Source organism: Nonomuraea mesophila, assembly GCF_004352805.1.
In the GTDB taxonomy this organism is placed as follows: Bacteria; Actinomycetota; Actinomycetes; order Streptosporangiales; family Streptosporangiaceae; genus Nonomuraea; species Nonomuraea longispora.
This window is the reverse complement of the sequence record NZ_SMLD01000018.1, coordinates 1-55990: the sequence shown is the minus strand read 5'-3', so window position 1 is coordinate 55990 and position 55990 is coordinate 1. Positions and strand designations below refer to the sequence as shown.

The 55990-nt window shown below is 71.6% G+C and carries 54 protein-coding genes, 1 tRNA gene and 1 pseudogene (1 of these 56 cut by a window edge); 23 read left to right on the top strand and 33 right to left on the bottom strand.

Going from position 1 to position 55990, the window contains the following annotated elements; translation table 11 throughout:
* Nucleotides 1–414, bottom strand: partial view of an AAA family ATPase gene (locus E1295_RS10020; protein WP_132629890.1) — the 5' end (the start) only. 426 nt of this gene lie to the left of the window's left edge; only the first 414 of its 840 coding nucleotides appear in the window; its start codon is at nt 412–414; the stop codon falls past the left edge of the window.
* Between the two features lie 103 nt (nt 415–517).
* Between E1295_RS10020 and E1295_RS10015 the strand changes: the two genes are divergently transcribed.
* Nucleotides 518–594 (top strand) — tRNA-Lys (locus tag E1295_RS10015).
* A 7-nt stretch (nt 595–601) separates the two neighbouring features.
* Here the strand turns inward: E1295_RS10015 and E1295_RS50050 are convergent.
* From E1295_RS50050 to E1295_RS50795, 3 genes and pseudogenes are all read right to left on the bottom strand, one after another.
* Entirely contained in the window at nt 602–796 is a 195-nt protein-coding gene (locus tag E1295_RS50050; RefSeq protein ID WP_132629888.1) for a hypothetical protein, read from the bottom strand.
* A gap of 223 nt (nt 797–1019) precedes the next feature.
* Nucleotides 1020–1148: a hypothetical protein gene (locus E1295_RS51790; RefSeq protein ID WP_281284728.1), complete on the bottom strand. Its 129-nt coding sequence runs from the start codon at nt 1146–1148 to the stop codon at nt 1020–1022.
* Nucleotides 1149–1212: 64 nt separating this feature from the next.
* Nucleotides 1213–1347: pseudogene (locus tag E1295_RS50795) on the bottom strand (cytochrome P450); the annotation flags it as partial.
* 234 nt (nt 1348–1581) lie between these two features.
* On the opposite strand from E1295_RS50795, the gene E1295_RS09995 reads away from it, so the two are divergent.
* From E1295_RS09995 to E1295_RS09985, 4 genes are all read left to right on the top strand, one after another.
* Nucleotides 1582–1986 carry an SDR family oxidoreductase gene (locus E1295_RS09995; RefSeq protein ID WP_132629886.1) on the top strand — a complete coding sequence of 135 codons (405 nt, stop codon included), beginning with the start codon at nt 1582–1584 and terminating at the stop codon, nt 1984–1986.
* A gap of 11 nt (nt 1987–1997) precedes the next feature.
* Nucleotides 1998–2339, top strand: a complete 342-nt coding sequence (locus E1295_RS50045) for a hypothetical protein (protein WP_220448632.1) — start codon at nt 1998–2000, stop codon at nt 2337–2339.
* Nucleotides 2318–3235, top strand: a complete 918-nt coding sequence (locus tag E1295_RS09990; protein WP_220448631.1) for an SGNH/GDSL hydrolase family protein — start codon at nt 2318–2320, stop codon at nt 3233–3235. The genes E1295_RS50045 and E1295_RS09990 overlap by 22 nt, the downstream gene beginning before the upstream one ends.
* Before the next feature lie 310 nt (nt 3236–3545).
* On the top strand, nt 3546–4550 hold the full coding sequence (locus E1295_RS09985; RefSeq protein ID WP_166427160.1) for a serine hydrolase domain-containing protein: 1005 nt from the start codon (nt 3546–3548) through the stop codon (nt 4548–4550).
* Nucleotides 4551–4694: 144 nt separating this feature from the next.
* Here E1295_RS09985 and bla read toward each other — a convergent pair whose 3' ends face one another.
* On the bottom strand, nt 4695–5507 hold the full coding sequence (gene bla, locus E1295_RS09980) for a class A beta-lactamase (RefSeq protein WP_132629882.1): 813 nt from the start codon (nt 5505–5507) through the stop codon (nt 4695–4697).
* Between the two features lie 832 nt (nt 5508–6339).
* Here bla and E1295_RS09975 point away from each other — a divergent pair.
* A complete protein-coding gene (locus E1295_RS09975; RefSeq protein ID WP_132629880.1) occupies nt 6340–7008 on the top strand; it encodes a reverse transcriptase domain-containing protein in 669 nt (222 codons plus the stop codon).
* Between the two features lie 652 nt (nt 7009–7660).
* Nucleotides 7661–7918, top strand: coding sequence for a hypothetical protein (locus E1295_RS09970; protein WP_132629878.1), 258 nt, complete (start codon nt 7661–7663; stop codon nt 7916–7918).
* On the opposite strand, the gene E1295_RS09965 is transcribed toward E1295_RS09970, so the two are convergent.
* On the bottom strand, nt 7903–8526 hold the full coding sequence (locus tag E1295_RS09965) for a GNAT family N-acetyltransferase (RefSeq protein ID WP_132629876.1): 624 nt from the start codon (nt 8524–8526) through the stop codon (nt 7903–7905). The two genes, E1295_RS09970 and E1295_RS09965, sit on opposite strands and share 16 nt — an antisense overlap.
* The gene (locus tag E1295_RS09960) at nt 8523–9947 is read right to left on the bottom strand and encodes an amidohydrolase family protein (RefSeq protein WP_132629873.1); all 1425 of its coding nucleotides are present in this window, start codon (nt 9945–9947) and stop codon (nt 8523–8525) included. The genes E1295_RS09965 and E1295_RS09960 overlap by 4 nt, the downstream gene beginning before the upstream one ends.
* A gap of 134 nt (nt 9948–10081) precedes the next feature.
* On the opposite strand from E1295_RS09960, the gene E1295_RS09955 reads away from it, so the two are divergent.
* Complete coding sequence (locus tag E1295_RS09955) at nt 10082–11002, top strand: TetR/AcrR family transcriptional regulator C-terminal domain-containing protein (protein WP_132629871.1); 921 nt, start codon at nt 10082–10084, stop codon at nt 11000–11002.
* Between the two features lie 31 nt (nt 11003–11033).
* On the opposite strand, the gene E1295_RS09950 is transcribed toward E1295_RS09955, so the two are convergent.
* Both E1295_RS09950 and E1295_RS09945 read right to left on the bottom strand, forming a co-directional pair.
* Nucleotides 11034–11879: a PI-PLC domain-containing protein gene (locus E1295_RS09950; RefSeq protein WP_132629869.1), complete on the bottom strand. Its 846-nt coding sequence runs from the start codon at nt 11877–11879 to the stop codon at nt 11034–11036.
* A gap of 175 nt (nt 11880–12054) precedes the next feature.
* Nucleotides 12055–12534 (bottom strand): nuclear transport factor 2 family protein, encoded by a 480-nt coding sequence (locus E1295_RS09945; protein ID WP_132629867.1) that lies wholly within the window; start codon nt 12532–12534, stop codon nt 12055–12057.
* Nucleotides 12535–12624: 90 nt separating this feature from the next.
* On the opposite strand from E1295_RS09945, the gene E1295_RS09940 reads away from it, so the two are divergent.
* Nucleotides 12625–13224, top strand: coding sequence for a TetR/AcrR family transcriptional regulator (locus E1295_RS09940; RefSeq protein ID WP_132629865.1), 600 nt, complete (start codon nt 12625–12627; stop codon nt 13222–13224).
* A 37-nt stretch (nt 13225–13261) separates the two neighbouring features.
* Here the strand turns inward: E1295_RS09940 and E1295_RS09935 are convergent, their stop codons facing one another.
* The 14 genes from E1295_RS09935 to E1295_RS09870 all read right to left on the bottom strand — a co-directional run bounded on the left by E1295_RS09935 (nt 13262) and on the right by E1295_RS09870 (nt 28001).
* Nucleotides 13262–13921 (bottom strand): response regulator, encoded by a 660-nt coding sequence (locus tag E1295_RS09935; protein ID WP_132629863.1) that lies wholly within the window; start codon nt 13919–13921, stop codon nt 13262–13264.
* Nucleotides 13918–15096, bottom strand: a complete 1179-nt coding sequence (locus E1295_RS09930) for a sensor histidine kinase (RefSeq protein ID WP_132629861.1) — start codon at nt 15094–15096, stop codon at nt 13918–13920. Before E1295_RS09930 ends, E1295_RS09935 begins: the two co-directional genes overlap by 4 nt.
* A complete protein-coding gene (locus E1295_RS09925; protein WP_132629859.1) occupies nt 15009–15587 on the bottom strand; it encodes a hypothetical protein in 579 nt (192 codons plus the stop codon). The genes E1295_RS09930 and E1295_RS09925 overlap by 88 nt, the downstream gene beginning before the upstream one ends.
* The gene (locus tag E1295_RS09920) at nt 15584–16672 is read right to left on the bottom strand and encodes a hypothetical protein (RefSeq protein WP_132629857.1); all 1089 of its coding nucleotides are present in this window, start codon (nt 16670–16672) and stop codon (nt 15584–15586) included. The genes E1295_RS09925 and E1295_RS09920 overlap by 4 nt, the downstream gene beginning before the upstream one ends.
* Before the next feature lie 11 nt (nt 16673–16683).
* The gene (locus tag E1295_RS09915; RefSeq protein WP_132629855.1) at nt 16684–17073 is read right to left on the bottom strand and encodes a FixH family protein; all 390 of its coding nucleotides are present in this window, start codon (nt 17071–17073) and stop codon (nt 16684–16686) included.
* Nucleotides 17070–18392 carry a hypothetical protein gene (locus E1295_RS09910; protein WP_132629853.1) on the bottom strand — a complete coding sequence of 441 codons (1323 nt, stop codon included), beginning with the start codon at nt 18390–18392 and terminating at the stop codon, nt 17070–17072. Before E1295_RS09910 ends, E1295_RS09915 begins: the two co-directional genes overlap by 4 nt.
* A gap of 545 nt (nt 18393–18937) precedes the next feature.
* Nucleotides 18938–19477, bottom strand: a complete 540-nt coding sequence (locus E1295_RS09905) for a phospholipase (RefSeq protein ID WP_132629851.1) — start codon at nt 19475–19477, stop codon at nt 18938–18940.
* 163 nt (nt 19478–19640) lie between these two features.
* Nucleotides 19641–20105 (bottom strand): hypothetical protein, encoded by a 465-nt coding sequence (locus E1295_RS09900; RefSeq protein WP_132629849.1) that lies wholly within the window; start codon nt 20103–20105, stop codon nt 19641–19643.
* A gap of 10 nt (nt 20106–20115) precedes the next feature.
* Nucleotides 20116–21198, bottom strand: coding sequence for a LacI family DNA-binding transcriptional regulator (locus E1295_RS09895; RefSeq protein ID WP_220448630.1), 1083 nt, complete (start codon nt 21196–21198; stop codon nt 20116–20118).
* Nucleotides 21182–23035: a DUF2264 domain-containing protein gene (locus tag E1295_RS09890; RefSeq protein WP_132629845.1), complete on the bottom strand. Its 1854-nt coding sequence runs from the start codon at nt 23033–23035 to the stop codon at nt 21182–21184. The genes E1295_RS09895 and E1295_RS09890 overlap by 17 nt, the downstream gene beginning before the upstream one ends.
* Nucleotides 23036–23239: 204 nt before the next feature.
* Nucleotides 23240–25336, bottom strand: a complete 2097-nt coding sequence (locus E1295_RS09885; RefSeq protein WP_132629843.1) for an iron ABC transporter permease — start codon at nt 25334–25336, stop codon at nt 23240–23242.
* The gene (locus tag E1295_RS09880) at nt 25333–26319 is read right to left on the bottom strand and encodes an ABC transporter substrate-binding protein (protein ID WP_246079952.1); all 987 of its coding nucleotides are present in this window, start codon (nt 26317–26319) and stop codon (nt 25333–25335) included. Before E1295_RS09880 ends, E1295_RS09885 begins: the two co-directional genes overlap by 4 nt.
* A gap of 11 nt (nt 26320–26330) precedes the next feature.
* Nucleotides 26331–27149 carry an ABC transporter ATP-binding protein gene (locus E1295_RS09875; protein ID WP_132629839.1) on the bottom strand — a complete coding sequence of 273 codons (819 nt, stop codon included), beginning with the start codon at nt 27147–27149 and terminating at the stop codon, nt 26331–26333.
* A 54-nt stretch (nt 27150–27203) separates the two neighbouring features.
* Nucleotides 27204–28001, bottom strand: coding sequence for a hypothetical protein (locus E1295_RS09870; protein WP_132629837.1), 798 nt, complete (start codon nt 27999–28001; stop codon nt 27204–27206).
* Nucleotides 28002–28221: 220 nt separating this feature from the next.
* On the opposite strand from E1295_RS09870, the gene E1295_RS09865 reads away from it, so the two are divergent.
* The 4 genes from E1295_RS09865 to E1295_RS09850 all read left to right on the top strand — a co-directional run bounded on the left by E1295_RS09865 (nt 28222) and on the right by E1295_RS09850 (nt 34002).
* Nucleotides 28222–31959: a S8 family serine peptidase gene (locus tag E1295_RS09865; protein WP_166427158.1), complete on the top strand. Its 3738-nt coding sequence runs from the start codon at nt 28222–28224 to the stop codon at nt 31957–31959.
* Nucleotides 31960–32114: 155 nt separating this feature from the next.
* Nucleotides 32115–32492 carry a hypothetical protein gene (locus E1295_RS09860; protein WP_132629833.1) on the top strand — a complete coding sequence of 126 codons (378 nt, stop codon included), beginning with the start codon at nt 32115–32117 and terminating at the stop codon, nt 32490–32492.
* Nucleotides 32480–32779 (top strand): hypothetical protein, encoded by a 300-nt coding sequence (locus tag E1295_RS09855; RefSeq protein WP_132629831.1) that lies wholly within the window; start codon nt 32480–32482, stop codon nt 32777–32779. The genes E1295_RS09860 and E1295_RS09855 overlap by 13 nt, the downstream gene beginning before the upstream one ends.
* Nucleotides 32780–32826: 47 nt before the next feature.
* Complete coding sequence (locus tag E1295_RS09850) at nt 32827–34002, top strand: serine hydrolase domain-containing protein (protein WP_132629829.1); 1176 nt, start codon at nt 32827–32829, stop codon at nt 34000–34002.
* A gap of 18 nt (nt 34003–34020) precedes the next feature.
* Here the strand turns inward: E1295_RS09850 and E1295_RS09845 are convergent, their stop codons facing one another.
* Nucleotides 34021–34347 carry a hypothetical protein gene (locus E1295_RS09845; RefSeq protein ID WP_132629827.1) on the bottom strand — a complete coding sequence of 109 codons (327 nt, stop codon included), beginning with the start codon at nt 34345–34347 and terminating at the stop codon, nt 34021–34023.
* Nucleotides 34348–34542: 195 nt separating this feature from the next.
* Nucleotides 34543–35661, bottom strand: a complete 1119-nt coding sequence (locus E1295_RS09840) for a phosphotransferase (RefSeq protein ID WP_220448629.1) — start codon at nt 35659–35661, stop codon at nt 34543–34545.
* Between the two features lie 61 nt (nt 35662–35722).
* Here E1295_RS09840 and E1295_RS09835 point away from each other — a divergent pair, with 61 nt between their 5' ends.
* Nucleotides 35723–36064, top strand: a complete 342-nt coding sequence (locus E1295_RS09835; protein WP_246079951.1) for a hypothetical protein — start codon at nt 35723–35725, stop codon at nt 36062–36064.
* 33 nt (nt 36065–36097) lie between these two features.
* On the opposite strand, the gene E1295_RS09830 is transcribed toward E1295_RS09835, so the two are convergent.
* The gene (locus E1295_RS09830) at nt 36098–37069 is read right to left on the bottom strand and encodes a helix-turn-helix transcriptional regulator (RefSeq protein ID WP_132629823.1); all 972 of its coding nucleotides are present in this window, start codon (nt 37067–37069) and stop codon (nt 36098–36100) included.
* A 62-nt stretch (nt 37070–37131) separates the two neighbouring features.
* On the opposite strand from E1295_RS09830, the gene E1295_RS09825 reads away from it, so the two are divergent.
* Nucleotides 37132–38616 (top strand): MFS transporter, encoded by a 1485-nt coding sequence (locus E1295_RS09825; RefSeq protein ID WP_132629821.1) that lies wholly within the window; start codon nt 37132–37134, stop codon nt 38614–38616.
* 34 nt (nt 38617–38650) lie between these two features.
* Here the strand turns inward: E1295_RS09825 and E1295_RS09820 are convergent, their stop codons facing one another.
* Together E1295_RS09820 and E1295_RS09815 are read right to left on the bottom strand one after the other, a co-directional pair.
* The gene (locus E1295_RS09820) at nt 38651–39235 is read right to left on the bottom strand and encodes a short chain dehydrogenase (RefSeq protein ID WP_132629819.1); all 585 of its coding nucleotides are present in this window, start codon (nt 39233–39235) and stop codon (nt 38651–38653) included.
* 28 nt (nt 39236–39263) lie between these two features.
* Nucleotides 39264–40718: a sulfatase family protein gene (locus E1295_RS09815; protein WP_132629947.1), complete on the bottom strand. Its 1455-nt coding sequence runs from the start codon at nt 40716–40718 to the stop codon at nt 39264–39266.
* A 123-nt stretch (nt 40719–40841) separates the two neighbouring features.
* Here E1295_RS09815 and E1295_RS09810 point away from each other — a divergent pair, with 123 nt between their 5' ends.
* The 4 genes from E1295_RS09810 to E1295_RS09795 are packed head-to-tail and all read left to right on the top strand — an operon-like array spanning nt 40842 to nt 47120.
* Nucleotides 40842–42605, top strand: a complete 1764-nt coding sequence (locus E1295_RS09810) for an ATP-binding protein (RefSeq protein WP_246079950.1) — start codon at nt 40842–40844, stop codon at nt 42603–42605.
* A 14-nt stretch (nt 42606–42619) separates the two neighbouring features.
* A complete protein-coding gene (locus E1295_RS09805) occupies nt 42620–43759 on the top strand; it encodes an exonuclease SbcCD subunit D (RefSeq protein ID WP_132629817.1) in 1140 nt (379 codons plus the stop codon).
* Nucleotides 43759–46179, top strand: coding sequence for an AAA family ATPase (locus tag E1295_RS09800; protein WP_132629815.1), 2421 nt, complete (start codon nt 43759–43761; stop codon nt 46177–46179). Before E1295_RS09805 ends, E1295_RS09800 begins: the two co-directional genes overlap by 1 nt.
* Nucleotides 46176–47120, top strand: a complete 945-nt coding sequence (locus E1295_RS09795) for a hypothetical protein (protein ID WP_132629813.1) — start codon at nt 46176–46178, stop codon at nt 47118–47120. Before E1295_RS09800 ends, E1295_RS09795 begins: the two co-directional genes overlap by 4 nt.
* 12 nt (nt 47121–47132) lie before the next feature.
* On the opposite strand, the gene E1295_RS09790 is transcribed toward E1295_RS09795, so the two are convergent.
* The 3 genes from E1295_RS09790 to E1295_RS50040 all read right to left on the bottom strand — a co-directional run bounded on the left by E1295_RS09790 (nt 47133) and on the right by E1295_RS50040 (nt 50800).
* Nucleotides 47133–47555 carry a VOC family protein gene (locus tag E1295_RS09790; protein ID WP_132629811.1) on the bottom strand — a complete coding sequence of 141 codons (423 nt, stop codon included), beginning with the start codon at nt 47553–47555 and terminating at the stop codon, nt 47133–47135.
* A gap of 78 nt (nt 47556–47633) precedes the next feature.
* Nucleotides 47634–49193 (bottom strand): serine/threonine protein kinase, encoded by a 1560-nt coding sequence (locus E1295_RS49620; RefSeq protein ID WP_246079949.1) that lies wholly within the window; start codon nt 49191–49193, stop codon nt 47634–47636.
* Entirely contained in the window at nt 49190–50800 is a 1611-nt protein-coding gene (locus tag E1295_RS50040) for a serine/threonine-protein kinase (protein WP_220448628.1), read from the bottom strand. The genes E1295_RS49620 and E1295_RS50040 overlap by 4 nt, the downstream gene beginning before the upstream one ends.
* Before the next feature lie 545 nt (nt 50801–51345).
* On the opposite strand from E1295_RS50040, the gene E1295_RS51785 reads away from it, so the two are divergent.
* Entirely contained in the window at nt 51346–51477 is a 132-nt protein-coding gene (locus tag E1295_RS51785) for a hypothetical protein (RefSeq protein WP_281284727.1), read from the top strand.
* A gap of 46 nt (nt 51478–51523) precedes the next feature.
* On the opposite strand, the gene E1295_RS09775 is transcribed toward E1295_RS51785, so the two are convergent.
* Both E1295_RS09775 and E1295_RS09770 read right to left on the bottom strand, forming a co-directional pair.
* Entirely contained in the window at nt 51524–52726 is a 1203-nt protein-coding gene (locus E1295_RS09775; protein WP_132629809.1) for a sensor histidine kinase, read from the bottom strand.
* Nucleotides 52723–53379 carry a response regulator transcription factor gene (locus tag E1295_RS09770; RefSeq protein ID WP_132629807.1) on the bottom strand — a complete coding sequence of 219 codons (657 nt, stop codon included), beginning with the start codon at nt 53377–53379 and terminating at the stop codon, nt 52723–52725. Before E1295_RS09770 ends, E1295_RS09775 begins: the two co-directional genes overlap by 4 nt.
* A 152-nt stretch (nt 53380–53531) precedes the next feature.
* On the opposite strand from E1295_RS09770, the gene E1295_RS09765 reads away from it, so the two are divergent.
* From E1295_RS09765 to E1295_RS09755, 3 genes are read left to right on the top strand one after another with little or no spacing between them, the layout of a single operon-like run.
* Nucleotides 53532–54068, top strand: coding sequence for a hypothetical protein (locus E1295_RS09765; RefSeq protein WP_132629805.1), 537 nt, complete (start codon nt 53532–53534; stop codon nt 54066–54068).
* Complete coding sequence (locus E1295_RS09760; RefSeq protein ID WP_132629803.1) at nt 54068–55216, top strand: peptidoglycan-binding protein; 1149 nt, start codon at nt 54068–54070, stop codon at nt 55214–55216. Before E1295_RS09765 ends, E1295_RS09760 begins: the two co-directional genes overlap by 1 nt.
* Before the next feature lie 8 nt (nt 55217–55224).
* Complete coding sequence (locus E1295_RS09755) at nt 55225–55938, top strand: ABC transporter ATP-binding protein (RefSeq protein ID WP_132629801.1); 714 nt, start codon at nt 55225–55227, stop codon at nt 55936–55938.
* Nucleotides 55939–55990: the final 52 nt, after the last annotated feature.

Sequence of the window (55990 nt, the reverse complement as noted above, 5' to 3'; positions counted from 1 at the left end):
CAGCAGCAGCCCCTCGACCTCGACGTCCGCCTTGTCGGTCTCGTCGATGAGCAGCACGGCGGGCTCGGCGGACCTGATCGCCTTGAGCAGGGGCCGCTCCAGCAGGAACTCCTCGGTGAAGATGTCGTCGTCGGCGCTGGTGGCCTGGATCCTGAGCAGCTGCTTCTTGTAGTTCCACTCGTACAGCGCCCTGGCCTCGTCGAGCCCTTCGTAGCACTGGAGCCTGATCAGCCCGGCGCCGGTGGCCTGCGCCACCGCCTTGGCCAGCTGCGTCTTGCCGACCCCCGCCGGCCCTTCGACGAGCAGCGGCTTGCCCAGTGCCGCGGCCAGGAACACCGACGTGGAGATGGCGTCGTCGGAGAGGTAGTCCACGGCGGCGAGGCGCTCCGTCACGTCGGCGGGCGAGTCGAACATCGATGCTCCTGTCGTCGGTGCCGAACTTTATTCTAGCGTTCGGGCCGGGCTGATACCGATTCGACCAGGATGCGGATCACCGGTATATTCCTCAGCAGTGCCAGCGCCGCTAGCTCAGTTGGTCAGAGCAGCTGACTCTTAATCAGCGGGTCCGGGGTTCGAGTCCCTGGCGGCGCACCACCTCTGATCAGGCCCGGCTTCCGTTGTGGCAGCCGGACCTGATCTTTGAAGGGGTCTGATCGCTGCCGCGTTGCATGATCGTGGTGAACATGTGCTGCACGACTCGGATGGACAGGTCGCGGAGCAGGATGCCGCCCGGATGCATGTGTTGGTCCGCCTCTGCGGTGGCGGTGACGGCGACTTCGCCTGGCTTTCCCACCATGGGGATGTAGCAGGGCGCGAGGCCGAGCTTGCCGCGTAGGGCGTCTCGACATGCTCGTGGTCGCGAGCGAAGGCGACAGCGGCGCGTAGGTCGTCCTGCTGGCTGTCGATATCGACCAACTGCCGCGGCTCACCGTTGCTCTCGCCGAAATTGCGATAATCAAACACCAAGGCTGCAATTCCTCAGCTGAGCTGCGGTTATGTGGCGTCTGCAGGGGGTTCCCTCACCAGGTGACGGGGAGTTCGTCGACGCCGTAGATGATGGCGTCGGTCTTGAGCGGCAGGTCCTCGGCCGGTACTGCCAGGCGCAGGGTGGGGATGCGGCGGAACAGCGTGTCGAGGACGATTTGCAATTCTCCTGGCGAGGTTCTGACCGAGGCACTGGTGCGGGCCGAAGCCGAAGGCGAGGTGGTGGCGGGCGCCGCGCTCGACATCGAGTTCGGCCGGGTTCTCAAATGCTGCCGGGTCCTGGTTGGCCGACAGGCCGGAGATGATGACGCCTTCGCCGGCCTTGATGCTCGCCCCGCCGATCTGGGTGTCCTCGGTGGCCACCCGGGAGACGACCGCGTCGTGATGGAGAAGTAGCGCAGCAGTTCCTCCACGGCCATGGGCGTCTTGTCCGGTCGGCCGTGATCGAGGACCACGGCTGGCGCGGCGCGCATCGCGAGACTCATCTCACGCTGCTTTCACGCCTCCCTGGAGGAGGAGATCCGCGCCTCCGGCCTGGAGTGGACGTTCCTGCGCCTGGCCATCGGCTCGTCCGACCCCCTGCAGTGGTCGTTCGACGTGCCGGGCCAGTTGCGGTCCGGCGACGTGGTGCGCGGGCCGTACGCTTCCGCGGCCACCTCGCCGATCCACCCCGGCGACTTCGCCGCCGCCGTCATCGCCTGCCTGGACGCTCCTTCGCACGCGGGCCAGGTGTACGACGTCACCGGGCCCGTCTCGCTCACCCACGAGGAGCAGATCAAGCTCATCGGCGAGGCCCTGGGCCGGTCCCTGTCCTACGAAGAGTTGGAGCCCGCGGTAGCCCGCAAGGCGATCAGCCCGTACGCACCCGCCGACGTGCTGTTCGAGGACTGGGGGGCGCACCTCGACCGCCCCGCGCACGTCACCGGCACCATCGAGCGCTTCATCGGCCGCCCGCTCAGCACCCCGGCCGCTTGGGCCGCCGACCTCGCCTCCCGCATCTGAGGAGCCCTTCCATGAAACGTCTGGCTGTCCTTTTTTCTCTTCTGCTGCCCGTCGTGGTGGCGCCGTCCACCACAGCCGCCGCGACCCACGGCTGGTCCGGCGCCTGGGCCGCCGCTCCGCAGCGGCCCTTCGCCGGCGCGTTCGCCCCCAACTGGTCCGAGTCCGGGTTCCGCGACCAGTCGCTGCGCCAGGTCGTCCGGATCAGCGCCGGCGGTCGCCTGCTGCGCCTGCGTCTTTCCAACCTGTACGGCACGGCGCCGCTCCGGCTGACCGGCGTCACCGTGGCCAAGACCCGCTCGGGCGCCTCGATCCGGTCCGGCACGATCCGCCGGTGCGGTTCGCCAGGCCGCTGATCCCGGTCGGCGCCGAGGCAGTGAGCGAGCCAGTGCTCCTGCCGGTCGACCCGCTGGACCAGCTCACCGTGACCATGTACTTCAGCCGCCCCACCGGCCCCGCGACCTTCCACGACATCGCCGCGGCCACCTCCTACCGCGCCGAGGGCGACCATCGTTTCGACCATCGCGGCACAGCCTTCACCTCCACCACGACCTCCTCGTGGTACTACCTGTCCGGCGTGGATGTCCTGTCCGGCTCCCGGGGCGCCGTGGTCACCTTCGGCGACTCGGTCACCGACGGCACCGGCTCGACCCCCGACGCCGACCGCCGCTACCCGGACGCCCTCGCCGACCGCCTGGTGGCCGCAGGCCTCCCGCTCAGCGTGCTCAACGCGGGCATCTCCGGTAACCGGGTCCTCAACGACTCCGCCTGCTTCGGCGAGAAGGCCGTCGCCCGCTTCCAACGCGACGTGCTCGACCGCCCGGGCATCAGGACGGTGATCGTGATGGAGGGGATCAACGACATCGGCTTCCACGGCGCGGCCGAACCCTGCTTCCTGCCCAACGACACTCCCGTCACGGCCGAGCAGCTGGTCGAGGGACACAGGACGCTCATCAGGGCGGCCCACTCCCGGGGGATCCGGATCATCGGCGGCACGCTCATGCCGTTCGAAGGCTCGTTCTTCTACAACACAGACCGTGAGGCGGTCCGTGACGAGGTCAACGAGTGGATCAGGACCAGCGGGGAGTACAACGGGGTTGTGGACTTCGAGCGGGCCCTGACCGCTCCGGGCAAGCCCGACCGGCTCCGCCGGGAGTTCAACGAACATGCGGGCCAGGAGGGCGACTGGCTCCACCCCAACGACGCGGGCCTGGCCGCCATGGCCGCCGCCGTGAACCTCGCCGACCTCTGAGCGGCCTGGGTGTAGCGCGTCTGCACCCAGGTAGCCACGGCGTCCCATGCTGATCTTCCCCTGTCGGAAACAGTGAGGAAACGCTTGCCCCCCTACAAACAGGGTTTCGAACGGTCGCCGCCGAGGTCCTCAAAGTCTCGGCCGGTGCCCCGGGATATTCCCCTCATGGAGAGGATCATCGATGACTCACGCTCTATCGGTCCGCGTGGCCGGTCTGGCCTGCGCCGTGCTAACGCTGAGCGTCGCCGCCACACCCGCTACCGCCGCCACGTCAGGACCGAGGCCCGAACTGGGGGACGTTCGACAAGCGATGCGGTCCCTTGCCGGGACCACCGGCGTCGTAGGGGCCATCGGGGAGGTGTACGTCGACGGGAAGCGCGTCGGCAAGGGCTCGGCCGGCTCACGTTTGATCGACGGCAAGGGAGGCCGGATCCCCAGCGACTCCCGCTACCGGATCGGGTCGCAGACGAAGCGGCTGACGGCGGTCGTGGTGCTCCAGTTGGTCAAGGAGGGCAAGATAGACCTGGAGGACAAGCTGGCCGACCTCCTGCCGGAGGTGGCCGAACAGGACGCCGTGGCACGGGCCGACGAGATCACCGTACGCCAGCTGCTCCGGCACACCTCGGGCATCCCCAACTGGTTCGACGCCAAGCTGGTCGATCTCTACGACTTCACGACCTACTATCCGCCGCTCGACCTGGTGAAGATGTCACGCGATCAGCCTCGCACCGGAGAGCCGGGAGCGAAGTATCACTACTCCAACACCAACTACACGCTGCTCGGTTTGATCATCGAGAAGGTGGCGGGCAGATCGCTGGCCGCCGAGTTCGCCCGCCGGCTGTTCGGACCGCTCGGGATGAGCCGTTCGTACCTGCCGACCAGGCCGCCCCAGGGCATCAAGGGCCCGCACGGGCACGGGTACCACACCGACCCCCAGGGCAAGCTGCGCGACATGCACCGGCTCAACGCGAGCTACGGGAACGCCGCCGGAGGGGTGATCTCCACCGCGCGCGACATCACCAGGTTCCACCGCGCCTTCGTCCAGGGCAAGCTGCTGCCTCCTGCCCTGCAACGCGTGATCACCGACCCGCATGAGGGGCAGCCCACCCAGCCTCCCAGCGAACGCCTGTGCGGCGGTGACCCGGCGTTCGAGGTGCCGTCGGGCGGCACGGCGGGCTTCATCGCCACCACCTTCACCTCCTCGGACGGCAGGCTCCAGTTCGCCGTGTCCACCACGACGAGCGTCGGTTCACCACTCACGATCAGCCAGGCCATCAACAAGGCGGCCGAGACAGTGCTCTGCCCGGACAAGTGACCGGGCGCTGACCGAACGGCCGGGGCGCGGGATCGTGCTCCGGGCCGCCCGGCCTCGACGAGCCGCCGGCTCAGCCCGTCGAGGGCCGGGCGTGTCGCAGACCGAGCGCGCCGCAGCGGGTCCGCAGGCACTGAACTCGGGCGCCTACGCGCGGCCCAGCCCGCGGGCCAGCAGGGTCGCCGTCTTGGCTATCACGCTGTTATCCATGGTCGCAGCCGGGTCGTTTCGGTTGGCGTAGACAGCGATGATCAGCGGTGCGCCGGAGGGGGGCCAGGCGACGGCGATGTCACTGCCCGGTGCGTACGCGCCGGCGGCGTCCCCGGTCTTGTCACCCACGATCCAGTCCTGCGGCAGCCCCGCGCGGATGCGTTCGGTGCCCGTGGTGCTGGCCCGCAGCCAGCCGTTCAGCCGCTGCCGATCCTTGGGGACCAGGGTGCTCCCTACGGCGATTTTCTGCAGGTTGCGGGCCATGGAACCAGGCGCGACGGTGTCGCGCTTCTCGCCCGGCTTCCAGTCGTTGAGCTCCGGCTCCCAACGGTCGAGCCGTCCGATTCGATCCCCGAGTGAGCGGCAGTAGCGGGTCGGCCCCGCGGGTCCGCCGATCTGCCTGAGCAGTAAGTTCGCCGCGGTGTTGTCGCTGATCGTGATCGCGGCGTGGCACAGACGTTCCACAGTCATGCCGTTCTTGATGTTCTCTGGCAGTCCGGTGATCGGGGAGGCGCTGACCACGTCCGCGGCCGTCCAAGGCAGCGTGCGGTCCAGCAGGCCGGGCTCGCTCGTCCGGGCCTTCGCCAAGATGGCGCCGCACAGGATGGCCTTGAAGGTGGAGCGGCTGGGAAAGAGCTCGCCGCCTCGGTACGAGATGGTCCTGCCGGTGCCTGTGTCGATCGCGAAGGCCCCGATCCGTCCCTGATACGAAGCCTCAAGCTTGCGTAGTTGCTTCTTGACGTTGGCCACGCCGAGGGGGGCAGGGAGGCGCTAGCACCGGATGCCGCGCGCGTGCCGGCCTCCGCTGATCCAGCCCCGCCGGCGACGACGGCGAACGCCGTGGAGATCGCCAGTACGGAGGCTCCCAGCCTGGTTCGCAATCTCCGGCGTTGAACATGCCTCATTCCAGTCTCCCAGTTGTCAATTCTGATCTCGATGCAGACGATCAGTGAACCTATTTCAGGCTCCGCATCGAGTGCCCTGGTCACAGCATGATCGTGCGCCACGAGCGCAGGAAGGAGGTCCGATGTAATCGGACTGATTCTTCCTGTGTGTAACTGCGCTTGAGATGGAGGTAGGCCCTCCGGAGTCGCCTTGCAGGAGGAGGTTCCAAACCACCGCATGCTGCGTCGGTCAAGAGCCGGGGTGGTGAGCGATGCGGAAACGGCACGGCGTGACCGTGTCAGGTGTGGATCAAGAAGGCGAGCGCGAGCGAACCACCGCTGAAGTGTCGAAATGTCAGACGGCGTCAGAACCGGGGCTTGATCATGGTCCTGGGATAAGTCTGGGGGATACTTGTCTACCGCCCAGGCGGCGTCCGGCATGTAGGTGGCGCGAGCTTGATCTGGGCTCTTGCGCGGAACGTGGGAACCTGTCGTCTCGAAACTGTTCCCGGCGGCCAGCCAGGGCGAGAGGGAGACCCTCAAGAGGTGATGAGCCTCAAGAGGCCGAGTACCGGTTGCGGGGCACAGGGGCGGACCGCCTCGTAGTAGCGATGAAGCGCCGTAATGGGCGTGGAGCCAAGGGGACGGGTCATTCAGGTTCAACTTGATGGTCAACCGGAGTGCCCGGGAAGAGCCGGATGAGCGAGCCAGGCTCGAAGCCGTACGACATCGCCAAGCAGGTGTTCGTGACGGCGTTGAAGAAGGCCAGGAGCAAGAAGGGAGCGGCCGGGGTCGACGGCGTGACGACCGAGCAGTTCGCGGCGGACTACAAGAACAACTTGTACAAGCTGTGGAATCGGATGTCGTCGGGCAGCTATTTCCCCGCGCCGGTGCGGATGGTGGAGATCCCCAAGAAGGGGAAAGGGGCCGGGACCAGGACTCTCGGAGTGCCTACCGTTCAAGATCGTGTCGCGCAGACGGTGGCAGTGGCTTATCTGGAGCCGGTGGTGGAACGTGTGTTCCATCCTGACTCCTACGGCTATCGTCCGGGTCGCTCACCGCTGGATGCGGTGGCCGCCTGCCGGGAACGCTGTTTCCGGTACGCCTGGGCAATCGATTTGGACATCAAGGGCTTCTTCGACAACCTTGATCACGATCTCATCCTCAAGGCGGTCGCCGCCCACGCCACCGACCCGTGGATCGATCTGTATGTCCAGCGGTGGCTGAAGGCCCCGCTGGCCATGCCGGACGGGACACTGGCCGCTCGGGATCGGGGCAGCCCGCAGGGTGCCGCGATCTCCCCACTGATCGCGAACCTGTTCATGCATTACGCCTTCGACACCTGGATGGCGCGGGAGTTTCAGTAGACCAGACAGGGCGCTGGGACGTCCAGAATCTATCAGAATCCACACGTAGCGCGGATTCGATATTCTTGGGTCAATGCGGACGCCGATGGAGGCGGGCGTGGGCACGCAGGGGGTGGGCACGAGCGTGTATTCGGTGCGCCAGGTCAACGCACGACGTCGCCGGTTCCCTTTGCCCACCCGCACTTGCCCTTCAGCCATTTTTGAGCTGCGGCGTGTAATTGGTGGCGATCCGGCGTGCGCCCTTGTCCAGAGCCCGTTGCCACACGCCGACGTTCTTGCGCCATGACGGCGGCGGCGTGAGCCTGAAAAAGGTTCAATGCGGTGCATTGAAGCATGGCCCGACACGAAGGCTAGAGACTTTTGATCAGCGGGTCCGGGGTTCGAGTCCCTGGCGGCGCACCGCGCGAAAGCCCTGGCTCGATGTGTGGAGCTGGGGCTTTCTGCTTCTCGGAAGGGCTTGAGCATGGCCGGCGCGCGTCGGCAGGGCCCGGCGCCGGCTTGATGCGAGCACGGGCCATGACCATCGGTCACGATTCCGGGTCCACTCGTCCGGGGAAGCGGGTCGCCTCGGTGCCCGTCAAGTGGGGCCAACGCGTCATCGAAGAACGTCGGCACTCTGCACGTCTACCGGCAGAGCCGCACGCTGTGCGGAATGGTGGTGAGCAAGGGCGGCGGCAACCAGTGGATGTCCATCTACTTGGCCGACGGCCTCAAGCAGTCCAAGGACAAGATCATAGGGGGCAGTCCGCGGCCCAGTAAGGCGTACTGGAACCGCGGCTGGGATGCCGCCGACGCCGGGAAATTCCAGAAGTACGCCGGCCCCGTGCGGGATTACGACAACGGCAGCGCGCTGATCAAGGCCAACATCAAACGGCGTGGCACGTGGTACATGGCTTACTGGCGGGGCTGATCCGGAATGATGCCGGGTTCCCGCCACATCGGCCGGACGGCGGGGCCGTCGGGCAGAAGGATCGGGTCTCCGTGCGGTACGAACCCGTGGCGTTCGTACAGCCGCTGGTTCGCCTGCCCGCTCGCCTCCAGATACGCGGGCAGACCGGCCGCGTCGGCGCGTGCCAGACCGCGGGCGAGCAGCGCGGAACCGGCGCCCTTCCCCTGGCAGGCGGGGTGAACGCCGAGGAACTGGAGATACAGGTGGTCGTGGTCGCTCGGGTGCCGAGCGGCCGTGAGCTCCACATACTGCCTCAGGCGGACGGGCAGTTCCGGCGGCGGCCCGCTGGTCGCGGGGCCGGGCGTCGAGCCGCCGGCGGACCAGGGCAGCCAGACGGCGGCGGCCGTCTCGTCCTGGACCTCCAGGCCTCCGGCCGCGGCGGACTCGGCGACCACGAAGGCGAACATCCGGGCGGAGACCTGGGGGTTGAGCCAGCGGATGACGGCGTCGTCGGCGAAAGCGGCGGTGAGCACGCGAACGGCGGCGCGCTCCTCCGCATCCCCTGCCGCTGCCCGCTCACGGCCCAGGCCGCTCGCCGGGCCGTCCGGTGGTGTGGCGCGGCCGGTCATTCGCCCTCCATCGGAGGGGCCATCGCCGCCGCGGCGGCGGCCGCGGTCTCAAGGAGACGGCCGCGCTCGTCCGGCCCGACGTACCTTCCGGCGGCCACGACCGCGTGGATCCGCCGGGTGTTGGTGATGTCGGCCAGCGGGTCGGCGTCCAGGACCAGCAGGTCGGCCAGCTTGCCCGGCTCCACCGTCCCCGAGATCCGCTCACGCCCGAGGAACCTGGCGGGTTCGAGTGTCGCGGCCCGCAACGCACGCATGGTGCTCAGCCCGGAGCCGACCAGCAGGTCGAGCTCGTCGTGCAACGCGAAGCCCGGGAACAGACCCGGAGTCACCGCGTCGGTGCCGGCCAGCACGCGCACGCCCGCCTCGTCCATGGCGGCGACCGCGGCCCGCCGATGGTCGAACAGCCTGCGCCGCTTGTCCACCTCGTCCGGACTACGTCCGCCGCCGTGGAAGATCTCGTCCCGGATGAACGACCACATGTCGTCGGTGCCGGGGGCCATGTACGCGAGCCGCTGGTCGTCCAGCCGGATCCCCTCGGCCAGGTCGATCGCGGCGTGCATGATGAGCGTCGGGCAGTAGGCGACGTCCTCGGCGACGAACCGCTCGAACAGCGCCGTGGCGGATGCCCGGCTGTAGCGGTTGACCGACTCCCACTCCACTTCGTTGACCTGCTTGAACCAGTTCGCGTAGTGGAAACCGGGTTCGGGGGAGATGCGGGCCATCGCGGCCTCCATCCGCTCCACGTCGTCGGCGGTGGCGGGCCACAGGCCGTGGACGTGCTCGAAGGACCGCTGTCCCGCGCCGACCTGCTCGTCGAGCGGGATCAGGTCGGACCGGTGGCCGACCACCGGGATGTCCTGCTTGGCGGCCTCGTCCAACAGCGCGAAGTAGGGCTCCCTGCCCAGCCGGGAGTACGCCTTGACGAAGTCCGCTCCGCCGTCCTTCGTCTCGCCGACGGCGCGCCGGGCCTCCTGCTCGGTGGTGACCGAGATGATCGGCGCGTCGTTGAACAGCTCTTCCCACAGGGCGGGGGAGCCGTCCACGATCGGGCCGGCGATGATCGAACGAGGTCCGAGCATCTTGCCCGCCTCCGTCCGCCGCCGCCATTCGTGCAGGTGCGGCTGCCCCCACATCTCGCGTACGGTGGTCACGCCGTTGGCGATGTAGAGGGCGGGAAACAGCCGCTCGTCGTCGTCGCCGCCCTCGCTGTGCACGTGCATGTCGGTCAGCCCCGGCAGCACGTAACGCCCGGTGTGATCATGAGTTTCCGTCCCCGGCGGGATCACGACCTGGGATGCGGGCCCCACCGCCACGATGGTGTCACCGGTCAGCAGGACGGTCTGGTCCGGCAGGGACGGGCCGCCGGTGACGTCGATCACGGTGACATGGGTGAGTGCTATGGGTACGTCGGTGAAGGTCATGTGTACACCGTATGGATCGGCACATTCGCCGACGCGGAAACCTGATGCACTTCCTCAACCGTACTGCTGGTTGGGCGCTGAACGGTAGCTCGCCGGATGGCTCGCGCTCTGCTCTGCACTAGTACGGTTAGGCTGTGACAGAAGTGCAGGATGATCAACGCCCGGCGCAGCGCGTCGTTGCCGAGCTGCGCCGGAGGATCACCGACGGCGTGCTGCGGCCGGGTGATCGGGTGCCTTCCACCCGGCAGATCGTGCGCGACTTCGGTGTCGCCATGGCGACCGCGAGCCGCGCCCTGGCCCTGCTCAGGGAGGAGGGCCTGATCGTCACGCGGCCCGGCTCGGGCAGTGTGGTCCGGGTCCCGGAGTCTCGCGCGCCCGCCGCGCCACGGCTGTCATCCCGCGACCTGACCAGGGCGAAGATCATCGCGGTGGCCGTCGCGGTCGCCGATCGCGAGGGGATCGAAGCGGTCTCCATGCGTGGTCTCGCAGGCAGGCTGGGTGTGGCGGCCATGTCCCTTTACCATCATGTCGCCGGCCGGGACGAGCTCGAACTCCTGATGATCAACGCGGTGTTCCGGGCGCAGCCGCTGGCAGCCGTCCTTCCTGAAGGGTGGCGTGCGCAGCTGGAGGAGATCTACCGGTTGCAGTGGCGGCTCTACCGCCGTCACCCGTGGCTGGCCGGGCTGCTGTCGCTGACGCGACCGCCGTTCGTCCCCGAGGCCATGACCCACAGCGAGCGGACCTTCGCGGCGCTCGCCCAGCTCGGTCTGTCGCCGGACGAGCGCAAGCGCGCGGCCCTCGCGCTCCCCGCACTGGTGCGCGGGCTCGCCCTGACGGCGGCGGAAGACGTACGAGCGGAGCGCGAGACGCGCATGCGCACGACCGACTGGTGGGCGGCCATGGAGAGCGAGGCCAGGAAGAATTTCCGGTCGGGGAACTTCCCTCATCTCGCGTCCGTGGAACAGGCCGTGCTCGCCGAAGACCTGGAGGACGTGTTCGAGTATTCGCTGATGCGCTATCTCGACGGGCTGGCGGGGCTCGCCGAGCAGGAATGACCGGGCTCCCGTTCACCCGCGCGTGCGCTGCTCAACGCACCCGGTCACCGACGCTCGACCCCCATCCGCACTGGCCGTTCAGCCACTTCTTGAGCTGCGGTGTGTAATCGGTGGCGATCCGGCGTGCGCCGCCGTTCAGAGCACGTTTCCAAGCGCCTACGTTGCGGCGCCATGACGGCGGCGGCTCCTCCCACTTGGTGGCGTCGGCCCAGGTCGGCCGTCCGGACAGCACACGCGCCATCCCTGCTGCCCGCACCCGTCGTGTGAGTTCGGCCTGCAGGTCCGGGTTGCGTGAATAGAGGATCACTTCCTGGGTGCGGTAGGTCTCCCTGACCGGGTCCAGGACCTCGCGCCAGGCCCGCGTCCGGACGGCAGCCGACCGGCTGAGCAGAGACTGCCGTGCCTCCGGTTTGATCTCGACCCAGCCGATCATCCGGTTCGCGCGCATGGCGGCGAGCCAGCCGCGGAAGGTGTGGACGGTCTCGCCCTTGTAGGCGCCCCGGGTGATCGTGCGCCCCTTCAGTCTGTCGGAGCCCGCGGCCCACCACAGCTTGTTGATGTTCGCCTTGCGTCCGGTCAACCCCCAGGTCGAGGTGTTGTGCCACATCACGGCCTTGGTGCCGTCCCTGGTCAGCTGTAGATCCGCCTCGACGCCCGAGGCTCCCCAGCTCTTGAACGTGCGGATCGCGGTCGGGTTGTTGGGCTGGCGCACCTGGTCCCTGCTCCAGGTGTCGGAGCCCCGGGCGCCGCTCGGATAGCCGCCGTGCCCGAAGATCAGCGGGCACGGACGTGACGCGGCGGCCTCCACCGGAGCCACGATGACCAGGCTCGCCGCCAGCCCGGCAGCCGACGCGAGAGCAAACGTCGCGCTCCGCATGCACGGCCTCCTCAATGTTGGTGAGTGATCTCGACCGAGCCTGCCTGAGCCTCGCCGCGGCGGTCCACCGGATGACCGAGAGGGAGGGAAATTCGTCCGGCTGCCTGTGTCAACGGCATGCCCGCCAAGGACGTCCGGGCTCAGGCGCTGAACGGCGGCGCCTGACCGCCGATCGTCAAACGGCCGCCGGGCCCCTTCGCCAGCGGGCCGCGGCGGTCCTGACGATCGTGGGCACCAGCCCGCGCACCCCGAGCGCCTGAATCCCGGAAAGCGGACTCCAGTAGTCACGCCAGGTGACGATCTCACCGTCCCGCGCGCGCAGAAGCTGGATGTACGGCATGCGGTACGGCCTGCCGGAGCTCACCACCCGCCCACGTCCTTCGTACTCGGCGACGACGACCTCCGGATCGACGGTCTCATGGACGTGGAGCCCGTGAAAGCCGGTCAGTTCCAGCGGAGTGGAGGTGATCGAGGTGAGGTAGCGCCGGATCTCCTCCCGGCCCCGCAGGAACTTCGGCACCCCGGGTGGCGCGAAGGGCAGTTCGTGTGTCCCGTCGGCCGCGAACATGTCGGCGAAGCCGTTCAGGTCCTTGGCGAGGAAGAGCCGCTGCGCGCGTTCGAGGATCGCTGTGGGAAGGGTGCCGGGCGTCGGCATGGTGGTCCCGTCATTCGGTCTACAGTCGTTGACTGAACGGATGCTAACGCGAGCCGGTTCATTGGGTCAACGACTGTAGACTCAAGTTTCATGTCCGATCACCGTCCTCGCCTGTCCCGGGCCGAGCGGCGCAGACAGACCGAGAACCGGATTCTGGCCGCCGCTCGCCGGCTCTTCGCCACCCTCGGATATGACCGCACCACGATCAGGGGAGTCGCCGCCGCCGCGGAGACCGACCCCGGGCTGGTGATGCGCTACTTCGGCTCGAAGGACGCGCTGTTCGCCCGGGTCGCCGAGGTCGCGCCCGACCAGCCGGTGGCCGGGACACCGGAAGAGGTCGCCGAACTCCTGCTGGCCGCCGTGGCGGGCAAACTGGAGTCCGATGCCCCGGGCACCCTGGCGATGCTGCGTTCCATGCTCACGCACCCGGACGCCGGCGACGAGGTGCGCGCCGCGATCGCGGAGCAGCAGCGGCAGGTGTCCGCCTCGCTCCCCACCGACGACGCGGTTCTTCGCGCCGGGCTCGTCGGCGCCCTCACCATCGGGGTCCTGCTGAGCCGCCACCTCCTCCAACTGGAAGGGGTGAGGGACGCCGGAGCGGCGGAGATCGTCAGCGTGCTCCGGCCCGCCGTACACGCCATCACCCAGGGCGCGGCCGAACCCGATCCGCGGTCACCGCGCCGACGTTGAAGGACCGGCCACCGCCCCAGGACCGAGGGATTCCCGGCTACGGCAGGCGCAGGCCGCGCAGCCGCGTCCACGACAGCAGCACGTGCACCCGGTCCGGCAGGCCCAGCTTGGTCAGGACGCTCGACACGTGCACCTTCACGGTGTAGCGGCTGATGACGAGCCGGCGGGCGATCTCGTCGTTGGACAACCCTTCGGCGATCAGCTCACACACCTGCCGTTCGCGCTCGGTGAGCCGGTCGGCCGCCGCAAGCAGCGCCCTGTCGGCGTCGGTGGGCAGTGCGGGCTGCAACGCTTCGATCATCCGGGTGGTCGCCTCCGGCGCCAGCACCGACTGGCCGGCGGCGACGATCCTGATGCCGTCGCGGATGCGCTCGCCCGGCGCGTCCTTGAGCAGGAAGCCGCTGGCCCCGGCCTGCAGCCCGGCGTAGACGTAGCTGTCCAGATCGTACGTCGTGAGAATGAGCACCCGGCTGTGCCCGCCGGCGATGCGGCGGGTGGCTTCGATGCCGTCCATGCCGGGCAGCCGGATGTCCATGAGCACCACGTCAGGACGGTGCTCCGCGACGGCGGCCACGGCGGCGGCACCGTCACCCACGGCGGCCACCACGGTCAGGTCGTCCGCCGCCCCGACCAGGCGGACCAGCGCCTCGCGAAGCAACTGCTCGTCGTCGCAGACCAGGACGCGGATGGCGGTCATGAAACCTCCCGCAGCGGCAGCGTCGCGCACACCTCGAACATCTCCCTCCCCGAACTCACCTCGACGGTGCCGCCGAGCAGCCCGACGCGTTCGCGCATGCCGATCAGCCCCACCCCGCCCGGCCCGCCGGCGGGGGCTCGAGCGGGGACGGCGTTGACGACCGTGATCCTCAGGTGGGTGTCGGTGTAGTCGAGCGACACCCGTACGTCCACGGGCCCGGCGTGCTTGGTGACGTTGGTCAGCGCCTCCTGGACGACGCGGTAGGCGGCCAGCTCGATGCTGGTGTCGACGTGCCGTACGTCGCCGGAGCGGATCAGGCTCGCCCGTGGCCCGCCCGGCGGGATGGCCGCCACCAGAGCGTCGAGCTGGTCCAACCGCGGAGGAGGGGCGAGCGGATCGTGCCCCGGCGGCGCCTGCCTGAGCACGCCGAGCAGCCGCCGCAACTCGGCGAGGGACTCCCGGCCGGTACGGGCCACTCGCCGCAGCGTCTCCTCCATGTCGTCACGGGTGTCCGCGCCGGCCTCCGCGTCCAGCACCATGGTGGTGACCGAGTGGTTGAGAATGTCGTGCAGTTCCCTGGCCAGCAGCGTCCGCTCGCGCTCCGCCGCACGTCGCTCGGCCAGCTCACGTTCGGCCTCCAGCCGCCGCGAGCGGGCCTGCAACTCGTGGATGCGGTCACGGCGGCGCCCGTCCATGCGTCCCATGACCCAGAACCCGACGACGAGCATCGCCGCCACCGCGTACACGGCCACCACCCGCAGCGGGTCACCGAGTGTCACCAGCGTGACCGGCAGCCCGATGCCCAGCAGCGCCAGCACCGCCGCGACGCCGAGCCACCGGTGGCCGCCCCGGCCCCACGCCCCGAGGCGGGACGCGGCGACCAGCGGCGCCACCAGGACGGGCATCTTGACGAGGATCAGCGCCAGCTCAAGGACGACGCTCACACCCAGCGCGGAGAGCGGGAAGCGGCGCGACATCATCAGCGCCGCCGACTGCGCGCCCGCCAGCGCCAGTTGCACGCCCGGCTCGTCACCGGGCACGACCAGCCAGGCGGCCAGCGGCGGCAACAGAGCGGGCAGCCCGGCGCTCAGCCACTCCAGCCGGGTTTCGCGTTGCGCCGGATCGCTCTCGTACGTGCCCAGCCGGCCGCCACCAGCACCACCACCGGTGCCCACGGCAGCAGCGCGATCGTCCAGCTCAGCCCGAGCGGCGGGCCCGGCTGGCCGATCGCCTGGACCGGCAGGACTCCCGTCGAGGTCGCGCCCGCTCTCTCCACGGCGAACTCGAACCGCCATGTGCCCTCCTCAGGCAGTGAGACGACGTCCAGCCCCCAGACCTGTCCCGCGCGGGGATGCCGCGGCAACACGATGGCATCGCCGCGGCGCTGCAGGACGATGCCCTTCAGCCCTTTGCGGTCGCCACTGGGCGACACGGTCGTGACCAGGCCCGTGCGCCCGCTGATGCCGCCCGCCGGTTCGAAGGTGAAGTCGAGCGACTGCAGGGCGCGGACCGGCCACTCCGTGAACCCTACGGTGATCGGGGCTCCGTCGCTCATGGAGACGGTCTCCGTGTGCACGATCTCGCCTGGGAGCGGGGCGGCGGCGGCCGGCCCCGCGGCGGTCGTCACGGTCAGGGCCGCCGCCAGAGCCACCAGGACGCGCCTCATGCCGCCACCGCCTGCGGGGCGGAGAGGCCGCGCTCGTTGAAACGGCGCAGCAGGACGGCGCACTGCCAGCCCAGCCATCCCGTCGCCGCGCCCAGGGCGGTCGCCGTGATCAGGGTGATCGGCAGGTTCATCTCCAGGATGCCGAGCCCGCCGTAGAAGAGCGCGGTGTTGGTTCCGGCCAGCGCGCCGGCCGCCATCGCGATCCGCACCGGCCGCACCGCGCGCCGCACCGCCCAAGCCGTCATGGCGCCGGCCAGCAGCGCGACGAGCGGATAGGTGACCGGGAACCCGATCAGCGCCTGTGGCATGTTCGCGGCGTAGTCGCGCATCGGCTGGCCGATCGCCTCGGCGTACCACCGGGTGGCGGCCGGGGCGAACAGTGACAGCCCGCCTTGGACGAGCACGAACGTCAGCCCTGTCGCGGCGGGCCAGTGCCAGGAGCGAGTGAGGCCGATGACCAGGCTGAGGATGAGCGCCGCCGCCGCGCTCAAGCCCAGGACGCGGGGCGCCACGCCGGGCAGCCATTCGAAGATCATTTCGGACACCATGCCGAAGGCCGACGTCGAGCCGAGGGTGGCCAGGCCGACGGCCAGGGCCAGGCCCCATCGTTCGGCCCGGGTACGCCGCAGCACGGCGAACGCCATGATCATGGCGAAGATCTCGACCTGGATGGACAGTCCGAGTCCGAAATGCGACGGGGTGGTCCCGGCGGCGATGTCGAAGCCGTAGACCTCGTGCCACCACAGGTCGGAGCCCGCGTACAGGAGGTTGCCCGAGGCGCCCAGCCCGCCCACCAGGAACGGCCACGGCGCCCGGAACGTGCGCAGCACCGTCACGGAGGGCGTGCTGGTGGGCGCGCCACGCGCCCAGGTGGACTGCAGCACCACGATCAGGCAGGTGAGCCCGATGATGCCGGTGCCGGCGTAGAGGAGCAGGTGCGGGGCGGTCCAGAAGTCGTCGGGCCCGACGTCGCCGTGCCACTGCCCGTCCCAGACCATGCCGGTCAGTAACGTGGCGTAGCCGAGGAGCAGGGACCAGGCGCCGGTGACCTCCCGGCGGGGGATGTGGGGACGTTCGACTGACATGGGAGTCACTCCTAAGCGGTGATCAGGGTGTTGACTTTGATGACCTCGGTGCCCGAGCTGCCGCGCACCCGGATGCCGATCTCCCAAGGGCCCGTCATGGTGAACAGTTCACCGCGGGCCACATAGCGGCCAGGCCCGTCGGACCGGGCCGGAAGCTCCGGTGTGGTGTGCCCCATGTGCGGCATCACCGCGGAGATGGAGACCTCAGCCGGGGACGCCGGTTGGAGCTCGACGCGCACTTCGAGCGGGCCAAGACGGGGTTCCAGCCGCACCACGACGGCGTGGTGGGTGCCCCGGCCGCGCAGCTCGGCCGGTCCGGGAGCGGGTCCCGCTTGGAAGAGCCAGACGATCCCGGCCACGATCAGCAGCACGGGCAGGACGATGTACAGGCGGCGCCTCATCGGCCGCTCCCTTCCTCGGCGACCTCGATGACGTGGGGTACGGTGACGATCCGGTAGTCCTCGGCGTACTGGATCCAGACCAGATAGCGGCCAGGCCGGGGAAAGCTGAAGACGAACTCGAGCCGTGGCCCGTAGCGGGCGACCGACTCGTCCGGCATCCGGGCGGCGGTGGCGTCGGCCATGGAGCGGGCCTCATGGACGTGGCCGAGGTAGCCGCCGTCATGGCTGCGCAGGATCAGATGGCCGGCCATACCGAGCCATGGCCGCAGGGCGGTGGCGCCGGTGTCGAGCGTGAGGCGGATCGGACGTCCGGCCACGGGCCGCGCGGGCTCGGCCACCGGCCGCGCACCGGTGACAGGCACCTCTTCCCGATCGCCGTGATCCGGGCCGGGTACGGTGAACGCGCCCGAGACGAGCTGGCCGCCCGCACCGGCCCGTTCGAACTCGGCGTACACGAGGTGCCGTCCCGGCTGCTCCGCGCGCAGCCGCACCTCATAGACGCCCGGCGCGGTCCTGATCGGATGCACGTGCCGGAAGAAGCGGCCGTCGTCGCTGGTCACGACGAGATGTGTCAGGGCGGCGTGGTGCTCGGCCAGGTCGTCCGCCGGGGCCCCGGTGGAGCCGTCGAACAACGTCACCCGCAGCCGGTAGGCCGATCGGAGGGCGGGTCGCTCCGGCGCCACCTCCACCAGCGGCTGCGCGTTCGGCCGGGTGAGCGTCTCGGGAGCCGGGGCCCCCTCCGGCGCGAACCAGGGCGAGATCGCTCCGGTGGTGAACGCCACGACGATCGCCACCGCGAACGTCCCCGCGAGACCCACCGCCACGCCCCTGCGCCGGAGCGCCGCACTCGCCAGCGCGCCGAGCAGCGCCACCGCCCCGCACGCGAAGGCCGCGTACACGACGATCTCCCACCGCGGCGTGCTCGGCACCAGCAGGTCGAACGGCAGCACCGACCGCTCCCCGCCCGCCCGCACCTCCAACTCGTGGGGCCCCACATCCCCGGCGCGCAGGATGGCCGGGTACATGCCGGGCCGCCCGCCCACGACCCGCACGGAGGCCGTGGACGACCCGCCGTTCTCGACGGACCGGACGGCCAGCTCGACCTGCCCGCCCTTACCGGGGTCGTGCGCGACCACGTCCACCTGCAGCGGAGCCGGTACGCGGATGCTCGCCCGCACCACGACGGTGAGTTCCATGCCGCCGATCGTCTGGGCGAACCGCGCATCGGCCTCGGCGTCCCTGCCGTGCGCGGCCGCGGGGGACGCCCAGGCGAGCAGGGCCACAAGGGCGAGCAGGACCGGGGTCAGACGGTTGATCACGACCTTGAGCGTAGGAACCGGCCCGCATCCGCCACATCGGCCGACGGCACTGACGTGCCTAGTTCCACGGAACTACCGGCTCCGCCCCTCGGCCCGGCGCCGCTTCATCGCCACGTAGCCGCTGCGTCGGGTGTCCGAGGTGCTGTTGCCGGGGCGGAGGCCCAGGTAGAGGATGCGGCGCTCGACGGCTACGTGCTCAAGCTGGCCGCCGACACCTGGGCCGCGGCCTCCGGCGACGGGAAACAGGAGGCCGTACGCGGAGCACGGTGGACGTCCACCGGGGCTGGTCTCGGCCTCGGGCAGTACGGCGACCATCGCCGTGCCGCGCGCTGCTGGCGTGCGCCTGCCTGGTGCTGCCGCTCCGGCGGGCCCGGCCGATCGTCACTCTGAGCCAGGGGGCTTCGAGCCACCCTCGAAGCCGCCTTGACGTCATCACACTCCGGCAGGTCGCGTGAGCTCGGAAACGACGACAACATGATGGGCGCGTGACCCGACCGGAGTCGGGTGTCGCCGCGATCGCGACCACACCCGACTCCGGTTCTCGGTCAGCCCGCCTGCTGCTGCTCGGCTGCGGCGGAGCGTTCGGCCTGCCGCTTGACCTCGCGGATCTGCTGGTCGGTGACGACCAGGTTGCCGAATTCCTTGACCGCCTGGTAATAAGTCCAGGCGAGCCCGTCACAGGTCGCCTTGGACACTCCCGAGTAGCGCGCGCACACCTGACGCATATCGAAGTAGAAGGCGTCGTCTATGCGCGGTTTGTTGGCCGGGAATTGGCTGACGTCCTTGTAATTGCGGTAGCCGAAGTCGTGCCGTCGGCACGACATCCGGAAATCGAAGCCGAGAGGCTGGTCGGGGCTGCTCGAACAGAGGTCGGTGGACCAGTCGAAGGCGTAGTCGGCCCAGGCAGACTGGTTCTCCCACGCGTTGCGCCACGCGTTGGCGCTCGTGGTGGTGGGCTGGCTGAACGAGGAGAGAGCGGCGAGTTTCTGCTCCAGCGTCACCGCGTGGGCCGGCAAGGCGAATCCGAATAAGGCGAACAGAAGGACGACGGCGGGGGTGAGGGGGGCGATTGAACGTCTGACCATGAAAGTCTGCTCCAGATGCCCGGGGAGATGGCAGGCTGTGCCTGATGTCCTTACGATGACGCGCGGTTCCGGGAAAATCCGAAGCAGATCTTGCCCAAACTTCCGGGCAGGCTTCGCACAGCATTGATCTTTACAGGGCGGCGCGCTTCTGTCAGCTGCGCAGTCAGCGGAGGGTGCGCCGGGCCAGCAGCAGCCGTGCCGACCAGCCGGCGGCCCACAACAGGAGCAGGGCCACGAGCGCGCCACCCAGCATGATCGTCAGCCCGGCGCCGATGTTGGCCCCGACCGTGCCCGCCGTCACGACCCGCCAGCCGGCTCCCACGACGGCGCCCGCGGCCAGCACCGGGATCAGCGCCGCCCACCACCGGCGGTCGAAGCGGCGCCGCCGCGACGCCCGCACCAGCAGCGTCGCCGTCACACCCGCCACCACCAGCGCGCCCACGCCGGCCGCGCCCTCGGCCCACGGGCCCAGGCCGGGCGGGCTGATCACGTGGTCGAGGGCCGTGCCGGGCGGCACGTCCGCGCTGAGGTCGCCCACCAGCCACCAGACGGCCACCGGTACGGCCAGCGCGCAGCCCGCGGCGGCCACGAGAAGGCCCCGTCCTGAAGGCGATGCCGTGTCTGCCATGAGTAAAGTCTTACCGCCCCGCGGGCGGGCATGCGCGCGTCCTGCGGCGTCCGCCGCCCAGCGGCTGCACCGAGCACCTGACCACGGTGTGGGTGCCGAGCGTGATGGGCGGTTCGGCCAGCGGATCCTTGCCCGACAACGCCAGGCGTACGGCGGCCCGGCCCAGTTCGGTGTGCGGCAGGTGAACGGTGGTCAGCCCGATGTCCTCGGCGGGGGGCACGTCGTCGTAGCCGACGATCGAGACGTCATCGGGGACGCGCAGCCCGTGCTCGCGCAGTGCCGTGACGGCCCCGGCCGCGATGAGGTCGGTCGCGGCGAAGATCGCGGTGAAGTCGCGCGGCCCCTCGGTCAGGCGCCGCTTCATCGTCACGTAGCCGCTGCGCCGGTCGAAGTCGCAGCGCATCTCGAGCGTGGGATCGGAGGCGACGCCATGATCGGCGAGGGCCGCGCGATAACCCGCGACCCGGGTGTCCGACGTGCTGTTGCCAGGGCGGAGGCCCAGGTAGAGGATGCGGCGGTGCCCGGCCGACAGCAGGTGGGCGGTGATCGCGTGGGCTCCGCCGGTGTTGTCGAAGTCGACCGTGAAGGCCGGCACCCCGTCACCGAGCGGCGGCCGGCCGCACAACACCAGGCGGGAGCCGGAGGCCGCCAGCCCGTGCGCGTAGCGCGACATGCGTTCGCGGTAGTCGTCGTCGAGCACCACGCCGCCCACCAGGATCACCGCCTCGGCCCGCTGCTCGCGCATGGTCCGGACGCAGGTCAGCTCACGCTCGGGGTCGCCGCCCGTGGTGCAGATGAGGGACAGGCGGCCCTCGGCGGCGGCCCGCTCCTCCACCCCCTGGGCGATGAGGGCGTAGTAGGCCGAGGCGACCGAGTGGATGACGATGGCCACCGCGCCGGGCGAGGCCACGGACAGTGCCCTGGCCTGCGCGTTGGGCACGTAGTCGAGCTCGCGCACCGCGCGCAGCACCTTGCGCCTGGTGCTCGGGTGCACCGGATAGTCACCGGCGAGCGTGCGGGAGACGGTCGCCACCGAGACGCCCGCGTACGTGGCGACGTCGCGGATGGTGACGCGCCTAGCCGGTCCAGACAACGCGTTCCCCCACGGGTCCATGCCGGCGGTAGCGGGGCTCGCGGCCGAGCCGGACGTCGACCCGCGAGCCGGCGGCGTCATTCCACGAGACCTGCTCACCGTGCACCGAGATCCGCGGGCCCTCGGCGTACGGAGCCCGCCCCAGCCGCACCGCCGAGACGAAGATCGCCGCGCGATCGCCCGGGTGGGTGCCGACGAGGTAGGGGGTGGCGGAGTGGGCGCCGAACGCGTTCTCCTCGTGGCGCAGCGCGGCGGCGGCCGTGTGCCAGCCGTGCAGCCCGGCGATCTCGCTGACCAGGTCCTTCCCGGCCGCAGCGGTCACCGAGGCGGTCACCGAGGCGGTGAGCCCGCCCGGCGTGACCTCGCACGGCTCGCCGGAGGCGACGGCGTGCCCGCCGTCGCGGACCACGCTGCCCGCGGGGGCGCTCACCCGGTGCACGCGGACCTCCCACGGGCCGTCGAGCACGGACGCGGTCTCCACGACCACCTCCCCGTCGGCGTAGCGGGAGGCGGCGAAGCCGTCGGCGACGCCGATGCGCTCGATGCGGCGGCGGCGGGTGGCCCGCCCGTCGGGCAGCAGCACGGTGAGGTGGTTGTCGATGTTCTCGGCCCGGCCGCCGGGGCCGGTCTCCGGCGCGGTGTGCGTCGAGTAGCCGAGCTTGGCGTAGTGGGGGTCGTCCCCGGCGGTGTCGGGGTCGTTGCCGTCGCTGCCGTGGTTGACCAGGCGGGTGACGCCCTCGCTGCGGTGCAGCAGCCAGCCGGGCGCGGGGAGGGCCAGGCTGAGGTCGCCGGCGTCGGGTGCGGCGGCCGGAGCGGTCCACACCGGGTGGGCGGGGCCGAGCAGCAACCCGAGGAAGCCCTTGCTCGCCCAGTAGGGGGAGGCCGGTCCCGAGTAGCTCTGGGTCACGGGCAGGAAGGGGCGGTGCCAGCCCAGGCTGAGCAGGCCCCGCTCGTCGGGCACGCCGTGGGCGGCGAAGTGGTCGAGGGTGCGGCCCGCCATCAGGCGGGTGGCGCCCGGCTCGATCGGGGAGGCGTCGAAGAGCGCGCCGAGCCAGAGCGGGGCCAGGCTCGCCATCCGGTAGGTGAGCGAACGTCCCTGGTGCATGGGGGCGCCGTCGGGGGCGAACAGGTGCCGGTAGCCGTCGAGGAACGTGCGGAGCCGTTCCCGGTGGACCGTCGCGTCGGCGCCCGACATCCTCGTCCACAACAGCGTGTAGAGGTGGATCGCCCAGCCGCAGTAATAGTCGTAGTTCTGGCCGGCGCCGTCGGTGTACCAGCCGTCGCCGACGTACCAGCGTTCCACGTCGGCGAGGTGCCGGTCGATCTCGTCCTGGTCGTACGGACCGCCGACCCCGGCGAGGAACTGCTCGACGATCACCTTGAACAGCACCCAGTTGCACGGCCATGCGTGTTTGCCCACGATGCCGCCCAGCCAGGCGACCACCCGCTCCTGGACCACGGGGTCGAGCCGGTCGAAGAGCATCGGCCGGGTCTCGTGCAGCGCGATCGCGACGGAGGCGGCCTCGACGATGCTCTGGTGGCCGTCGGCGATGGGCGGCCAGGCGAACTCGTGGCCGGGGTCGGTGCCGTGTCCGAGCCCTTCGGCGTAGCGCTCCAGCAGGGCCGCGGGCGCGGCGGCCGGGTCGCCGGCGAGGCGGAACGCGGCGAGCAGGAAGGTGCGCGCGAACCCTTCGAGCCCGTCGGACTCCGGCCCCGACCTGCTGGTGCGGCCGGGCAGCCGGTATTGCGCGTGACCAGGGGTGGCGTAGGGAGTCACCGCGTCGAGCAGCCCGTCGGCGACGTCGACCCAGTGCTCGCGAGCATGGTCACCGCGCATGAGACCTCCATGGTAACGGGTTACATCGAGTCCGGCCCGACGATAGGCAGCCGCCCTGTGGCGCGTCAATGGCCGACGTGGCCGTGGAGTGAGGGCCTGGGGAGGACGGTGAACCATCGGGCGGAACCGGCCATGGCAGGCCGTGCATGGTTGCTAGTAACCGGTTACTACGACCGTCGGCTCTTGGGCGCCGCCGCGACCTGATCAGGTGTTCACGTGGGCACGGGCCCGCCACAGGAGATAGACGAAGTATGGCGTGCCGATCAGCGCCGTGACGAGCCCCGCCGGCACCTGCGCGGGGGCGATGACCGTACGCCCCAGCGTGTCGGCCAGGCTCACCAGCAGCGCACCGAGCAGCGCCGCCACCGGCAGGACCCTGGCCGTGCGCGCGCCCACCATGGCGCGGGCGGCGTGCGGGGCGACCAGGCCGACGAAGGAGACCACCCCGACCGCCGACACCGCCGTGGCGGTGAGCAGCACAGCGCCGGCGAGCGCGGTCAGGCGCACCGGTTCCAGGGACACACCCAGGATGCGCGGGCTGTCCTCGTCGAGGGAGAGCAGGTCGAGGTCCCGGCGCAGCCAGGCCAGCAGCGGCACGGCCAGCAGCAGGGCCAGCGCGACCGGGATCAGCTGTGCCGGCACGCGGCCGTACGTGGAGCCGGACAGCCAGGTCAGGGCCAGGGCGGTGTTCCACGGGTCGGCCTTGACGATGATCAGCACGGTGAGGCTCGTACAGGCGTACTGCACGGCGATGCCGATGAGGACGAGCCGGTCGGAGCTCAGGCCGCCGCGCCAGGCCAGCCCGTAGACCAGGCCGAAGGCGATCAGCGCGCCGACGCCGGCCGCGCCGGTCATGGCCCAGATGCCGGCCACCGGCGCCATGGTCAGCAGCGAGATCGCGCCGACGCCCGCCCCGGCCGTGACGCCGAGCACGCCCGGCTCGGCGAGCGGGTTGCGGCACACCGCCTGCACGGCCGTGCCCGCCACGGCCAGCGCCACCCCCGCGAGCACGGCGGCCAGGACCCGCGGGTAACGCTGGTCGAGCACGAACGTCAGGGCCCGGCCCGTACGGCCCTGCAGCCAGTTGAGCACGTCACCGGTCAGGAGCCACCGGTCGCCGGCGAGCAGGCCGAGGACCAGCGCCCCGGCCAGCAGCGCCGCGAGCATGCCGGCGACGGTCAGGAAGGCCGCGCGCGACCGGGTGGAGCCGACGCGCGCGGCCGGCGGGCGGCGCGTCGGCCCTGCGTCCCGGTAGCGGCGGGCCAGCCACACCATCGCGCCGGCGCCGAGCAGCGTGGTCACGACGCCCGGCGGCACCTCCACCCCGGCCTGCGCGCCCATCACGGCACGCAGCGCGATGTCGGAGCCGAGCACGATGAGCACGCCGGCCAGTCCCGACAGGGGAAGCAACGACCTGTGCCGGTGCAGCCCGGGGATCGACCTCGGCAGCAGCCGGACGATCACCGGGGCGCAGAGGCCGACGAATCCGATCGGCCCGGCCACGGTCACCGCCGCGGCCGCCAGCACGATGGCCAGCAGCGTCAGCCACATCCGCAGGCGCCGTACATGCACGCCCAGCACCGAGGCCGTGTCGTCGCCGAGGCCGAGGATGTCCAGCCGCGGCCCGGCCAGGATCGCCGCCGCCATCGCGACCGCGATCACGGGGCCGAACTGGGTGACGGCGCGCAGGTCGCCCTGCACGAGGGAGCCGCTGCCCCAGGCGTACAACCCGGTGGTCTCCTCCTCGAAGAGGATCATCACGAGGTTGGTGAGCGAGCTCATCGCCATCGCCGTGGCGGAGCCGGCCAGGATGAGCCGGGTCGTGCCGTTGCGCCCGCCCGCCGACATGGCCATCACCAGGGCGGCCGCGGCCAGCCCGCCGACCAGGGCGAGCCCGCCGGACACCGGCAGGGGCAGCGTCAGGCCGAACGCGGCGGCCGTGGCGACGGTGAGGTGGGCGCCGGAGCTGACCGCCAGCGTGTCCGGCGAGGCCATCGGATTGCGGGCGATCGACTGCAGCAGCGAGCCGGCCACGCCCAGCGCGCAACCGACGGTGACGCCGGCCAGCAGCCGGGGCAGCCGCGAGGCGAGCAGCACACGGGCGGCCTCCTCGCCGCCGCCGGACGGCCCGTTGACGAGCAGGGCCAGGAGGTCGAGCGCGCCCACCGACGAGGTGCCCTGCGTCACGTGCACGGCGGCCACCAGGACGGTGGCGGCCACGGCGAGCAGGAAGACCCCGGCGGCTCCCAGCCGTCTCAGGGGCGTGGCCGGGGGCGCCGGGGTCAGGACGGGGACGCTCAACCCGCGTACGCCTTCACCAGCGCCTCGGCGTACTGCCGGCACGACAGCGGCCCGCCGAAGGTCCAGATGCCGTCGGGCAGCTTGGTGACCTGCCCCTTGGCCACGAACGGCAACGACTTCCAGATGGCGTTGTCCTCCAGGCCGTCGGCGAACACGTCCACGCCGTCGGAGGCGTTGTAGAAGAAGCGGATGTCGGGGTCCTTCAGCGCGGACAGGCCCTCGACGTCGGTGGCGCCGAGCCCCCACACCTCGTCGACCTTGCCGGTCCAGGCGTTCTTCAGCCCGAGGCGGATGGCGACCTGGGAGACGAGCGAGCCTTCGCCGAAGGGACGGATGGAGATCGTGCTGCCCTGCTTCCACCCGTCGGCCATGATGAACGGCTTGCCTGCTGCGCCGGCGGCGGCGATCTTCTCCTTGGCGGCGGTCATCGCGGCGTCGAAGTCGGCCATGAGCTTGCCGGCCTCCGCCGTCCTGCCGACGGCGGTCGCGATCCTGTCGAGGTCGTCGCGCATGCGCGTGAGGTTGTCCTTGGCGTCGCTGCCCTCGAACGCCAGCACGGGCACGAACTTCTCCAGCTGGCTCACCAGCGCCGTGTCGCGTCCCGACTCCATGACGACGAGGTCGGGCTGGAGCGCGCTGATGGAGTCGACGCTGGGCTCCTGCCGGCTGCCGACGTCCTTGACCGAGGCGTCGAGCTTGATCGAGGTGTTCCAGGTGGCGTAGCCCTTCACGTCGGCCACGCCCACGGGCATGACGCCGAGCGAGGCCAGCATCTCGGTCTCGCCCCACTCCAGGCTGACGACCCTGGTCGCCGGGCGGTCGAGGGTGACCTGCTTGCCGCGGTCGTCGGTGACGGTCACGGGGGCGGCGGCCGAGCCGCCGGGGGAGGGGGCCTGCTCGGCAACGGGGGCCTCGGTGGTGCCGCAGGCGCCGAGGGTCACGATCGCGGCGAGCGCTGTCAACGCGCTGCGCAGTGAGGTCATGGTGGTTCCTGTCATGTCGTGGCGGGGACGTCTCGGGTGTGCCGGCCGATCGGCCGGGTGATCACGGTCCCCGTCCTGGGGTCGTGGCTGACCTCGATGCGGATGCCGTACGTGTCGCTGAGCCGGTCCTCGGTGAGGACCTGCGCGGGCGGGCCGTCGGCGAGGACCCGGCCCTCCCGCAGAAGTACGACGTGATCGGCGATCTCGGCGGCCTGGTTGAGGTCGTGCAGCACGACGCCGATCGCCACGCCGTGCTCGTCGGCCAGATCGCGGACGAGTTCCAGCAGCTCGACCTGGTAACGCAGGTCGAGGAACGTGGTGGGCTCGTCGAGCAGCAGCACGCCGGTGTCCTGCGCGAGGCAGGTGGCCAGCCACACGCGCTGCAGTTCGCCGCCGGACAGCTCGTCGACGGGACGTCCGGCCATCGCCGTCACTCCGGTCAGCTCCATCGCCCGGCGGACGGCCTCGGCGCCGCCGGGGTCGCCGGCTCTCCAGCGCCCCCTGTAGGGGTGCCGGCCGTACCCGACGACGTCGCGGACCTGCACGCCGCCCGGGGTGGGGCGGCTCTGCGCCAGGAGCGTCACGCGCCGCGCGAAGTCGCGGGCCGTCAGGTCGAGCGCGCGGGCGCCGTCGGCCAGCGTCACCGTGCCGCGGTCAGGGCGGTGCAGGCGGGCCAGGGCGCGCAGCAGCGTGGACTTGCCGCTGCCGTTCGGCCCCACCAGCGCGGTGACGCGGCCGGGCCGCAGCGCGATGCGGCCGTCCTCGACCACGGTGGTTCCGTGGTAGCTGAGGCACAGCTCCGCCCCGCGCAGAGAGATCTCCTCGGTCATGAGGATAGGTTAGGCTAACCTTGCCCAATAATCACTATGTCGCGGTTGTGCACTTTACGGACTATTGGGCGTTCTCCGGGCGGGCCGGCGCAACCACAGACCGCCGGTGGCGGCGAGGGCCAGCAGCAACCCCGTCGCGACCAGCACCCGGCCGTCGGGCCCCGCCATGCCGCCGCCCCCGGTCGCCACGCCGCCCTCGGGGGTCTCCGTCACGGTCCTCGTCGTGGTGGGGGCCGGGCTGGTGGTCGTGTCCTCCGGCGTGGAGGTGCCGGGGTCGGGCGTCGGCGAACCGGTGGACTCGTCAGGGGTGGGACTGGAGCTCGGATCGGCCGTCCCGCCGACGGTGAGCGGATATTCCCGGAGCGAGTCCTTGTCGGCGACCTCGCACTCGATCACGGGCTCCTGGGGAGTGGGGCCGAAGTTGACGGCGGCCGCGTGCACCGTGCCCGTGCCGGGGGAGGTCGCGGTCGTCCTCAGCTCGACGGTCGTCGCGGGCAGCGTGATCGGCTGGCCCGGGGTGACGGTGCCGAGCTGGCCGACGCCCGTCGCGGAGGTCAGCCGGTCGATCCCGCTGATGCCGGCGTAGGCGTACATCTTGAGCCCGTCCACGCCCGTCGTGGGGGCGAGCAGGCGGGTGGAGCCGACGTAGGAGCCGCGCCAGCCGATCGTCATCTGCGTGCCGACGGTGGCGTCCGTGGGCACCGTCAGCTCGATGTCGAGGTTGATCTGCTGCTGCATGCCCGTCGCGGTGGTTTCGCACGTGTACGCCACCGTGTCGGCGTGCGCCGCCGAGGGCAGCGCGGCGTACGCGAGGGCCAGGGCTAAGGCCGGAACGGCCAGTCGTGCACGCAAGGCGGCTCCTTGAGGCAGATGGTGCGCAAGAGGAGACGGCGCACGACGGCCTTTGGTTGACAGGGGTGTCCGCATCGGGACAACGCCAGCTTTTCACGTCCCGGCCATTACTTGGCTGATTACTGACATGTCCGAGTTTCGCCACTGTCGAAAGCTCCATGACCAGCGCAGTTGTGTCACATTGGATCGGCTGAAATGTCGTACATGCCGGAGGAAAGTGATGTGGCCTGGTCGATGGACCCGGCGATGGGCCGCGGTCGCGGCCGCGCTGGCGATGAGCGTGACACCGGTGCCGGGAGCGCGGGCCGACGCCGTGCCGGAACTCTTACCGGCCGCCGAGCCGCGCAGTTACGACGTCACGCTGATCACCGGTGACAAGGTGCACATCGCCGTCGGCGAGGACGGCAGGCAGCGGGCGAGCGTGACCCCGCGCGACCCGGCCCGTTCCGGTTTCCGCATGGTGGACCACGGCGGCGAGTTGTCCGTGCTGCCCGCCGACGTGGCGGACCTGGTGCCGGACAGGCTCGACCCCGCGCTGTTCAACGTGACCGCGCTGGCCGCCCAGGGCTACACCGACCAGCAGACCGGCTCGCTCCCGCTGATCGTGCAGCAGGACGCGGGCGCGGCGCCTCTCACTGGGCCCCTCGCCGGGCTGAAGGCCGGCAACCGGCTGGAGAGCATCGGCGCGATCGGGGCGGAGCTCGCCAAGAAGGACGCCGCCGCGTTCGCGGCCGGTCTGGTCACCGGCTCCGGCCTGGCGGCCGGCGTGCGCAAGGTCTGGCTCGACCGCAAGATCACCTCCCGGCCGGTCACGAGCGCGTCCACCGCCGGCGCAGCGGCGGCACGCACCGGCGACGGTGACGGCGCGGGCACCACCGTCGCCGTGCTCGACAGCGGGATCGACGCGGCCCACCCCGACCTGGCGGGCAAGGTCGCGGGCGCACGCGACTTCACCTACGACGGCGACCCGGCCGACCGGTACGGCAGCGGCACGGCCATGGCGGGTGTCATCGCGGGCAGCGGCGCGGCGTCAGGAGGCACGTACACGGGCGTCGCTCCCGGGGCACGGCTGCTCAACGGCAAGATCATCGATGAGTCGGGCAGCGGGCTGGCCTCCTGGGCGATCGAGGGCCTGGAGTGGGCGTCGGGGGAGGCGGGCGCCGAGGTCGTGACGATGGCGGTGGGCGTTCCAGGAGCGGGCGGCCCGCTCACCGACGCCGTCAACAGGCTGACCGCCGAGAACGGCACGCTCTTCGTCATGAGCACCGGCGACCGGGGCTGCGAGGCCTGCGTCGACAGCCCCGCAGACGCCCAGGCGGCGCTCACCGTCGGCGCCGTCGACGGCCAGGGCGGGCTCGCGGACTTCTCCGCGTACGGGCCGGTGGGCCTGCACCGCGCGGTCAAGCCCGAGCTGACCGCGCCCGGCGTCGGCGTGGTCGCGGCCCGTGCCGCGAACTTCCAGCCCGCCGAGCCCGTCGGCGACCACTACGCACGTGTCTCAGGAACGGCCTTGGCCGCGTCGTACGCCGCGGGCGCCGCCGCGCTGCTGCGCCAGGCCAGGCCCGGCATCACCGCTCCCGAGGTCAGGTCCGCGCTCGTGGGCGGCTCGGAAGCGCTGCCCGGCGTGCCCGTGGACAAGGGCGGAGCGGGCCGGCTCGACGTGGCGGGGGCGCTCGCGCGTACGGTGGCGGCCGGCGACGCGGCGCTCGACTTCGGGCTCACGACGGCCGGTGCCGGGTACCCGGTGACCCGTACGATCTCCTACCGCAACCTCGGAGCGGAACCGGTCACGGTCGCCCTCGACGCCGGCGCCCCGTTCACGCTCTCCACGACCGAGCTCACCCTGCCCGCGGGCGGCAAGGGCCAGGTGGACGTCGCGCTCGACCCCGCCAGGACGCCGGCGGGCTGGGCCCGCGCGGAGCTCGTCGCGACGCCCGCAGGCGGCCCCGAGTTGCGGACGCTGCTGACCGGCAACGTCGAGGTCCGGCGGGTCGAGCTCCGGGTGTCCGCCGTCGCGCGGGACGGCCGGCCGAGCCGCATGCTGCCCAGCGTGGTCGACCTGGACAGCGGAGCGCTCTATGGCCGCGAACTGCCGAGCGACTCCGACAGGCGGTGCGAGACGGACGACGGGTACTGCTGGCTCGTCCCGCCGGGCACGTACTCGATTCTCGGCGTCGTCAGCACCCTGCGCCCGGGAGCCACCAGCGAAGGCCGCGGAGACGTCATCGACCAGAGCTTCACCGGGTATCCGGAGATGAAGGTCGCCCGCGACACCGACGTCGTGCTCGATGCGCGCAAGGCGGTCGCGGTGAAGATCGACACGCCCGGCCACCGCACCGCGCGGAACCGCGGCGCGGCCACCAAGCTCGTCTACACCAGGCAGCCGGTGAACGGACCAAGGTATACCGAGAGCTTCCTCATGGACGGTCGTGTCGAGGAGAGCTACTACCTGCAGCCCACCGCGAAGGTGACCAAGGGCGAGTTCGCCGTGGCCACGCGGTGGCGGCTGGAGGCCCCCGCGATCACCCTGCGGACGTCCGGCGCCGACCTCCATCCCAGGTACGTCGACCCGGTCTACTTCAGCAACCGGTCCACGCAGTTCCCCCGGCTCGACGGGACCGCGGCGCTGACGGTCGCCGACGCCGGTGACGGCGGCGCGCTGAAGGGCCGTGACCTGCGCGGCCGGCTGGCGCTGATCCGCCGTACGCCCGGGACCTCCGTCTCGGCCCTCGCCAACGCGGCGGGAGCGGCCGGCGCCCGCATGGTGGCGATCTACGGCGACACGCACCTGACCGGGAACGAGAGCCTGCTCACCGTGCCGACGGTGACGCTCCCGGAGACGGAGGGCGAACGGCTGGCCGCGCGGGCGGGCCGCGGGCGCGTCCAGGTCGTCGCCAAGGGCGTCGTGGCCAGCCCCTACGTCTACGACCTGTACCTGAGCGAGGAGGGCCGGGTCAGGAAGCGGCCGTCGTACGTGGCGGCGAAACGTTCGCTGGCCCGCGTGGACACGGCCTTCCACAGCCAGCTGACAGGCGACGTCGCGCTCTCCGAGGTCAAGTACGGCTGGATGCCGTGGGAGACGTCGTCGTGGGACTCGGTCAGGACGGTGCCCAGGGCGCCGCGCGTGCGGACCGACTACCTGAGTCCCGCCCCCGGCGTGCGCTGGCACAGCGCGGCCGACATGCCGGAGCGGTCGTACAACGCGATCTTCCCCGAGGAGGAGCAGGGCGTGATGACCGTCAGGGATCGCACGCGCGGCTACCGGGCGGGCGAGCGGATCGAGCGCACGTGGCTGAAGCATCCGGTGGCGCCCGGGTTCGCGCCGGACTCGCCCACGCAGCGGCAGGGCGACACGCTCACCGTCGACATGCGCGCCCTCGTCGACGCCGAGGGGAACACAGGAAGCCAGCCGACCGACTGGTTCCCGCACGGCTACGTCTCGGACTGGCGCATCTACAAGGGCGACGAGCTGATCGGCAGGACGGGGACGGGCGGCTCCGGCCGGGTCCTGCTGCCGCCGGAGCGGGCCGGCTACCGCGTGGAGTACACCGTGGAGAACCGCTCGACCTGGGCGCGCCTGTCGACCAGGACGAGGACGGTGTGGACGTTCGAGTCGGAGCACGCCGAGGGTGATCCGGTCGTGCTGCCGCTGCTGGCCGTCGCGTACGACGTGCCCGTCGACCTGCGCAACCGCACCGCCTCCGCCAAGCTCGGCCTGACCGTCTCCCATCAGGAGGGCGCGCAGGGCAGTGCCATCGAGAGGGTGACCCTCGAGACGTCGTCCGACGATGGCAGAACCTGGCGTCCCGCCCGCCGGCTGCGCGACAAGGGCCACGGCACGTACGAGGCCACCATCGAACGGCCCCGGCAGGGCACGGTCTCGCTGCGCGTCACGGCCGCCGACGCCGCCGGCTCCACGGTGACGCAGGAGGTGATCCGGGCGTACGGAACCCGCTGACCCCCACAGAACATCGTCTCTTACATTGACGACGATTCCTGCTCCAGGATACAGTCTGTCTCTGTAAGAGACGATGTTCTGCCCGCCCGGGTGCCACTTCCCGGCGTGGTAGTAATGAGATCCGCGCAGGAGGCACGAAAGACAAAGTTGGCGCCATGACCGAGCACTACCTGGGCGTTCTCGGCCTCGCCGAGGCGCTGGGAGTGACCCGGCACGCGGTGCACAAATGGCGCTCCCGCTATCCCGCCGGCTCCGACCACCCGTTCCCCGAGCCCGACGTCGAGATCGACGGAGCTCCCGGCTGGCGTCCCGACCGGGTGGAGGAGATCGTGCGCTGGCGCGACGGCCTGCCGGGCCGGGGTGCGGGCGGAGGCCGTCCGTCCGCCGCCCGCCAGGACTACCTCAGGGCGGCCCTGGCGCGCGGGCTCGACCGCGACGAGGCTCTGCGCGCGCTCGCCACGTTCACCGCGGAGTTCCCCGAGATGACCGAGCCGGAGATCTGCGCCTGGCTCATGGAGAAGTGGCGCCGCTAGCGTGCCGGGTGACCGGCGACCCCAAGGAGACCTCGATGGCCCAGCTTCCCCGGCCGGTCCGCGCCCCCTTCACCGCGGAGGAGAAGTCCCGGGCGGAGGCCAACTTCGTCCCCCTCGTCGCCGAGCACCTCACCGCCCGCGGCCGGTTCAGGGTGAGCGCCGACACCCCCGAGCTGACCGAGGTGTTCCAGAACGTCGCACGCAGGGTGGGCGACCTGCTCGGACGGCCCGTGGTCAGCTACGCCAACGGCAGATACATCGTGATCGCCTTCGGCCCTCAGGAGTGAGCGCCGAAGGCGACCGGCACCTGATCCACCCATGGAGGCGACGACGCATGCCCGACATCAGCGGGGAGACCGCACCGGGATTCGAAGCAGTACGTACGGCATTCGCCCGCAACCTGGCCGAGCACGAGGAGATCGGCGCCGCGGTGGCCGTCTACCTGCACGGCAGGAAGGTCGTCGACCTGTGGGGCGGCCTGGCCGACCCCGACGAGGGCCGTCGCTGGGAACGCGACACCCTCCAGGTCGTCTACTCCACCACCAAGGCCGTCACCGCCGCCTGCGCGCACCTGCTGGCGCAGCGGGGGGAGCTCGACCTCGACGCGCCCGTCGCACGCTACTGGCCGGAGTTCGCGGCGCAGGGCAAGGAGCGCATCCCGGTGCGCTGGCTGCTCACCCACCAGGCCGGGCTGCCCGCCATCGACCGGCCGATCACCCCGGCCGAGGCGATCGCCTGGGACCCCATGGTGGAGGCGCTGGCCGCCCAGCGCCCCTTCTGGGAGCCGGGCACGGAACACGGCTATCACGGGCTCACGTACGGATGGCTCGTCGGGGAGGTCGTCCGGCGGGTGAGCGGCCGCAGCCTCGGCACGTTCCTCGCGGAGGAGATCGCCGGCCCGCTCGGCCTCGACCTGTGGATCGGGCTGCCGAAGAGCGAACTGCACCGGGTCAGCCGGATCGTCACGTCGGTGCCAGGCACGGCGGACCTGGCAGGGGCCGACCTGGACGCCCTGCCCGAATCCGTGCGCGAGATGATGCGGGCCTACACCGACCCGACGTCCCTGTCCATGCGCTCGATGTCCGTGGTCTCGCCCCCGCTCGACCACAACGACCCCGCGGAGCAGCAGGCCGAGATGCCCTCCACCAACGGCATCTGCACGGCCCGCGCGCTGGCCCGCTTCTACGCCGCCCTCATCGGCGAGGTCGACGGCCACCGCATCCTCACCCCCGCCACCCTGGCGGCGGCGACCGCCGAACAGACCGCCGGCCTCGACCGCATCCTGCGCCTGCCCGTCAGGATCGGCACCGGCTTCGGCCTGCCGACCCCTGACGCGTTCTTCCACACGCCCACGACCTTCGGGTTCCCCGGGCTGGGCGGCTCGCTCGGCTTCGCCGACCCGGAGAGCGGGCTCGCGTTCGGGTATGTGATGAACCACGTCAAGGAAGACGGCCAGAACCGCAGAACCGCCACCCTGGTGGAGGCGGTCAGGAACGCGACCGGCGGTTAGCCGGCCGGGGACGCGGGCTCACCACACGGGCCTGAGCTCGTACTTCGCGGACTTGACGTACTTCGCGCCCGGAGGGCAGAGCACGATGGCCCGGCTGCCCACACCCGCCCTCTCCCAGGCGCTGTAGTAGGTGCCCTTCGGGCCGCCTCCCGGCTCGTTCGTGTACAGTGCCAGGGCTCTGAACTCCCCGGTCCCGCCCGTGCACCTCGCGGCGGCGCCCTCGGCGCCCGAGCCGGGTCGGTAGAGGAAGGCCGAGCAGCCGATGGGCGTCGCGGACGCCGGACCCGGATACGTCACCACGGCCATCCCGGCCGCCACGGCGAGGGCTATCGCTACTTTTCTCACGTCGTTCTCCGCTCGTACGAGAAATGTCGCGGAATTTCTAACAGGCGCTGGTATGCCCGGGGTATGCCGCCGGTCCAGCTCGACAGGATTGCGCTGGGCGACATGCACCGCATCGGCGACGACGGTCTCGCCACGCCCACGCCGAGCTGAACCAGTACGACGACGCTCACCACAACTGGTCGCAGGCCCTGGCCATCATGAGCATCGGCGGCGGGGCGTGTAGGGCGGGAACGCCGTCCGGTCGCCGAGGTCGACGTCCGCGTCGGGCCAGCGGCGGCGCAGCAGGCCGGCCACCCGGCGGGCCCAGCCGGCCAGGCGCGGCAGGCTGCGGTGCTCGTCGGCGGTGCGGGCGGCGGCCTCCAGGGTGGCGACGAGCTGGACGCGGCTCCCGTCGCCCGGCGGGCGCGCCTCGACCTTGGCGAGGCGTTCGAGCCGGATCAGGACGTACGCGAAGCAGGCGGCGGCCAGGCCGAAGCCGTAGCGCCGGTCGTCCTCCGCCTCCGGCACGCCGGCGGCCAGGGCGCGGCGGTGGTGCTCCGCATGCGCGGGGTCCACCGACAGCCAGCCCGGACCGGGGACGTGCAGGCAGACGGCATCGTGCAGCGCGTGCGTGTAACCGGCGAACTCGAAGTCGATGAGGCGGGCGTCCGGGTCGCCGGCCGGGTGCACGAGAACGTTGTTGGCCTCGGGGTCGCCGTTGCTCAACGCCAGGAACGGGCCCGGGTGCTCCAGCTCCTCCAGCGCGGCGGCGAGCTCACGTTCCGCCCCGCCCTCGATCGGCGCGCCCAGGAGGGCCGCCTGCCTGCGTCCCTCCTCGCGGAAGCCGGGGAACCTCTCGGCGTCGCCGGCCGGCCCGAGGACGCGTCTGCGCACGGCGTACGGTCCGGCCCTGCCCGCCGTGGCGGCGCTGAGCTCGCCGCGGATGCGGGCGAAGGCGGTCAGCCGCCCGGCGTGGGCGGTGGCGCCCTGCGCACGCAGCAGCCCGTCGAGCGCCGTACGCGGAGCCAGGTCCTCCAGCACGACGAGCTCCGCGTCGAGGTCGGCGGCGATCACCCGCGGCGCCAGGCCGGATGCCAGGTCGTCGGAGAGGAACCGCAGCGCGGCCACCTCGGTGCGCAGCCGCTGCGACGTGGCGAGCGGGACCGCGCCCGGATGCGGGCGCATCCACTTCACGATCACCCGCTCGCCGCCCTCAAGGCGCGCCCGCGCGACGGCATAGGGCTCCAGCCGCCGCCACCCGGCCACGGTGACGGGGGTGGAACGGCAGCGGGACAGCAGCGACTCAACCTGTGCGACGATCACATCCGCGGTCACCGGCGCCAGCGTACGGGGCCTGGCCCGGCCGCCGGAAGCTACGCTTGCCGGGACGAACCGCATGGAGTTGGAGGGCCGGCTGACGATGAGCGCGGAACAGGATTTCCAGCAGGTCGGCGCCGAGCTGGCCGACCTGGGCGTACGGATCTCCAGGATGATGGGCAACCCCTCGCTCAAAGATCAGGCGGGCAAGGTGTTCGCGAGCCTGCAGCGCGACGGCGCGATGGTGTTCCGGCTGGTCAGGGACACCCCCGAACACGCAGCCGCGCTCCAGCTGGCCGGCGCGTCCCTGTTCGACCCCTCAGGACGGGGCAGGGAGATGAAGGACTGGGTGGTCGTGCCCCACTCCGCGGCCGAGAAGTGGACGGATCTGGCCGAGATCGCTCTCAGCCGCCCCCGCTGACCCGGACGCCCGGCAGCCGATCCGCACAGTGCGTCACCTGGCGTGCCCGAGTCCTTCGTCGATGCGGGTGCGCAGGGATCGCAGAGCCTGCCGGAGCTCCGCCGGTTCGATGTCCGTGAGGTCGGCGTCGAACGTCAGGAGCAGCCCGGCCAGCCCTGCCCAGGACCACGCACCGAGCGTGAGCCGGCAGCTGGAGCCGGTGTGGTGCTCGACCGTCGATCCGCCGGGGGCGAACCGGGCGACGACGGGCGCGGGCAGGGCGACGAGCGCCGACCCGCGGCACGGCCAGTCCGCCGGGGTGTCGCCGCGGTCGTGCGTGCTCATGACGAAGGCGACCGGATCGCTCTGCGGGACGTCGCGGCGCTCGAAGGTTCTTCCCGTGGGCATGCGTGGTACGAGGCGGTCGACGCGCATCGCGCGCCATCGGTCCGCTTCCGGATCGAACGCGACGAGGTACCACCGCGCCGCCCACACCACGAGGTCGTGCGGTTCCAGCGTGAGCGTCGTCGGTTCGTCCTCACCGGTGCAGTCGACGCGAACGGTGTGCCCTCGGCTGATCGCGCCACCGATGACCCGGATGATCTCGGCGTCGATGGGCGCCGCGGGGAACTCCCAGTAGTTGCGCGCCGCCGAGACGGTGAACGCCTCGGCGTGGACACGGCTGCGGGCGGGCATCGCCTGCCGCAGCGTGGCGAGGGCACGGGCCGAGTTCTCGCGGATGCCGGACAGGAGCAGGGGGACGGTCTGGAGGGCGACGGCCGCCGCGACGGCCTGCTCCTCGTCGAAGACCACCGGGGCCAACCGGCCGGCGCGGCCGAGCCGGTAACCACCTCCCGCCCCGCGCACGGCCTCGATGTCGTACCCGAGCTCTCTGAGGGTGTCGATGTCGCGTCGCACGGTGCGTACGGACGTCCCGAGCCTGCCCGCGAGCTCCTCGGCGGTCAGGGTCGCGCCGATCCCGAAGATCGACAGCAGCTTGAGCGTGCGTGCGGAGGTGGCAGCCATCGCTCGATCACCTCACCTGAAGCGGTCACTCGATGGCAACAATACCTGCCAATGTCGCCGGCATGACCGCTTCACAGAGCCTTCCTGACGAGGGCACGCCTACCTCCGCCGCCACCCCGGCGCTCATCTCCGGCGCGGGCGCGGGCGCGGGCGCGGCGCTGCTGGTGGTGCTCTTCGGCTCCTTCATGGACCTTCTCGACGCGACGATCATCACGGTCGCGGCCCCGGCGATAGCCCAGGACCTGGATGCCGGCGACGCTCAGATCCAGTGGATGATGGCCGCCTACGTCCTCTCCCTGGGTGCGGGCCTGATCACCGGTGGACGGCTCGGTGACCAGTACGGCCGCAAACGCCTGTTCATGATCGGGCTGGCCGGGTTCATGCTCACCTCCGCACTCTGCGCGCTGGCCGCGGATCCGTACATGCTCATCGGCATGCGCGCCGCGCAGGGACTGACCGCCGGCGTCATGGTCCCGCAGGTGTTCGGGATCATCCGGGCGTCGTTCGCTCCGGCCGAGCGCGCCAGGGCGTTCGGCGCCTACGGGGCGGTCCAGGGGCTCGCGTCGGTCGCCGGCCCGCTCCTGGGCGGGTTGCTCGTCGACGGCGACCTGTTCGGTCTCGGATGGCGCACGATCTTCTGGGTCAACGTGCCCGTCTCGATCCTGGCGCTCGTCATCGGCGCGAAGGTGCTGCCGGAGTCCCGCTCCACCTCGACCGCGCGGCTGGACCTCCTGGGCGCGCTGCTCGCGGCTGCGGGCATCCTGCTCCTGCTGCTGCCGATCATCCAGACCGAGAGCCGGGGATGGACCTGGAACAGCTCCGCCCTTGTCGCCGCCGGAGTCATCGTGGTGTCGATCTTCCTGGCCTACGAACGACGCCTCACCGCACGCGGGCACGAACCTGTCCTCGACCCGGCTCTGCTCCGCATCCGCGCCTTCGCGATCGGCCTCAGCGTGTCCGTGCTCTTCTTCGGCGGCCTCGGGCCGTTCTTCCTCACCCTGTCGATCTACCTGCAGAACGGCACTGACCGCACCGCGTGGGAGACCGGCCTGGTGATCCTGCCGTACGCGCTCGGCTCGATCATCACCTCAGGACTCGGCGTCGCTCTGGCCGCCAGAGCCGGGAAAGCCCTGCTGATCGCCGGCTCACTCACCATCGCGGCCTCCCAGCTCATCCTGTGGGGGATCATCAGGGACGGCGGCGATCCCGGATATCCGCTCCTCGCCCTCGCCCTTCTCGTCGGCGGCCTCGGGCTCGGTCTGGCCGCCCCCATCCTCGTCAACGTCGTCCTCGCCGGGATCCCCGGACGCAACGCGGGCGCCGCCGGCGGCGTGCTCTCCACCGTCAACCAGATCGGCGGCGCCATCGGCATCGCCGTCCTCGGCACGGTCTTCTTCACCGCCGTCACCGGATCGGCCACCGGCACACCGGGACCGGCGGACTACGGCCACGCGCTCGGCATCGTCCTCGTCGTCTCCGCGGCGCTCTACGTCGTGGCGGCCCTCGTGACGCTCGCGCTCCCGAAGACCGCCGGCGAACCCGGCTGAACGAATAACCGCGTCCGTGGCGGGCGGCTGCTCGTCAGGGAACGATCGTCCGGCCCTGCGCGGTGCCCTCCACGGCCGAGACGTAGGCGCGGGCCACCTCGGCGACCGGCGTCCCACCCGCGCCGTCGAGGCCCATGCCCTCCAGGGTCTCCTTGATCCAGCCGGGGGCGATCACGTTGATGCGCAGCCCGCGGGGCAGCTCGCTCGCCGCGTTCCGTACGAACCCCTCCAGCCCGGCGTTGACCAGCGCGCCGAGCGAGCCGTCGGGGAGCGGGGCGGCGAACGTGCCTCCCGTGAGGGTGACGGAGCCGCCGTCACGCAGGTGACGCAGCGCCCGTCTGGCCAGCGCGACCTGTCCCAGCAGCTTTCCCGAGATCCCGGCGGCGAACTCCTCGTCCGTCACCGTCTCCAGCCGCACCAGCGGCCCGCTCGCCGCGCAGCACACCACCGCGTCGGCGTCGGGAACCGTCTCGAACAGCGCGTCCAGTGACGTCCCGTCCTCCAGATCCACCTGCACCGGCCCCCGCCGCGAGGCCGCGACGACCTCGTGGCGGGGGCTCAGGGCGGCCTCGACAGCGCGCCCCACGGTGCCCGACGCTCCGATCATGATCACTTTCATGTGATCCATGATGGCGCATGGACCTGTGTCACGCGTTGATGATCTCCTCCCGGTACCGGTCGTGCAGCGGGTCACCGGTGGCGCCCATCCAGGCGTCCATGGCGGCCCGCCCGCGCGCCAGTGCCTCGGGCGCGCCCCCGTCGGCGAGGTTGTGCAGGGCGTCGGGGTCGTTCGCGAGGTCGTACAGCTCCTCCCGGACGCGGAACAGGTAGAACTCGGCCCGCGCGGCGACCTCCGGGTCCGTCGAGTCGCGCATCGCGGGCCAGGTGAGGCCCATCATGTTCTCCGCCCGGTAGCTCAGGCTGCCGTCGGACCAGGCGTTCCAGACGTAGCTCCAGCGCTCGTCGTGGACGCCGCGCATCTCGTAGCGCTGCTCCGAGTTGGACAGGTGGAAGACGGTGGTGACGCGGTCCCGCCCTGACTGGCTGCCGCCCTGCAGCAACGAGGTGAGGTCGCGACCGTCCAGCCCCTCGGGGACGGTGGCGCCCGCGGCCAGGCACAGGGTGGGGAAGAGGTCCATCGTGGACACGAAGTGCTCGTCGTCGACGCGGCCCGCGCCGGTCACGCCGGGCCACCGGACGATCAGCGGGGTACGCGTGCACTGCTCGTACACGTTCGCCTTGCCGAACGGCACCGCCATGCCGTTGTCCGACATGAAGATCACGATCGTGTCGCCGGCCAGCCCGGACCCGTCGAGCGCGGCCAGGACGGCGGCCAGCGTGTCGTCGGCGCGGCGGGCGCTGCTCATGTACTGCGAGACCTCCTGCCGGATGTCGGGCAGGTCGGGCAGGAACCCGGGCACCTCGGCGTCGTCGGGGCCGTACACCTTGGACGGCTCGGCGATCTGGTCCAGGACGTCCCCGAATCTGTCCTGTTCGGCGTCGCTGCCGCTGAAAGGCCTGTGCGGGTCCTCGGAGTTGGCCATCAGGAAGAACGGCCGGTCCTCGGACCTGGCCCGTTCGAACAGCTCCGTCGCGCGCCGCGCGTAGTCGGCGGGGTTGCGCCCCATGCCGAGCTGCTGCGGGGGAACGCTCAGATCCCAGGCGAACCGGTCACTCGGGCCGAGGTGGCCGACCTTGCCCAGGATGCCCGTCAGGTAGCCGCGCGGGCGGAGCAGCTCGTTCAGGATCGGCACGCCGGCGTCGATGTCCTCGAAGCCCTCGGCGCCGTTGCGGTGCGGGTAACGGCCGGTCATCAGCGCGGACCGGCTCGGCTGGCAGAGCGCGATCGGCACGTGCGCCCGGTGGAAGGCGACGCCCTCGGCGGCCAGCCGGTCGATGTTCGGCGTGAGGTCGGCCCGGCCGCCGTAGCAGCCGGGCGAGCCGCCGTGCATGTCGTCGACGGTGAAGAGCAGGATGTTGGGCGGCCTGGAGTCGCGGGGCCGGGGCGTGTCGCTCCACGCGGGCCGCACGCCGAGGCCCGCGGCGACGGCTCCGGCGCCCGCCCCGGCCAGCAACGTACGCCGTGTAAGGGGTGTGTTCATAGGTGTGATGTACCGGCCGGCGCGTTACGTCTCCGTTTCCGTCCGGTACGCCCGATGAGCGGGACGCACTGGTCGGGCCCTACTACGCTCCATGGAAGGGCACCATTGGGGGCGGAGGGATTCGTGACGGTCAACGGGGCGGCGAGCCAGGCGGTGGAGGAGGCCGCACCTGCGGCGGGAGAGGCGGTCGGGCGGGTGCTCGGCACCCAGGCGGCCTCGCCGCTGTCGTTCTGGGTCGGCCTGGAGCCGGGCAAGGTCGTCCAGCTCGACGACGTGGTGGTCACCAGGCGCGACGTGCCCGGCTACGGCCCGGTGCTGGTCGCGGGCGTGGTGACGACCGTCGAGGCCCGGCACGAGGGCGCCGCGTACGACTCCGACGTGTTCCTCATCGCCGACGGCGCGCTGCCGGCGGCCGTGGTCGAGGTGGCCGAGGTGCGGGTGACCAGGGTGGAGCCGGAGGTGTTCGTGCCGCCGCTGCCCGGCGCCAAGGTGCATCTCGCCGGGTCCGACGACCGCGAGCAGGCGCTCTACTTCGACGTGATGGACCGGCGCATCCCGATCGGGATGGGCCGCGACGGCCGGCCGATGTACGTCAACTTCGACTTCCTCGACGGCACCCGCGGCGCCCACGTGTCGATCTCCGGCGTGTCCGGCGTGGCCACCAAGACCTCCTTCGCCACGTTCCTGCTCTACTCGATCTTCAATTCGGGGGTCCTCGACGCCGAGTCGGCCAACACCAAGGCGCTGATCTTCTCCGTCAAGGGGGAGGACCTGCTCTTCCTCGACCACGACAACCTCCGCCTCGACGAGGGCGCGCGCGCCGTCTACGCCCGGCTCGGGCTGCCCGCGCGGCCGTTCGGCAGCGTGCACGTCTTCGCGCCGCCGCGCCCCGGCGACGCCAACGGCGTGCCCCACGTCTCGGCCCGCACGCAGGGCGTGAGCTCCTTCTACTGGACGCTGGTCGAGTTCTGCGAGGAGGAGCTGCTGCGGTTCGTCTTCGCCGACGCCGACGACGAGCGGGCCGGCTACTCGCTGCTGGTGGGGCAGGTCGCGGCGCGGCTGAAGGCGTGGGCGGAGCCGGTGGGCGACGGCGGCGCCGTCATGGTGCAGGGCACCGCCGCGCGCACGTTCGCCGACCTGGTCGAGCTGCTGTCCGACCAGCTGCAGGACGAGGGCACGCGCCAGCAGTGGACCGGCGCGCAGACCCCGCTCGGCACCGTCAACGCCTTCCTGCGCCGGCTGCGCAGCGCGGTGCGCCCGCTGTCGCCGATCGTCCGCGGCGACCTGCCGTTCTACCGCAACCACACCGTCAGCACCTCCGACGCCCAGGTCTCGATCGTCGACCTGCACAACCTGCCGGAGCGGGCGCAGCGGTTCGTGGTGGGCGTGGTGCTGCGCGGCGAGTTCCACCGCAAGGAGTCGTCGGGCACCGCGCGGCCCCTGCTGTTCGTCGTGCTCGACGAGCTGAACAAATACGCGCCGCGCGAGGGCGACTCCCCGATCAAGGAGATCCTGCTGGACGTCGCCGAGCGTGGCCGCTCGCTCGGTGTCATCCTCATCGGCGCCCAGCAGACGGCCTCGGAGGTGGAGCGCCGCATCGTCTCCAACAGCGCCGTACGCGTCGCGGGCCGCCTCGACCCGGCCGAGGCCGCGAGGTCGGAGTACGGCTGGCTGCCCCCGGCCGTGCGCGAGCGCGCCACGATCGCCAAGCCGGGCACCATGTTCGTCGCCCAGCCCGAGATCCCGGTGCCGCTGGCCGTCGCCTTCCCCTTCCCCGCGTGGGCGACCCGCCCGGCCGAGGCCGCGGCCCCGGCGGCCACGAAGGTGTCCTCAGGCGATCCGTTCCAGGGGCTGCCCGGGGTCGAAGAAGACATCCCGCCCTTCTGATCACAGGTGATGACGTGAAGATCCTGCACACCGCGGACTGGCACGTGGGCAAGGTGCTCAAGGGCCGTCCCCGCATCGACGAGCACCGCGCCGTGCTGCGCGAGCTGGTCGCCGCCGCCCGCGAGCACGACGTGGACGCCGTCATCGTGGCGGGCGACCTCTTCGACACCTCCGCGCCCACGCCCGAGGCGCAGGCGCTGGTGCTGAACGTGCTCATGGCCCTGCGCGGCGACGGCCGCGACGTGGTGGTGCTGGCGGGCAACCACGACAACCCGCAGCTGCTGGAGGTCTACCGGCCGGTGCTCGGCAAGCTGGGCCTGCACGTCATCGGCTCCTTCCGCCGTCCCGACGCGGGCGGCACGCTCGCCTTCACCGCCCGCTCGGGCGAGCCGGTGCGGCTGGCGGTGCTGCCGTTCCTGTCGCACCGCTACGTCGTACGCGCCGCCGAGGTGCTGGCCGGCACGGCCGCCGAGCACAACCGCGACTACGCCGCCCGCATCGCCGAGCTGATGGGCGCGCTGACGGCCGGCTTCCACGGCGACACCGTCAACCTGGTCACCACGCACGGCACGCTGCCGGGAGGGGCGTTCGGCGGCGGGGAGCGGCAGGCGCAGTCGATCTTCTCCTACTACTTCGAGCCGACCGCCTTCCCGCCGTCCACCCAGTACGCCGCGCTCGGCCACCTGCACCGCCGCCAGCAGATCCCGGGCCCGTGCCCGATCTGGTACAGCGGCTCGCCCCTCGCCGTCGACTTCGGCGAGGAGGGCAACACCCCCGGCGCGCTGCTGGTGGAGGTCTCGCCCGGCCGTCCGGCCGTGGTGCGGGAGCTGGCGTTCGGCTCGGCTCGCCGGCTGCGTACGGTGCGCGGCACGCTGGAGCAGTTGGAGGGCCTGGAACAGGGCGACGACTGGCTCAAGGTGATCGTCGAGGAGAAACCCCGCGTGGGCCTGGCCGACGACGTACGCGAGCTGCTGCCGGGCGCCGTGGACGTCATGCTGGACGAACGGTTCAGGCCCGTGCCGGCCACGCGCAGGGCCGGCTCGCCCGAGCGCGGCGCCCGCGAGTTGTTCCGCGAATATCTCACCGCCACCGGACGGCACGACGACCAGGTGGCCGCGCTGTTCGACCGGCTCCACGACGAGGTGACCGGCTGATGCGCCCGCTGCTGCTCCAGCTCGACCACTTCGGCAGCTTCCGCGAGCCGGTGAGCGTCGACTTCTCCGACACCGAGTACTTCGCGCTCGTCGGCCCGACCGGCGCGGGCAAGAGCACGATCATCGACGCCATCTGCTTCGCCCTCTACGGCACCGTGCCGCGCTGGGGCAAGGAGAACGTCATCGCCCACGCCCTCGCGCCCTCGGTGTCGTCGGGGAAGGTGGCGCTGGTCTTCGACAGCGGCGGCCGGCGCTACGGCGTGGTCAGGGCGATGGTCCGCGACAGCAAGGGCGCGGTGCGGACGAAGGAGGCGCGGATCGACGAGCTCGACCCGTCCGCGCCGCTGGAACGGGCGTACGAGGCGGTGGTCAGGCCGCTCGCCGAGGGCGAGAACGTCACCCCCGAGGCGCAGCGGGTGACCGGCCTGGAATACCGGTTCTTCACCCAGTGCGTGGTGCTGCCCCAGGGCCGTTTCGCGGAGTTCCTGCACGCCGCCCCCCGGGAGCGGCAGGACCTGCTGGTGCAGCTGCTCGACGCCGACGTCTACGAGCTCATCAGGCAGCGGGCCGTGCAGGAGGAGGAGCAGGCCAAACGTGACGCCGCCTTCGCCCGTGACCAGCTCGGCAAGTTGCCGGGCGCCACGGCCGAGGCCGAGCAGGAGCTGGCCGACCGGCTGGCGGCGCTGCGGCGGCTGGGCGAGAGCATCGGCGCCGACCTCGACCTGCTGCGGGCCCGCGAGGCCGACATCCGGCGGGCCGAGCAGGAGCGCGCCACCGTGGCCGAACACCGCTCGGTGCTGGCGTCGTTGCGCATGCCGGAGGCGGTGCCGACGCTCGCCTCGGCCCGCCGGGCCGCCGCCGGCTCGGTCGAGGCGCTGGCCGCCGAGGTCGCGACGCTGGAGGCCGACGAGCACGAGGCGTACGAAGCGCTGGCCGCGCTCGGCGACCGTGGCGCGCCACGGGCGGCGCTGGCCGCCCTGGACGCCCGTGAACGGCACGCCGCCCAGGCCGCCCGCGCCCGCGCGGAGGCGGTGGCGGCCGCCGAGCCGCTGCCGGGCCTGGCCGCCGAGCGGGAGGCGGCCGAGCAGGCGCTGGCCGCCGCCGAGGCGCAGCGCGAACGCCTGCGCGACGCCCACGCCGCCGCCCACCTCGCCCCCCGGCTGGCCATGGGCGAACCCTGCCCGGTCTGCCGGCAGCCGGTGGCCGAGCTGCCCCGCCACGAGCAGCCCGCCGACATGCGCACCGCCGACCGCGCACTGGCCGCAGCCCGCGACAGGGCCGAGCGCGCCAGGTCCGCCCATGCCCGGGCCGAGGCGTCGGCGTCGATGCTGGCCGGGCAGGCCGACCGGCTGGAGTCCGAGCTCGCCGCGCTGCCCGAGCCCGGCGACCGGGCCGAGCTGGAGGGCCGGCTGGCCGCCATCGCCAAGGCCGAGGAGGTCGCGGCGCAGGCCCGCACCACCTTCCGCGCCGCCAGAGGCAGGCTCGACCGGGCACGCACCGAGACCGAACGCATCGAGCGGCAGGCCGAGTCGGCCTGGCGCACCCTCGAATCCGCCCGCGACCGGCTGCTCGTCTCCGGCGGCCACGACGACCCGCCGCCGCCGCTCACCCGCGACGACCTGCACCGCGCCTGGACCGACCTGCTCGCCTGGCGCGACCGGGCCGGGCAGGCCGCCCAGGCGGCGCTCGCGGCCTGCGACGAGCGGCTCGCCCTGGCGGGCGAGACGCTGGTGCGCGAACGCCGCAGGCTGGGGGAACGCCTGGCCGAGCACGGCGTCGTCCCGCCCCGCGACGCCTCGCCCGACCAGCTCGGCGCGGCCGTCGCCGGGGCGGCCGCCCGCGTGGAGAGCGCGCTCGACCGCGTCAGGGACGACCGCCGGCGCGCCGCCGACCTGGACGCGCAGGTCACCAGGAAGGAGCACGAGGCCAAGGTCGCCCATGAGCTGGCCCTGCGCCTGCGCGCCAACGCCTTCGAGCGGTGGTTGTGCGCCGAGGCCCTGGCGGTGCTGGTCGCGTCCGCGTCCGAGACGCTGCGCGAGCTGTCCGACGGCCAGTACGAGCTGACGCTCGGCGACAGGACCGGCGACATCGAGGTCGTCGACCACGGTGAGGCGGGCATGCGGCGCAGCGCCCGCACCCTGTCAGGCGGCGAGACCTTCCAGGCGGCCCTCGCGCTCGCCCTGGCGCTGTCGGGGGCCGTCGCGAAGGGGCTCGACTCGATCTTCCTCGACGAGGGCTTCGGCACGCTCGACCCCGCCACCCTCGACACCGTGGCCACCACCCTCGAACGCCTGGCGGCCGGCCAGGACCGCATGATCGGCGTCGTCACCCACGTGCCCGCGCTGGCCGAACGGGTGCCGGTACGCTTCGAGGTCAGACGCGACGCCAAGGGCTCCCACGTGCGGAAGGCGGCCACGTGACCGGTTTCACCGTCGATCCGTGGGATCCGGGCTACGCCGCGGCCCTCGCCGTCGAGGCCCTGTCAGAGCTGGGCTCCACCAGCGCCGAGCTGGTGCTCGACGTCGAACGCCCGGCCGCCGACTGGAAGCCCGTCACCCCGGGCCCCGAAGCCGACCCGCCGCGCACCCTGCTGGTCGCCGACGGCGTGCGCAGGATCGACGCCCGCGTGTGGGTGCACGACCCCGGCTCGGCGATGCCGGTGCCCGGCATCGCCGCCTCCTACGCGGCGGGCATCGTCAGGTGCGGCCAGGACGGCGCCGACCTGGCGGAGATCCAGGTCGAGCGTACGCTGATCTCCGCATCGCCGGACACGCCCGAGGTGCGGACCGGCCACGCCCTCTACCGCCCGAGCAAGGCCGCCGACTCCAGCTTCGAGGAGCTCTCGCTGGCGCTGCAGCGCCAGGTCACCCAGCTGGAGGTCGACCTCGCCGTACGCCACCGGTCGGCGAGCGACGACCTGCTGCTGGTGGACGGGCCGCTGCGGGGACGCACCCACCTGCCGCGCACGGTCGGCTACATCAAGACCCACCACACCGCCTACCTGCCCTCGCCGCAGTCGGCGGTGGTGGCCGCGCTCGCGCCGGGGCAGCGTACGCCGGTGTTCCTCATGGGCACGAGCTGGCGCCGGCACGCCTGGTACGTACGCCTGCCCGTCAGGTCCACGGCCCCGTGGGCGGGGGTGGCGCGTTGCGAGGCCGGCGCCGACCTCGACCCCGCGCAGGTGGTGCGGCTCGCCGACGCGCTGACACTGGCCCTGCCCCCGCTGGCGGGGGTCGACTACAAGGACCCGCGCGCGCCCCAGAACCTGGTGCCGATCGGCGGGCTGGAGAAGCTGCTCCGCCACCACCTGGGGGACGCGCGCCTGCTCTACCGCGCCCTGCGCAGCGCGGCCCGCGAATAGCGCGCCGCTCGGTCAGCCCGCTGCGAACACCTGGGCGTCGTCGGCGAACGCCTTGAACTCCAGGGCGTTGCCTGCCGGGTCGAGCAGGAACATCGTCCACTGCTCTCCGGGCAGGCCCTCGAACCGCAGGTACGGCTCGATGACGAAGCCGGTGCCGGCGGCGCGGAACCGGTCGGCGAGTTCATGAAATTCCGGAATTGTCAGAATCAGCCCGAAGTGCGGGACCGGCACGTCGTGGCCGTCCACCGGGTTGTGCACCCGCTCCGTACGCGCCGGCGCCAGGTGCGTGACGAACTGGTGGCCGTGCAGGTTCCAGTCGATCCAGGTGCCGGAGCTGCGGCCCTGGGCGCAGCCGATGAGCTCGCCGTAGAAGTGGCGGGCCGCGTCCAGGTCATCGACGGGAACGGCCAGGTGGAATCGGGGAATCATGGGCATCGGGAACGCCTGCCTTCCGATAGTGGCGCGAACACACGCCCACCCTGCCCGCCGGCCGCCCCTTGACGCCAGCGCCGCCTACCAGCCCTCGTCGAAGTCGCAGATCTTCACCGTGGCGCTCTTCCTGGTGCGCGCCGGCTCCAGGACCTCGAAGACCACGCTGTACGTACCCGCCTTCTTCCACACGGTCGACGGGAGGAGCGGCTTCGACGACGCGGTGCCCACCGCCGCACCCTGGCTCTGGCCGTTGAGCAGCCACCGGTAACTGTAGGAGCCGGTGGCCGACACCTTCGCCCAGATGTTCATGTCGTAGCGCCAGCAGCCCCCCATCGGGATGCCCTCGTAGTCGAACGACACCGACCGCACACCGCCCGCACTCCGCGTCTTGGCAGGTCGTGGGGTGGAGGGTCGTGCGGATGGCTTGCGTGTGGTTCTCGCGGGCTCCGGCGTACGTGTACGTCGCGCGGTCTCCGAGGGCCGGGCGGTCTTCGTGCCGGTGCGCCGCCGGGCCGACGGGTCGCGCGGGCCCGGCGACTGCTTCTTCCCCGCGCGCTCCTCCTTGGCCGTACGCGAGGCGGTGGGGGAGGAGGGCGCGGCGACGGTGGCGGTGCCCGCGTCACCGGGCGGAGTGGGAAGCCAGACCCAGGCGGCCCCCAGCCCGCCCGTCACCACCAGCGCGCTCACGCCCGCGAGGAGGGCGATGCCGAGCCGGTGACGAGCGGGACCGGTCCGGCCGTGCGGTACCCTCTGCCGAGGCCACCCCGGCGCTGACCCGGGGCCGGGCGGCCGGACCGGGCCACCGGGGCCCGGAACGGCGCCCGCGGAACCGGGAACGGCGCCGGCGGGGCCGGGCCGGGGGTCAGTGGTGGACGCCCTGGCCTGGGGCCGACCGCTGATGAGCTGGAAGAGCACGTCCTGCATGGCGGGCCGGGCGGCCGGGTCCTTGGCCAGGCAGCCGTACACGATCGAACGCAGCGGCTCGGGCACGTCACCGAGGTCCGGCTCGTCGTACTGGATCCTGCTCAGCACCGCGGGCAGCGAGTCGTTGCCGAACGGCGGCGCGCCCGTGGCGGCGTACACGATGACGGATCCCCAGGCGAACACGTCGGCGGCCGGCCCGGCGACCGCGCCGAGGAACTGCTCGGGCGCCATGTACGCGGGCGTCCCCACGATGCTGCTGGTACGGGTCACGGCGGCGTCCATGGCACGGGCGATGCCGAAGTCGATGACGCGGGGGCCGTCCCGTCCGAGCAGCACGTTGGCCGGCTTGAAGTCGCGGTGCACGACGCCGGCCCGGTGGATGGCGGCCAGCGCGGTGGCCGTGGCGACCGCCAGCCGCTGCAGGTCGGCCCCGGTGTGGACGCCGGCCTGGTGGAGGGAGGGACCTTCGACGTACTCGGTCACGATGTACGGCCGCGCGCCCAGCGAGGCGTCCAGCACCTGCGCGATGCAGAACGGCTCCACCCGCCGCGCCGCCGCGATCTCCTTGGCGAAACGGCCGTCGCCCGGCACACCCTCCCGCAGCACCTTGATGGCGACCCGCGTCCCATCGGGAGCCGTGCCCAGGTAGACCACGCCCTGGCCGCCCTCGCCGAGCTGCTTGACGACCCGGTACGGGCCGATGGCCTCCAGCGTCACCAGGTTTCCAGCGCGCAGACGCTGAACGAGATGCTCTTCTGCGCCGAGGACGGCGAGGTGACCTTCAACGCCACGGTGTGGCGGCCCGCGGGCAGGTTGTACTGCTTGGCGGTCACGAACGCGGTGTGGTCGTCCTCCGGCACCCAGGACCTGCCGCTCTCCTTGGTCCGGCCGTCGACCAGCCACGCGTAGGAGATCCACACCCCGCGCCTGGTCGACTCCACCCGGGTCTGGAAGTGCACAGGCGGCATGTAGCAGCCACCCGAGGACTGGCCCGGTCCGCCCATCAGCTCGATCGCGAGAATGCTCGCCTTGGCGTTCGTGGCCGGCTTCTTACTGGTAGCGGTACGGGTGCGGCTGCGGGCCGGCGTCGGCCGCGCGGTGGTGCGCTTGGGCGAGGCCGTGGCCTTGGGCGTGGGCTTCTTCGGGGTGGCGGTCGGCTTGGCCGTACGAGTGGAAGGCTTCTTCCGTTTCGAGGTCTTCTTCCCTGCGGGCGTGGGCGTCTGCCCGGAGGACGGCTTCACGGTGGGCGAGGTGGCGCTGGGGGAGGAGGCAGCCAGCGACTCCTTCTCCGGCGCACCCCATCCAGGGGCGATCCAGACGATCCCGCCGATCAGCGCCGCCACCACGACACCCGAGACCCCCGCGACCACGGGCACCAGCCCCCGGCGCCCACCCGCGTGAGTCCCGTGCGGGGACATGGGCCCGGTACCGGGTCGGGCGTGCGGCGGCATCGGGCCGGGGCCGCCCGCGTGCGGCATGCGCGCGTTCTCCCAGCCCGCGTGCGGCACCTGCGGACTGTTCCCACTCGCGTGCGGGGCGGGGTTGTTCCCGCTCAGCAGCCGCAGCAGCACATCCCGCATGGTCGGCCGGGCCCGCGGATCCTTGGCCAGGCAGTCGTACACGATCGACCGCAGCGGATGCGGCAGGTCGCCGAGCTGTGGTTCGTTGTTGAGGATGCGGTTGATGATCGCGGGCAGCGTGTCCTGCCCGAACGGCGGCGTCCCGGTGGCCGCCCACACCATCACCGACGCCCAGGCGAACACGTCCGCCGGCGGCCCCACCGGCTGCCCCGCCAGCTGCTCGGGCGCCATGTACGCGGGTGTCCCCACGATGCCGCTGGTGTGGGTGGCCGCGTCGTCCATGGCGCGGGCGATGCCGAAGTCGATGACGCGGGGGCCGCCGGGGCCGAGCAGCACGTTCGCGGGCTTGAAGTCGCGGTGCACGATGCCCGCCGCGTGGATGGCGGCCAGCGCGGTGGCCGTGGCGACCGCCAGCCGCTGCAGGTCGGCCCCCGCGTGCCGGCCGGCCTCGTGCAGCGACGGGCCCTCGACGTACTCCGTCACGATGTACGGCTGCCGCCCCAGCGAGGCGTCCAGCACCTGCGCGATGCAGAACGGCTCCACCCGCCGCGCGTTGTCGATCTCCTTGGCGAACCTGTCGTCGAACCCGGCCCTCGAATGCAGCACCTTGACCGCCACCCGCGTACCGTCGGGAGCCTGCCCGAGGTAGACGGTCCCCTGGCCGCCCGAGCCCAGCCGGCCGAGCAAGTGGTATGTCCCTACCACCGCCGGGTCGTCCTCCCGCAGCGGTTCGACGTGCGCCATGAGAGTGGTGACTCCTGAGACGGGTGCGGTGAGAGATCTTTACGTACGATACCGACACGAAAGATGTTTTGTGCCGAAGTTCCTGACCCGGCAGAAGATCGCCGCCACCGCCGTTCTCATCAAGCAGCGGGTTACCCGTATGTAAGTGGCTGTCCGTATATAGGGGAGGCCTGTCATTTTCGACGAGAAGGAACCGCGCTGGAAGACCGCCGCGAGCGGGTTCCTCATCGCCTCCGTGCCGGGCAACAAGAAGGCCTACTACTCCTTCATCGGATACCTCCGAGGAAACCCCCGCCTTCAGGCGGGGGAGGGATCGGACCCCTGCGGAGCAGGACAGGGGTAGCCGATTCGCCGCCAGGCGAACCGGCGTCACAACGCCGCACGACATCGCACGGTTCGGTAGTGTGTTCGACGGTGGTGATGACCAAGCCACCGGACGAACGATCAGAAGCACCCTCGCCGCAGGGCTTGCGGAGAGGTGAAACGCCTGTGGAGCTGGTGTAAGACCTCAACGGGAGTTCCCTTTCCCGGGCGGGCGACCGGCGGTGAAGCAGGAAGGCCAGTCGGCGACGGCTGGAATCCCGGTCCTTCAGGGCCGGGAGGATGTCAACACCTCGAAGACGGGCAAGGTCAGGGAGCTGGCGCTCGGGCTGAACACGCAGGACTGCGTCAACTGACCCGCCACGCCGATCTGCGCGCGCTGGTGGAAGCGGCGCGGGAAGGCTAGGCGCGCGGGCGCGGGAGGGAGGCGATCACGACCAGGCCGCCGCCCTCCCGCGGCCGTGCCCTGACGTCGCCGCCGTGCGCGAGGGCCACCGACCGTACGATCGACAGGCCCAGCCCGGCGCTTTTACCCGTGACCGTCCGCTCGGCCCCGTGCCGGTGGAAGGGCTTGAAGAGCAGCGGGACGTCGTACGGCGGCACGCTCGGGCCGGTGTTGCTGACCTCGACCTCGACCTTCCCGTCCGACACGGTACGGCTCACCACCCGCACCCACCCGGTGCCGTCGTCCACGTTGTGGCGGACGCCGTTCTCCACGAGGTTGTGCACGAGCCGTTCAAGCAGCAGCGCGTCACCGGTGGTGGGGGCCGGCTCGGCGACCTCGTACACCGTGACCTTCGCCTCGAAGGCGTCCGTCTGGGCGACGACGTGCGTCACCACGTCGGCCAGGTCGACCGGCGACCGGTCAGCGATGTGCTGCTCCGACCGGGCCAGCAGCAGCAGCCCGGAGATGAGGCGTTCGTGGCGGGCGTTGATCTCCAGCAGGCTCTCGCCGAGCTCCTTGACGTCGGGTGTGGCCGTACGCCGGTGCATGGCCAGCTCGACCAGCGCCCGGTTCAGCGTCAGGGGGGTGCGCAGCTCGTGGGAGGCGTTCGCGACGAACCTGCGCTGCCCGTCGAAGGAGTGGTCGAGCCGCTCCACCATGGTGTCGAAGGTGTCGGCGAGCTCTTTGACCTCGTCGTCGGGCCCGCTCAGGGAGATTCGCTCGTGCAGGCCGCGGTCGGCCATGGGGGCGGCGGCGATCCTGCGCGCCGTGGCGGTCACCTGGTGCAGCGGCGTCAGCACCCGGCCCGCCACCACCCACCCGAGCGTCACCGCCACGGCGCCGACCACGATCAGCGCGATCGCTCCCTGGGTGATCAGCGACGTGACGGCGACGTCCCGCAACTCCATCTCCTGCCGCGCCAGGAAGTCCAGCGCGGCCTCGCCCGAGAGCTCGACGCCGTTGCGGAGCAGCATCATCTGTTTGTGCTTGCCGGGCTCCGGCATGTACCGGCTCTCGAAGTAGTGGTTGAGCTGCTGGTTGAACAGCAGGTAGGTGACGCCGAGCAGGGTCAGGCCCGCGACCATGAACAGGGCGCCGTAGACGAGGGTGAGCCGCAGCCGGAGCGTCGGCTGCGGCCGTGGCAGGCGCGAGAGGATCATGCGATGCGGTATCCCACGCCGGGCACGGTCTCCACGACCGGCGGGTCGGCGAGCTTGCGGCGCAGCTTGAGAATGGTGAGCCGGACCGCGCCCGTGAACGGGTCGGCGTGCTCGTCCCACGCCTTCTCCAGGAGCTGCTCGGACGAGACGACGCTGCCCTCCGCCCGCATCAGCTCGGTCAGTACGGCGAACTCCTTCTTCGACAGCGGTACGAACCGCCCGTCGCGGTACACCTCCCGCCGCGCCTGGTCGAGCGTGATCCCGGCGCGGCGCAACACGGGCGGGACGGCGGGGCGGGCGCGCCGGCCCAGCGCCAGCACGCGAGCGGCCAGCTCGGGGAAGGCGAACGGCTTGGCCAGGTAGTCGTCGGCGCCCATGGACAGCCCGCTCACCCGGTCGTCGAGCTGGGCGGCGGCGGTGAGCATGAGCACCCGCGTGTCGCACTCCGACGCCACGAGCTCCTTGCACACGTCGTCGCCGTGCACGCGCGGCAGGTCGCGGTCCAGCACGACGACGTCGTAGTCGTTGACCGTGATCCGCTCCAGCGCGCTCTGGCCGTCGTGGGCCAGGTCGACCGCGTGGGTCTCGTCCCGCAGCCATTCGGCGATCGCGTCGGCGAGGATGCGCTCGTCTTCTACCACCAGCACTCGCATGGCGTGTCCCAGGGCCTTTCGTCTCGTCTACAACGGCAGATTGTGGCGTACGCGATGTTCGGTGGAAGTAAGTCGCGGATGGAAACGCTGAGGAAACCGCGAGCTCTGTTGCATCTCCCTCGACGACGACATTTCGATGGAGGAGAGCAACCATGCGACGACGAGTCCTCAGCATGATGGCCGTGGCGCCGATCTCGTTCACCCTGGCCCTGACCGGATGCGGGGCGAGCACCGACGGCGGGTCCGACGTGGCGTCGGTGAGCAGCGGCAGCGGCAACCAGGCCGCCGCCACCGCCCGGCCGAGCGTGGATCCGCAGGAGCAGGGCCTCAAGTTCGCGCAGTGCATGCGCGAGAACGGCGTGGAGGTGGACGATCCGGAGCCGGGCAAGGGCGTCAGGATGAAGTTGCAGGTGAAGAGCCCCGAGGACAAGGCGAGGGTCGAGAAGGCGCAGGAGGCCTGCAAGGAGTTCGCCCCGAGCGGGCAGAAGGGGGGCCAGGGCGACCCCAAGATGGGCGAGAACCTGCGCAAGCTCGCGCAGTGCATGCGTGACAACGGCGTCGAGAGCTACCCGGACCCCGAGGGCGGCATGATGCGCATCACCGGCGAGGTCGGCAAGGACCCCGACTTCGAGGACGCGCAGGCCAAGTGCCAGAAGGAGTCCGCCGACGCCGGTATGGGAGATTCTTGATGTCTCCGGCGACGGACCGGGCCACGCCCCTCGACGGGAGGGCGGAGCCCGCCTCCACGACGCCCTCCCGCCGCCGTGGCGGGCGGGGCAAGCTGGTCGCCGGCCTGCTGGTCGCCGTGGCCGTCGCCGGCGGCGGGCTGGTCGCGGTGAACAGCGCCGGCCTGCTGGACGGGAAGGCCGGGCCGACCCGGTCGGCCGCGGCGCTGCCGCCGGCCACGACCGAGGTGACCAGGCAGACGCTGAACGACACCAGGGACACCGACGGCGAGCTGGGCTACGGCCCGGTGACCACGGCGGTGAGCAGGAGGCCGGGCACGATCACCTGGCTGCCCGGCAGCGGCCGGCAGATCACCCGCGGCAAGTCGCTCTACCGGGTGGACGACGAGCCGGTCATGCTGATGTACGGCTCGACGCCCGCCTACCGCGACCTGAAGGCCGGCCTGGAGGGCGACGACGTCGAGGCGCTGGAACGCAATCTCAGCAAGCTCGGCTACGACGGATTCACCGTCGACGACGAGTACACCTACGACACGGCCCAGGCGGTCATGGAGTGGCAGGAGGACCGGGGGCTGGACCAGACCGGCGTGGTCGAGCTGGGCCGGGTCGTCTTCGCGTCCGGCAAGGTGCGGGTGGAAAGCTTGGAGACCGAGGAGGGCCGCCCGACCGCGCCCGGGCAGCAGGTGCTGACGTACACCGGCACGTCCAAGGTGATCACGGTCGAGCTGGACGCCGAGGACCAGCGGATGGCGAAGAAGGACTCCAAGGTCGAGGTCACGCTGCCCGACGGCAAGAGCGTGGACGGCAAGGTGACCGAGGTCGCCACCGTCATCCAGCCGGGTGAGGGGCAGAACGCCGAGCCGGAGACCCGGGTGGAGGCGCTCGTCTCGATCGGGAACTCGAAGGCCGCCAAGGGGCTGGACAAGGCGTCGGTGGACGTGACGTTCACGGCGTCCAAGCGTAAGGACGTCCTGACCGTGCCGGTCGCGGCGCTCGTGGCGCTGCAGGAGGGCGGGTTCGGTCTCGAGATCGTCGAGGGGGGCAGGTCCCGGTACGTCGCGGTGGAGACGGGGTTGTTCGCCGGGGGCCGGGTCGAGGTCAGCGGTGACGGGCTCGCGGAGGGCATGACCGTGGGGATGCCGACGTCATGACGTACCCCATGATCGAACTGACGGACGTGTCCAGGATCTATCCCGGCGGAGTGGCGGCGCTGCAGTCGGTGTCGCTGCGGATCGGGCACGGCGAGCTGGCCGCCATCGTCGGGCCGTCGGGCTCGGGCAAGTCGACCATGCTGAACGTCATCGGCACCCTCGACCGGCCCACGTCGGGGACCATCCACATCGACGGCTACGACGTCTCGACCCTGTCGGACGGGCAGCTCTCGGCGCTGCGGGCCACCACGATCGGCTTCGTCTTCCAGTCGTTCCACCTCGCCGCGAAGGTCTCCGCGCTGGACAACGTGGCCGACGGGCTCGTGTACACGGGCCTGCGCAGGCCGGAGCGGCGCCGCCGGGCGGCCGCCGCGCTCGACCGGGTGGGGCTGGGCCACCGGATGGACCACGAGCCGCACGAGCTGTCCGGAGGCGAACGGCAGCGTGTGGCCATCGCCAGGGCCGTGGCGGGCGACCCGCCGCTGGTGCTGGCCGACGAACCCACCGGGGCGCTGGACTCGGTGTCGGGCACGGGGGTGATGGAGCTGCTGCACGAGCTGAACGCGGGCGGCACGACCATTGTGATCATCACGCACGACCGGGAGATCGCGGCCGGCCTGCCCAGGCAGGTGCGGATGCGCGACGGCCGGATCGTCGAGGACTGCGCCGCCGAAGCGCACGGCGACGCCTGGCGCCGGCACGCGGGATCGGGGGTCGCATGATGGCGGGCGTTCATGGCGAGGGCGTACAGGGAGAGGGCGTTCAGGGCGGGGG

Bases quoted from the DNA above. Each gene is read 5' to 3' on its own strand.
- E1295_RS50050 (WP_132629888.1), bottom strand. From the start codon at position 796: ATGGTGGGAAAGCCAGGCGAAGTCGCCGTCACCGCCACCGCAGAGGCG.
- E1295_RS50045 (WP_220448632.1), top strand. From the start codon at position 1,998: ATGAAACGTCTGGCTGTCCTTTTTTCTCTTCTGCTGCCCGTCGTGGTG.
- E1295_RS09985 (WP_166427160.1), top strand. From the start codon at position 3,546: ATGCGGTCCCTTGCCGGGACCACCGGCGTCGTAGGGGCCATCGGGGAG.
- E1295_RS09975 (WP_132629880.1), top strand. From the start codon at position 6,340: ATGAGCGAGCCAGGCTCGAAGCCGTACGACATCGCCAAGCAGGTGTTC.
- E1295_RS09970 (WP_132629878.1), top strand. From the start codon at position 7,661: ATGGTGGTGAGCAAGGGCGGCGGCAACCAGTGGATGTCCATCTACTTG.
- E1295_RS09965 (WP_132629876.1), bottom strand. From the start codon at position 8,526: ATGACCGGCCGCGCCACACCACCGGACGGCCCGGCGAGCGGCCTGGGC.
- E1295_RS09960 (WP_132629873.1), bottom strand. From the start codon at position 9,947: ATGACCTTCACCGACGTACCCATAGCACTCACCCATGTCACCGTGATC.
- E1295_RS09950 (WP_132629869.1), bottom strand. From the start codon at position 11,879: ATGCGGAGCGCGACGTTTGCTCTCGCGTCGGCTGCCGGGCTGGCGGCG.
- E1295_RS09945 (WP_132629867.1), bottom strand. From the start codon at position 12,534: ATGCCGACGCCCGGCACCCTTCCCACAGCGATCCTCGAACGCGCGCAG.
- E1295_RS09940 (WP_132629865.1), top strand. From the start codon at position 12,625: ATGTCCGATCACCGTCCTCGCCTGTCCCGGGCCGAGCGGCGCAGACAG.
- E1295_RS09935 (WP_132629863.1), bottom strand. From the start codon at position 13,921: ATGACCGCCATCCGCGTCCTGGTCTGCGACGACGAGCAGTTGCTTCGC.
- E1295_RS09925 (WP_132629859.1), bottom strand. From the start codon at position 15,587: ATGAGGCGCGTCCTGGTGGCTCTGGCGGCGGCCCTGACCGTGACGACC.
- E1295_RS09920 (WP_132629857.1), bottom strand. From the start codon at position 16,672: ATGTCAGTCGAACGTCCCCACATCCCCCGCCGGGAGGTCACCGGCGCC.
- E1295_RS09915 (WP_132629855.1), bottom strand. From the start codon at position 17,073: ATGAGGCGCCGCCTGTACATCGTCCTGCCCGTGCTGCTGATCGTGGCC.
- E1295_RS09905 (WP_132629851.1), bottom strand. From the start codon at position 19,477: ATGGTCAGACGTTCAATCGCCCCCCTCACCCCCGCCGTCGTCCTTCTG.
- E1295_RS09900 (WP_132629849.1), bottom strand. From the start codon at position 20,105: ATGGCAGACACGGCATCGCCTTCAGGACGGGGCCTTCTCGTGGCCGCC.
- E1295_RS09890 (WP_132629845.1), bottom strand. From the start codon at position 23,035: ATGCGCGGTGACCATGCTCGCGAGCACTGGGTCGACGTCGCCGACGGG.
- E1295_RS09880 (WP_246079952.1), bottom strand. From the start codon at position 26,319: ATGACCTCACTGCGCAGCGCGTTGACAGCGCTCGCCGCGATCGTGACC.
- E1295_RS09875 (WP_132629839.1), bottom strand. From the start codon at position 27,149: ATGACCGAGGAGATCTCTCTGCGCGGGGCGGAGCTGTGCCTCAGCTAC.
- E1295_RS09865 (WP_166427158.1), top strand. From the start codon at position 28,222: ATGTGGCCTGGTCGATGGACCCGGCGATGGGCCGCGGTCGCGGCCGCG.
- E1295_RS09860 (WP_132629833.1), top strand. From the start codon at position 32,115: ATGACCGAGCACTACCTGGGCGTTCTCGGCCTCGCCGAGGCGCTGGGA.
- E1295_RS09850 (WP_132629829.1), top strand. From the start codon at position 32,827: ATGCCCGACATCAGCGGGGAGACCGCACCGGGATTCGAAGCAGTACGT.
- E1295_RS09835 (WP_246079951.1), top strand. From the start codon at position 35,723: ATGGAGTTGGAGGGCCGGCTGACGATGAGCGCGGAACAGGATTTCCAG.
- E1295_RS09830 (WP_132629823.1), bottom strand. From the start codon at position 37,069: ATGGCTGCCACCTCCGCACGCACGCTCAAGCTGCTGTCGATCTTCGGG.
- E1295_RS09825 (WP_132629821.1), top strand. From the start codon at position 37,132: ATGACCGCTTCACAGAGCCTTCCTGACGAGGGCACGCCTACCTCCGCC.
- E1295_RS09820 (WP_132629819.1), bottom strand. From the start codon at position 39,235: ATGAAAGTGATCATGATCGGAGCGTCGGGCACCGTGGGGCGCGCTGTC.
- E1295_RS09815 (WP_132629947.1), bottom strand. From the start codon at position 40,718: ATGAACACACCCCTTACACGGCGTACGTTGCTGGCCGGGGCGGGCGCC.
- E1295_RS09800 (WP_132629815.1), top strand. From the start codon at position 43,759: ATGCGCCCGCTGCTGCTCCAGCTCGACCACTTCGGCAGCTTCCGCGAG.
- E1295_RS09790 (WP_132629811.1), bottom strand. From the start codon at position 47,555: ATGCCCATGATTCCCCGATTCCACCTGGCCGTTCCCGTCGATGACCTG.
- E1295_RS50040 (WP_220448628.1), bottom strand. From the start codon at position 50,800: ATGGCGCACGTCGAACCGCTGCGGGAGGACGACCCGGCGGTGGTAGGG.
- E1295_RS09775 (WP_132629809.1), bottom strand. From the start codon at position 52,726: ATGATCCTCTCGCGCCTGCCACGGCCGCAGCCGACGCTCCGGCTGCGG.
- E1295_RS09770 (WP_132629807.1), bottom strand. From the start codon at position 53,379: ATGCGAGTGCTGGTGGTAGAAGACGAGCGCATCCTCGCCGACGCGATC.
- E1295_RS09765 (WP_132629805.1), top strand. From the start codon at position 53,532: ATGCGACGACGAGTCCTCAGCATGATGGCCGTGGCGCCGATCTCGTTC.
- E1295_RS09760 (WP_132629803.1), top strand. From the start codon at position 54,068: ATGTCTCCGGCGACGGACCGGGCCACGCCCCTCGACGGGAGGGCGGAG.
- E1295_RS09755 (WP_132629801.1), top strand. From the start codon at position 55,225: ATGATCGAACTGACGGACGTGTCCAGGATCTATCCCGGCGGAGTGGCG.